Below are 56,848 nucleotides of genomic sequence, written 5' to 3'. Positions count from 1 at the left end.
CCGTCCGCTCCCCCGCTGTCAGGCGGCGTATGTGCAGCATCGCTCCCGCCCCCGGTACCGCGTACGGCGTGGAGTCGGCTATCCCCGGGATGATCTGGTACGACGGCTCCCCGCCCGGCTCCCGTGGGGCCAGCCACATCTGGAGGAAGGTGAGCGGCGACGACCCGTCGTTGCGCTCCACGTGGCGGACGCCCGCCGCGGCGCTGAGGTGCTGGACGTCACCGGCGCGGACCGTCGTCTCGTGGCCGGTGGAGTCGCGGTGGGTCAGTTCGCCCTCGACGACCCAGGTGACGATCTCGGTGTGGCTGTGCGGGTGTTCGCCGAAGCCGGCCCCGGGCGCGAGCCGCTCCTCGTTGCAGGCGATGACCGCGCCGAAGCGGAGGTTGCCGGGGTCGTAGTGGGGGCCGAAGGAGAAGGCGTGCCACGACTCGATCCCGGCCTCCGGCTCGCCCCCTGGGTAGCGCTCGTCCGCGCGCCGTACGTCCATCACGCGCACCACGGTAGACCCCGCCCCAAGGGCTGAGCCCGACCCGGCGGCACGCACCGGCGTCCGGATAAGGCAGTCTTGTCCCGTGCCCGAACCCGAATCCCGCAGCAACGAGCCCCACGCCGGTCACCACGCACTCGACGTCCACCCGCACGCCGCGACCCTCAGGCGGCTGGAGAAGTCCTCCGGGTCTCTCGCCGCGCAGGCCATCGCGCGGATGGACGAGACCCTGCCGTGGTACCGGGCCATGCCCCCGGAGAACCGTTCCTGGATCGGGCTCGTGGCCCAGGCGGGCATCGCGGCCTTCACCGAGTGGTTCCGGCACCCGGACGCACTCCAGGCGATCTCCACGGACGTCTTCGGCACCGCGCCGCGCGAGCTGACCCGGGCCATCACGCTGCGGCAGACCGTGGAGATGGTGCGGACCACCATCGAGGTCATGGAGTCGGCGATCGACGAGGTGGCCGCGCCCGGTGACGAGAGCGTGCTGCGGGAGGCGCTGCTCGTGTACGCCCGGGAGATCGCCTTCGCCACCGCGCAGGTGTACGCGCAGGCCGCCGAGGCACGCGGTGCCTGGGACGCGCGGCTTGAGTCGCTGGTCGTCAACGCCGTGCTGAGCGGGGAGGCGGACGAAGGGGCCGTCAGCCGGGCCGCCGCGCTCGGCTGGAACTCGCCGGAACATGTGTGTGTCGTGCTCGGGACCGCGCCCGACGGGGACAGCGAACTCACCGTCGAGGCCATCCGGCGGGCCGCGCGGCATGCCAAGCTCCAGGTGCTCACCGGGGTGCTCGGGGATCGGCTCGTCGTCATCGCGGGCGGCAGTTCCAATCCGCTCGCCGTCGCCAAGTCGCTGATCGGGCCCTTCGCCGCCGGGCCGGTGGTCGCGGGGCCCGTCGTACCCGATCTGCTGGCCGCCACGCGGTCCGCGCAGGCCGCCGCCGCGGGCCTGAAGGCGTGTTCTGCCTGGCAGGACGCGCCGCGGCCGGTGCTGGCGGACGATCTCCTGCCGGAGCGCGCGATCGCGGGCGATCCGAGCGCCCGCGAGCAGTTGGTGGAGGAGATCTACAGACCTCTCGAAGAGGCCGGCTCGGCACTGCTGGAAACCCTGAGTGTCTATCTGGAGCAGGCGAGCAGTCTGGAAGGCGCGGCCCGGATGCTCTTCGTTCACCCGAACACCGTGCGCTACCGGCTTCGACGTGTGACGGACGTCACCGGTTGGTCGCCATCGGATGTACGATCCGCGTTCACGCTGCGGATCGCGCTCATCCTGGGGCGTCTGGTCGACGGCGAACCCTCGGCATAGGGTTTTGTCGGGGGCCCACAAAAGCCCTTCGTGTTCTTCGTCCCTGTCCTCACGGGCGGCTGTGCCCGTCCCCAAGAGAGAGTGTGAGAGTGCTCGTACTCGTCGCTCCCGGCCAGGGCGCCCAGACGCCCGGCTTCCTGACTCCCTGGCTCGAACTGCCCGGCGCCGCCGACCGTGTCGCCGCCTGGTCGGACGCCATCGGCCTGGACCTGGTCCACTACGGCACCCAGGCCGACGCCGACGCCATCCGTGACACCGCGGTGGCCCAGCCGCTGCTGGTCGCCGCCGGGATCCTGTCCGCCGCGGCACTGGGTACGTTCCCTTTTGCCGCTGACGCGGCGGGCGCCCCGGACGCCGTGGCCGGCCACAGCGTGGGCGAGATCACGGCCGCCGCCTTCGCGGGCATCCTGGACGACACCTCCGCGCTGGGCCTGGTCCGCAAGCGGGGTCTGGCGATGGCCGACGCCGCCGCGGTCACCGAGACCGGCATGTCGGCGCTGCTCGGCGGCGACCCCGAGACCTCCGTGGCGCATCTGGAGAAGCTGGGCCTGACCCCGGCGAACATCAACGGCGCGGGCCAGATCGTCGCCGCGGGCACGCTGGAGCAGCTGGCCGCGCTGGACGAGGACAAGCCCGAGGGCGTCCGCAAGGTCGTCGCGCTGAAGGTCGCCGGCGCCTTCCACACCCACCACATGGCACCCGCCGTCGAGACGCTGGCCAAGGCCGCCGCGGAGCTGAACCCGGCCGACCCCAAGGTCCGTTACGTCTCCAACAAGGACGGCCGGGCCGTCGCCACCGGCGCCGAGGTGCTGGAGCGGCTGGTCGGCCAGGTCGCCAACCCCGTGCGCTGGGACCTGTGCATGGAGACCTTCAAGGAGCTGGGCGTCACCGCGCTCATCGAGGTGTGCCCGGGCGGCACGCTGACCGGCCTGGCCAAGCGGGCGCTGCCCGGCGTCACGACGCTGGCCCTGAAGACCCCCGACGATCTCGACGCGGCCCGCGCGCTCATCATCGAGCACGCCGGCGCCTGAAGGAGCCGTACATGGCGAAGATCAAGCCCAGCAAGGGCGCCCCGTATGCGCGCATCCTCGGTGTCGGCGGCTACCGGCCGACGCGGGTGGTGCCCAACGAGGTGATCCTCGAGAAGATCGACTCCTCCGACGAGTGGATCCGCTCGCGCTCCGGCATCGAGACCCGGCACTGGGCCGGCCCCGAGGAGACCGTGGCCGCGATGGCGATCGAGGCCTCCGGCAAGGCGATCGCGGCCGCCGGCATCGGCGCCGAGCAGATCGGTGCCGTGGTCGTCTCGACGGTCTCGCACTTCAGCCAGACCCCGGCCATCGCCACCGAGATCGCCGACAAGCTGGGCACCGACAAGGCCGCGGCCTTCGACATCTCGGCCGGCTGCGCGGGCTTCGGCTACGGCCTGACCCTCGCCAAGGGCATGGTGGTGGAAGGTTCCGCCGAGTACGTGCTCGTCATCGGTGTGGAGCGGCTCAGCGACCTGACCGACCTGGAGGACCGGGCCACGGCCTTCCTGTTCGGCGACGGCGCCGGCGCGGTCGTCGTCGGCCCCTCGCAGGAGCCGGCGATCGGCCCGACCGTGTGGGGCTCCGAGGGCGACAAGGCCGAGACGATCAAGCAGACCGTCCCCTGGGACCGGTTCCGGATCGGCGATGTCTCCCAGCTGCCGCTCGACAGCGACGGCAACGTCAAGTTCCCCGCCATCACGCAGGAGGGCCAGGCGGTGTTCCGCTGGGCCGTGTTCGAGATGGCGAAGGTCGCCCAGCAGGCGCTGGACGCGGCCGGGATCAGCCCGGAAGAGCTGGACGTCTTCATCCCGCACCAGGCCAACGTGCGGATCATCGACTCGATGGTGAAGACCCTCAAACTGCCGGAGCACGTCACGGTCGCCCGTGACATCCGCACCACCGGCAACACCTCGGCCGCCTCGATTCCGCTCGCGATGGAGCGGCTCCTGGCGACCGGGGAGGCGAAGAGCGGCGACACCGCGCTCGTCATCGGATTCGGGGCGGGTCTCGTCTACGCCGCAACGGTCGTTACCCTCCCCTAGGCACTCCGTGCCGGATCCTGCGATCGGGCACGGCAACAATTGCCACAAACCGTCTGGAACATCGAAGAAGGAGCGCCTGACATGGCCGCCACTCAGGAAGAGATCGTCGCCGGTCTCGCCGAGATCGTGAACGAGATCGCCGGGATCCCCACCGAGGACGTCCAGCTGGACAAGTCCTTCACCGACGACCTGGACGTCGACTCGCTGTCCATGGTCGAGGTCGTCGTCGCCGCCGAGGAGCGCTTCGACGTGAAGATCCCGGACGAGGACGTCAAGAACCTCAAGACCGTCGGCGACGCGACCGACTACATCCTTAAGCACCAGGCCTGAGCCACCCCTTAGGCCCCTGGCTGCAAGGCCCCGCCACCCGGCGGTGGCGCCGTAGAATCCCGCATCCGTTGGAGAAAGAATTCCCGTGAGCCCGACCAATCGCACCGTGGTCGTCACCGGTATCGGCGCAACCACACCGCTGGGTGGCGACGCAGCTTCGTTCTGGGAGGCCCTGGTCGCCGGCAAGTCCGGTGTCAGCCTTCTGGAGCAGGAGTGGGCGGCCGACCTGCCGGTCCGCATCGCAGCGCAGATCGCCGTCGAGCCGGGCGAGATCATCCCCCGGCCCCAGGCCCGCAAGCTGGACCGCTCGGCGCAGTTCGCGCTGATCGCCGCTCAGGAGGCCTGGAAGGACGCCGGCTTCACCGCCAGGGCCGGTGAGGACGCGTCCGTGAACCCCGACCGTCTCGGTGCGGTCATCGCCTCCGGCATCGGCGGCGTGACGACGCTCCTGGACCAGTACGACATCCTCAAGGACAAGGGCGTACGCCGCGTCTCCCCGCACACCGTGCCGATGCTCATGCCCAACTCCCCGGCGGCCAACGTCGGCATCGAGCTGGGTGCCCGCGCCGGTGTGCACACTCCGGTCTCGGCCTGCGCCTCGGGCGCGGAGGCCATCGGGTACGCGATCGAGATGATCCGCACCGGGCGTGCGGACGTGGTCGTGGCCGGTGGTACCGAGGCCGCCATCCACCCGCTGCCGATCGCCGCGTTCGGCAACATGATGGCGATGTCCAAGAACAACGACGACCCGCAGGGCGCCTCCCGTCCCTACGACTCCGGCCGTGACGGCTTCGTGCTCGGTGAGGGCGCCGGTGTGATCGTCCTGGAGTCCGAGGAACACGCCAAGGCCCGCGGCGCCCGGATCTACGTCGAGGCCGTCGGCCAGGGCATCTCCGCCGACAGCCACCACATCACGCAGCCGGAGCCGTCCGGCAACGGGATCGCGCACGCGCTGCAGAACCTGCTCGACAACACGGACCTGAAGCCGGCCGAGATCGTGCACGTGAACGCGCACGCCACGTCGACGCCGCAGGGTGACGTGGCCGAGATCAAGGCGCTGCGCAAGGTGTTCGGCGACGACGTCGACCACATGGCGATCTCCGCGACGAAGTCGATGACCGGTCACCTGCTCGGTGGTGCCGGTGGCATCGAGACCGTGGCGTCGATCCTGGCGCTGGTCAACCGTACGGCTCCGCCGACCATCAACATCGGCGAGCTCGACCCCGAGGTCAACGCGGACGTCGTGCGCGACGAGGCGCGGGTTCTCCCCGAGGGGCGTGTCGCCGTGCTGAACGACTCGTTCGGGTTCGGTGGGCACAACGTGGTCCTGGCGTTCCGGACGATCTGAGAACGTGAGTGAGGGCCCCTGCCGATCGGCAGGGGCCCTTTCTCATGCCCGGACACGGAAGATCCAGGCAGGAAAACTCACACCACCTGGTGCAACCAGCGCACCGGCGCGCCCTCGCCGGCGTACCTGAACGGTTCCAGTTCGTCGTCCCACGGCTTGCCCAGGAGCTTGGCGATCTCTGCTTCCAGGTCGGTCTCGCCGCGCTGGGCGCGGATCAGGGCCGCGCGCAGGCGGTCCTCGGGGATGAGGATGTCGCCGTGGATGCCGGTGACGGCGTGGAAGATGCCGAGGCCGGGGGTGCAGCTGTAGCGCTCGCCCTCGGCGGTCGGGCAGGGTTCGGCGGTGACCTCGAAGCGGAGCAGGTGCCAGCCGCGCAGGGCCGAGGCCAGCTTGGAGGCCGTACCGGCCTCGCCCTGCCAGGAGAACTCCGAGCGCCAGGTGCCGGGGGCCGCGGGCTGCCGGATCCAGTCGAGGTTGACGCGCGTGCCGAGCACCCCGGCGACGGCCCACTCGACGTGCGGGCACAGCGCGCGCGGCGCGGAGTGCACGTACAGAACTCCACGTGTCGTCACCGGAACCTCCGGGCAGAGCGGGACATCTTGCGGACTGGCTGGCGGCAGCGGCACGACGGCCGCGTTGATGGCGAGGCTACCCTGCGGCGGTGCAAGGAGTGTGACGTACCGTCGGTCCCGGCGTCAGGAAACCTCCGTCATTCACCCAGGGGGACGCTTGTACAGGGGTGCTCCGTTCCAGGGTGCCCGGTCGGGAACCCTCGCGCGTTGTTATGGGAGGGAGCACAGACCACGACCCGGAGGCGCCGGGTTCGACGACGAGGGGATCAGCTGGGGATGGGGAAGCCGAGCAGCCGTACGCGTGCCGCTCTCAGCCTCGTGGCGGCCGCGGTGCTGGGCGTCGCCGGGTGCGACACCGGCGCCGGGAGTGCGCCCGCGCCGGAGGGCACCGAGGCGCACGCGGCCAGACCCGCGCCGGTGTGGAACCGCAGCCCCGACTCGATCGCCGCGGTCGGCGACTCCATCACCCGCGGCTTCGACGCGTGCACGGTGCTGTCGGACTGCCCCGAGGTGTCCTGGGCGACCGGCAGCGACGCCGGGGTGGACAGCTTGGCGGTGCGGCTGCTCGGGGTCGCGGGCGCGGCGGAGCGCAGCTGGAACTACGCGGTGACCGGCGCCCGGATGGCGGACCTGCCCGAGCAGATGGCACAGGCGGCGGCGCGCGAGCCGCAGTTGGTGACGGTGATGGTGGGCGCGAACGACGCCTGCCGGTCCTCGGCGCGGGCCATGACCACGGTGGCCGGCTTCCGCGCGGACTTCGAGGAGGCACTGCACACCCTGCGCGCGGCGTCGCCGAGGACACAGGTGTACGTGGCGAGCGTGCCGAACCTGAAGCGGCTGTGGTCCGAAGGGCGGACCAATCCGCTGGGCAAGGAGGTGTGGAAGCTCGGCATCTGCCCGTCGATGCTGTCCGACGCGGACGATCTGACCAGCGCGGCCATGCTGCGCCGGGACCGGGTGCAGCAACGGGTGGTGGAGTACAACGAGGTGCTGAAGGAGGTCTGCGCCAAGGACAGCCGCTGCCGCTTCGACGGCGGCGCGGTCTACGGCAACCGCTTCGGCACCGACCAGCTCAGCCGCTGGGACTGGTTCCACCCCAGCAAGGACGGGCAGGCGCGGCTCGCGGCGATCGCGTATCGGACGATCACCGCGGCCAATCCGGTTGGCTAGGAAACTCGTCGCCTACTGTTTTCCACATGAGCGAACTTTTCGGCACACTTTCCGACGGCACCGAGGTCCACCGCTGGACGCTGGAGCATGCCGGGACACGCGTGGAGGTCCTGACGTACGGCGGGATCGTGCGGTCGGTCCAGGTGCCGGACCGGGAGGGCCGGACCGCGAACGTGGTGCTGGGCTTTTCGGACCTGGACGGCTATCTCACCCACCCGGAGCCGTACCTCGGCGCCCTGATCGGCCGGTACGCCAACCGGATCGCGCACGCCCGCTTCCCGCTGGACGGCGCGGTCTTCGCCCTGGAGCCGAACAACGGCCCGAACTCGCTGCACGGCGGCAGGACCGGCTTCGACAAGCGGGTGTGGGCCGCGGAGCCCGTCGAGCACGGGGTACGGCTGAGCCGGGTGAGCCCGCACGGCGAGGAGGGCTTCCCGGGCCGCCTGGAGGTGTCGGCGACCTACACGCTGGACGCGTCCGGTGGGCTGCGGATCGCCTACGAGGCGGTCACGGACACGCCGACCGTGATCAACCTCACCAACCACGGCTACTTCAACCTGGCCGGAGCGGGCCATGCGGGCGGGCACGAACTGCGCCTCGCCGCCTCCCGTTACACCCCGGTCGACGCGGACCTGATCCCGACGGGCGCCCTGGAGGACGTCACCGGTTCCCGCTTCGACTTCCGCACCTCCCGCAAGGTCGGCTCGGGCTACGACCACAACTTCGTCCTGGACAAGGGCGTGACCGGGGCCCCGGAGGAGGTCGCCGAGCTCCACGACCCGGCCTCCGGCCGCACCCTGACCGTGGCGACGACCGAGCCGGGCCTCCAGCTGTACACCGCCGACCACCTCGGCGAACCGTTCGCCCCGGGCGACGGCATCGCCCTGGAGACCCAGCACTTCCCGGACTCCCCGAACCGCCCGGAGTTTCCGGGCACGGTGCTCAGGCCGGGCGAGGTGTTCCGCTCGGAGACGGTGTACGGGTTCGGGGTCCGCTACTGAGATTCCACGCGTGATGTCGCAGCCAGCGTCTGCTTGAACTGCGACGATCGTCGGCCATGACGCGACATCACGCAAAGATCATCAGTAACAGCAGACGGCCGACGACCCGTCACGCCTCCCCCCGCATCCGCTTGGCCGCCTTGCCCAACAGGGACATCGCGGCTCCGCAGATCAGCAGCGTGCAGCCACCGGCCACCACCGGCCCGATCGAGCCACCCTTGATGCCCTCACCCGTCACCGTCGTGGCCAGCACGAAGATGATCGAGTACAGACTCCGCCCCACCTTCGCCCCGGCCGGAATCACCTGGAGCAGCTGCGGAATGGTCGTCACGGCGGCCACAGCCATCCCGAAAGGCAAGGCCGCGCCGAGCATCAGCGCGCCGAAGCCCAGTGAGTTGCCGTACGCACCCCAGCCCGCGCCCTTGTGGAGCAGGTAGCCGGTCGCGGCGAGGGACAGCAGGACCAGCAGGCCATTGAGATAGGCGGCCTGCGTGGCGGCCTTGCGGGCGCCCGGCAGATGCGCGGCCGGGGAACGCCAGGCGTCCGCCGTGATGAGCCGCAGCTGCCGTTTGAGGGCCTGCATCTGCAGCAGCGAGAAGACACCGAAGGCCAGCAGGGCCAGTCCGGCGAGCGCCGCGACGAATCCGAGGGGCTTCTGGGTGATGCCGTAGTGGACCCCGCCGAAGGTGAGCGGAATGCCGAGCACCATGCCGTAGGCCATGGGCTTGGACTTCGCCTGGATCTTCAGCACCAGATCACGCTGGGCGGGGGTGAGGTTCGGGTCCAGCCGCATCCGGCCCTCGCCGATGTGCTGGGCGGGCGGCTGGGGGGACTGCTGCGGCGGGTACGGCTGCTGGGGCGGGTACGGCTGCTGCGGGTACCCCTGTGGCGGGTACGGCTGCTGCGGATACGGCTGTTGGTACTGCGGCGGCTGCCCGTACGGCCCCGTCGGCTGCTGCTGGCCGTACGGCCCCGGCTGCTGGCCTGGATACACGATGTCTCTCCCCCGTGCCGTGCCCGGTGTCTTCCGGTGTTCGCGGGCCGGGAGTCTGCCATATGGCCCTGCGGCGACGAGCCCCGGTCCGGGTGTCAGGGGCCCGGACCGGGGCTGCCCGTGGGGGACTTGTCCCGGATCAGACGTTAATCGGCGCGGTGAGCCTGCGGTCCACGATCGAGCGTCCGGCGGCGATCTCGTACGAACCCTTCACACACGCCCACGTGTTCGCCGTCTCGTCCCAGATCTCGAAGGCGCGGCGCGGCAGGGCGACGGTCACCTCGACGCTCTCTTCGGGACCGGCCTCGGCGGAGGCGAAGCCGGCGAGGCCGGCGAGCCGGGCGTGCGGGGTCGGGCTCGGCCGGGGAGACGTAGATCTGGCCGACCTCGCGGCCGGGCCGCTCGCCCGTGTTGCGGAGGCGGATGCGCGCGGTGGTGCCGTCGACGTCCAGGGACTCGTAGGTCCAGTCGGTGTAGCCGAGGCCGTATCCGAAGGGGTAGGCCGGGGTGCGGCCGGCCTGCTCCCAGCCGCGGTAGTCGATGAACAGGTCCTCCGTGTACGGCAGTTCACCGTCGGTCGGGACGACCTGGGTGACCGGGGCGTCAGCGAGGGAGCCCCAGGTGGTGGGAAGCTTCCTGCGACTGCTGGGCGAGCCGGTGGACTGAGGGCGCGCTGAACCCCCCGCAAGGGGCGCGGGGAACTGCGCGATCAGCCCCCGCGCACCCGCAGTCGCGTACGGTCAGTCACCCCGAACCGCCGCTACCACCTCCACCTCCACCCGCGCCTCCGGGCGGAACAGCCGTGGCACTTCGAAGGTCATGCTCGTCGGCGGAGTGCCCGTGAGGAACTGCCGTCGCACGGTGCCGTATTCGTCGAGCTTGCTGATGTCGGTCAGGTAGGTACGGATGTTGATGACGTCCGTGAGGCTCGCGCCGTGGGCCTTGAGCAGGGCATCGATCGTCTCGAAGACGCCCCGGGTCTGCTCGGCCAGGGTGGCGCCCGCGGCGATCTGGCCCGAGAGGAACAACAGGGCGCTGCCGTCGGCGTGTTCGACGCGGGCCACCTGGGAGTAGTAGGGGCTGAGGGGCTGCGGTGCGGAGTCGGGGCTGCTCAGGGTGATCTGCACGGGGAGTCCTTCAGACGGTACGGATGAGGTGGTCGGCGGCTCGGGCGATGTCGGCGCGGGCCAGTGCGGGGTCCGCCGCGGCTCGCCTAAACTGCTCCAACACCGCTGTGGCCACGAGGAGTTCGCCGGCACCCGTGGCGATCCTCAGGTCCTTCACGGCGAGGTCGGTCGCGAAGATCGCCCCGTCGGCGAAGGCGCGGTCGACCGCGCCGCCGAGCGGCCCCGCCTTCAGCGCCGCACGGGCGGTGTCGCCGTCCAGGCCCAGCGCGGCGGCGAGCCGCAGCGCCTCGGCGACGAGGCCCACGCCGCCGATCACCGCCATGTTGACGACGAGTTTGAGGGACGCCCCCGAGCCGAGCGGGCCGGTGCGGGTGACCGTGCCGAGGTGCGCGAGGACGTGTTCGACCCCGGCCGTGTCCCCGCCCGCGAGGATGCCGAGCGTGCCCTCGGCGGCCCGGTCCGTGCTGCCCATGACAGGCGCGTCGACGAGGGTGACCCCGTCCCCCAGCCGGCCGGCCAGTTCCCGTACGGCGTCCGGTCCGACGGTGGACATCTCGACCCAGGTCGTACCCGGTCGCAACTCCGGTGCGACGGCGTCGGTCACGGCGGTGAGCGCGTCCGGTCCGGCGAGCATGGTGATCACGACGTCGGCGCCCCGCACCGCCTCCTCCGGTGACCCGGCGCGCCCGGCCCCCTGGGCGACGAGCGTCTCGGCGCGGGCCGGGGTGCGGTTCCAGACACTGAGCGGATGACCGGCCGCGAGCAGTCGGCGGGCCATCGGGGCGCCCATGTGGCCCAGCCCCAGAAAAGCGATCTTCTCCATGCCGTCGACGCTATGACCGGCCATGCAATGCGACAAGCGAATGTCTAGCATCACTGCCATGCCTACTTCGCATGTCGAGCCGGAGCTTCCCGACCTGTCCACCGTCTGGCTGCGGGTGTTCCTGGAGGTCGCCCGGCACGGCTCGTTCACCGTGGCCGCGCGAGCGCTGGGCTGGACCCAGTCCGCGGTGTCCCGGCAGATCTCCTCGCTGGAGTCGGCCCTCGGCGGCGGTCCGCTCTTCGACCGGCTGCCGCGGGGCGTGCGGCTCACCGAGGCCGGCCGGGCCCTGGTGCCGTACGCCGAGGCCGTGTCCGAGTCGCTGAGCGGCGCGGCGCGCGACCTGGCCGAGCTGCGGGCGGCGTCGGGCGGGCGACTGCGGTTCGGCGCGTTCGCCACCGCCGACGCCGCGCTCGTCCCGCACGCACTGGCCGTCTTCCACGCCCGTCACCCCCGCGTCCGCCTCGCGCGCGAGGAGGGCCTCTCCCCCGGCCTGCTGGACCGGTTGAGGGCGGGCCGCCTCGACCTCGCCGTGGTCTCGACGACGGGCCGCGCCCCGCTGGAGGCGTACGAGCTGCACCATCTCCTCGACGAGACCCTGTACGTCGCCGTGCCGGCCGCCCATCCGCTCGCCCGGGCCGACGGGCCGGTACGGCTGGCCCGACTCGCCGACGCCGACTGGATCGCCGGCAGTTCCCGGCCCGAGGGCACCCTCCTCGACGCGGCCGTGCGGCTGGGTTTCCGCCCGCGCGTCGCGCACGTCGTCGCCGAGTGGACCGCCAAGCAGGGGTACGTCGCCGCCGGCCTCGGGGTGACCCTGGTCCCGGCGCTGGCCGCCGCGTCCGTACGGCCGGACGTCGCCCTGCTGCCGGTGCACGCCGAGGACGCCCCGCCGCGCGCGGTGTACGCGGCGACGGTCCGCGGACACTCACTGACGACGGCGGCACGGGCCTTCGTCGCGGCGCTACGGGAGGCGGCGGAGCGGATCCCGGGCTGAGCCGGAGCAGCGGCGGCGTGACAGAGGACGGTATGAGGCTCAGTGCGACGGCGCGAGCGCCAGGCTGACGCCGAGGCCGGCCAGGACCGAGCCGATGACCTTGTTGAGGATCTTCTGGGCGCGCAGCATCAGGGCCCGCATCCTGGCCTGCGAGAAGAACGTGGCGACCACGCCGAACCACAGCAGGTGGGCGAGCGACATGAACAGGCCGTAGCCGACCTGCTGGTACAGCGGGGTGTCAGGGCTGACGACCTGGGCGAAGGTGGAGACGACGAAGAGGGTCGTCTTCGGGTTGAGGACGTTGGTGAGGAAGCCGGTGCGCAGCGCGGCGAACGGGGTCAGCTCGCGGCGGTCCTCCAGGTCGATCTTCAGCTCGCCGCGGGTGCGGTAGGTGCGGATGCCGACGTACACGAGGTAGGCCGCGCCGATCAGCTTGATCACCGTGAACAGGGCGGTGGAGGAGGCGATCAGCAGGCCGACGCCGAGCAGGGTGTAGGTGACGTGCACCAGGACGCCGGCGGCGACGCCCGCGGCGGCGAGCAGCCCCGTGCGGCGGCCGTACAGATAGCTGTTGCGGACGATCATGGCGAAGTCGGCACCGGGGGCGATCACGGCGAGGACCGTGATGACGGCGACGGCGAGTATCTGGGTCACGGGCTGACGTCCTCCGTATCGGGCCGCCCGCCGGCGGCACCGGGGGCGTCGGGAGCATCGGGAGCGGAGTCGCCGGCGGTCTCCTCGCCCAGAAGATCGCGGGCGAGGAGCGTGGCGCCCGCGACCGCGCCCGGCATCAGGAAAACCGCGACGAACGGGACCAGGAAGGCCAGGCCGAGGGGCGTACCGAAGCCCCAGACCAGGGTCTTGCGGGAGCGGAGCAGGGCGAGCCGGGCGCGCAGTTCCACGCCCCGGCGCTGGAGGGCGACGGCGGCGAGTTCCTCGGTGAGGAAGAAACCGGTGACGAAGAAGCCGAGCACGGGGACGGCGGTCTGCCCGACGAACGGCAGGAAGCCGAGGGCGAAGAGCAGTACGCCCCACAGCGCGGCCCGCACCAGGACGCGCAGACTGTCCCGGGCCGAGATCCACAGCTCGCGCCACAGCGGCAGGTCCGACCGCGGGGCGGTGCCGTCGGGCGAGGCTTCGGCGTCGACCTTCTCCGACAGGTTCTCGTAGAAGGGCTGGCCGAGAAGCAGGGTGACGGCCGTGAACGTCAGCACGGCGAGCAGCAGCCCGAGGGCGAAGAGCACGGCCGTCAGGAAGCCCCGGAACAGGCCCTGCCAAGGGCTGGACCAGTGGTCCGCGAACGGTGTCGCCCAGGTCACCGCGTCCTCGCCCCACACCGCGAGCGCGACCAGGGCCGCCGCGTAGAGGACCAGGGTGATCAGCCCGGGCAGCAGCCCGAAGCCGTAACTCCGGCCGTGCCGCGTCATCCAGCGCTGGCCCTTCAGCAGATAACCGAACCCCACCCCAAGATCGCGCATGGCGGAGACTTTACCGACTCTCCCGCGGCCGGCGTGCGCCTTCTCAGGCGTCCAGCATCCGGCGCAGCAGGTCGCGCAGGGAGCGGCGTTCCTCCTCCGACAGGCCGGCGAGGGGTTCGCGGGCGAAGCGGAGGCCCTCGCGCAGGTCCTTGGCCGTACGCACGCCCTCGTCCGTGGCGGCGGCCAGCTTCACGCGCCGGTCGGCGGGGTCCGGGCGACGCTCGACCAGTCCCCGGGACTCCAGGCGGTCCACTATCCCGGTCACGTTGGACGGCTCGCACTTGAGCTTGTGCGCCAGCTTGCGCATGGGCAGCGGCTCCAGCGAGAGCAGGCTGAGCAGCCGGGCCTGCGGTCCGGTCAGCGTGTGCTCGCCCGCCGCCTTCTCGTAGTCCGCGTAGAAGCGGGCGACGACGTCACCGATCAGTTCGACGACCTCCATGGTCAGGGCATCGGGGCGGCGGGGCTTCGATGGGGTGGACATGGTCTCCAGGATACCCGGTTACTTGACATCATGAAATATTCAGGAGCATGGTTGTTTCAGGTTCTGAAGTATTTGAGAAAGGTCCTGTCATGACCAACCGTGAGTGGCACCTGATCAGCCGTCCCGTCGGCTGGCCGAAGCCCGAGGACTTCGCCCTCGTCGAGACCCCCGTCCCGACCCCCGGCGAGGGCCAGGTGCTGGTGCGGAACAAGTACCTCTCCGTGGACCCGTACATGCGCGGCCGGATGAGTGCCGCGAAGTCGTACGCCGCCCCCTACGAGCTGGGCAAGGTCATGCAGGGCGGCGCGGTCGGCGAGGTGATCGCCTCCAACGCCGAGGGCATCGAGACCGGCGACCACGTCCTGCACTTCTTCGGCTGGCGCGAGTACGCGGTCGTGGACGCGAAGAACGCCGTCAAGGTGGGCCCGGCGGTCATCCCGGCCGTCAAGGTCGACGACAAGGCCCACGAGGTGCCGCTGTCGGCCTACCTCGGCGTCCTCGGCATGACCGGCCTCACCGCCTACGCCGGTCTGCTGCGCACCGCCTCCTTCAAGGAGGGCGACATCGTGTTCGTCTCCGGCGCCGCGGGCGCCGTGGGCAGCGAGGTCGGCCAGCTCGCCAAGCTGCTGGGCGCCTCGCGGGTGATCGGCTCGGCCGGCTCCGACGAGAAGGTCAAGCTGCTGGTCGAGGAGTACGGCTTCGACGCCGCGTTCAACTACAAGAACGGCCCCGTGAGCGAGCAGCTGCGCGCGGCCGCGCCGGACGGCATCGACGTCTACTTCGACAACGTCGGCGGCGACCACCTGGAGGCCGCGATCGGCTCGCTCCGCGAGGGCGGCCGGATCGCCGTCTGCGGCATGATCTCGGTCTACAACAACACCGAGCCCGCGCCCGGCCCGCGCAACCTCGCCCGGCTGATCCAGACCCGGGGCCGCATCGAGGGCTTCCTGGTCGGCGACCACTACGACCTGCAGCCGGAGTTCGTCCAGAAGGTCGGGCCATGGGTCGCCTCGGGCGAGCTGAAGTACCGCGAGACGGTCGTCGAGGGCATCGAGGGCACCCTGGAGGCGTTCCTCGGCGTCCTGCGCGGCGACAACATCGGCAAGATGATCGTCAAGCTCTGAGACCAGGCAGACCTTCCCCGTCGTTTCCGACATGCGGTAACTTCTTTCCGAATTCCGCCGTCGATCGTGGGCGCGAGTCGTGGCGGACCGAGGAGGAGGACCACCGCATGCCCATCACACAGTCCGACGTCCTGTACACCGCCGTCGCCACCGCCGAGAACGGGCGGGACGGCCGGGTCGCCACGGACGACGGCCGACTCGACGTCGTCGTCAACCCGCCCAAGGAGATGGGCGGCAGCGGCGCCGGCACGAACCCGGAGCAGCTGTTCGCCGCGGGATACTCCGCTTGCTTCCAGGGCGCGCTGGGGGTCGTGGCCCGGCAGGAGGGTGCCGACGTCTCCGGGTCGACCGTCACCGCGAAGGTCGGTATCGGCAAGAACGAGGACGGGTTCGGGATCATCGTGGAGATCTCGGCGAGCATTCCCCACGTCTCCGCCGAGGTGGCCCGGGAGCTGGTCGAGAAGGCTCACCAGGTGTGCCCGTACTCGAAGGCGACGCGGGGGAACATCAGCGTGACGCTGGTCTGACGCCCGTCGTTGCGCACTGCGGAGACCGCACCCTTGGACGTGGGGTGCGGTCTCCTTTTTGGCCGGGGGCGTCTGCCGGGTGCGGTGCGTTGTCGTGTGCGGGTCCGTCGTGGCTGGTCGCGCCCACGCGGCGGAGCCGCATGTCGACACGGCCCCGCGCCCCTTCAGGGCGCCACCACCACCCGGTGCAGCACGCGCACGAACCCGTCGTTCTCCGGTGCCGCCCCGCCCGGAAACGCCATCCGGCGGCGCGTGTAGCCGTACGCCAGACCACTGCGCGGGTCGGCGAAGGCCTGGGAGCCGCCCGCGCCGCTGTGGCCGAAGGCGCCGGCGCCCAGGACCGGGTACCACAGGTCGGCGGTGGCCTGGAAGCCGAGGCCGTACGCCTTATGGGCGCGGGCCACCAGGTCGTAGCCCACGGAGTGGATCTGGCCCACCTCGGCGACCGTGTCCGGCTTCAGCAGCGGTGGCCGGTCGTCCAGCTCGCTGATCGCCGCCGCGTACATTGTGGCGAGCCCGCGCGCGGAGGCGACGCCGCCCGCCGACGCCGGTCCCCTGGCCCGCACGCGGCGGGAGTTGGCGTAATCGGCCAGGGTGCCCGGTTCCGGGACATGCGTGTTGAAGGCGATCGAGGTCAGGGTGTGCGGACCGGTCGGCTGGGCGTCCAGCAGGGCCTGCTGCTCGGGCGTCGGCAGCATCGGCTGCACCGGGCGGAAGCGGGGCTCCTGAGACTCGGGCAGGCCCAGGAAGAAGTCCGTCCCGTACGGCGCGCGCACCCGCTCCTCGTAGACCTCCTGGAGGGTGCGGCCCGTGGCCCGGCGGACCACCTCTCCGGTGAGCGCGCCGATCACCAGCGCGTGGTAGCCGAACGCCGTCCCCGGACGCCAGAACGGCTTCTGGTCCGCGAGCCGTTCGGCCATCGCCCGGTCGTCGGCCAGTTCCTCGGCGGAGAACCCGGCGTCGATCCCGACCAGGCCCGCCCGGTGCGCCAGCAGATCTCTCAGGGTGACGGAGCCTTTGCCCTCGGCGCCGAACTCGGGCCAGTAGTAGGTCACTTTGCGGTCCAGCTCCAGCGTGCCGTCCTGCACCAGGAGCGCGACCACCAGATGGGCGGCGCCCTTGGTGGACGAGAACACGCCGTACAGCGAGTCCCCCTCCGCGCCCGCCCACAGGTCGACGACCCGCCGCCCGTGCAGATACGCGCACAACTGGCCCTCGTAGTCGGCCCGTTCCCCGGCGACGAACGCGGCGAACTGATCACGCACCGCCTCGAATCCCTCGGCGACCGTGCCCTGGACGGTGATCTGCTGCGTCATCCGCTCTCCTCAACCGAGCCGCTGCTCGCTGCTCCCTCTCAGCACAACGCCCTTTCCCGCTCGGGGCGTTCCCGAGACCGGTACGGCGCGATGTACCTGTTCGACTCAACCGCCGCGAGCGCCCGGGGGTGTGACCACTGCCCCGGATGGCGGATGGCGCGGGGGTGGCGCGGAGTGCGCGGCAGGACTCAGGTGCACCACCACAGGAAACGGGTGCAGGTCTTGGTGGGCGAGGGGGTCGGGGACGGCGCCGACGTCGTCGGGGCGCTGGTGGGGGTGGAGGCGGGCCGGGAGGTGACGGTGGGCGCCGGGGCCTGGGGGGTGGTGCCGGCGCCCGTCGCGGCGGTCTGCGACGCCTTGCCGGTGTCCTTGGCGTCGGGCGACTTGGAGTCCTTGCCCTTCGGGGACTTGGAGGCGGACGCGGAGGCGTCCGGGGAGGCGGAGCCGGCCGTACCGGGGGCCGCGCCGGAGGTGTCGGAAGCCGGGTCGGCCGTGGCGCCGGGGGACGCGGAGGACGTACCGCCGTCGGCCGCGGCGTCCCGGGCGGTGTCCGGCTGTCCGCTGGAGAAGGGCGAGAAGGGCGCGTCCGTGCCGAGTTCGGCGAGGCCGAGGCTGCCCGCGGCCAGCACGAACCCCGCGGTGATCAGGACGGTACGGCGGCGCCGGCGCCGGTGCGCGGCGGCCTTGCGGTCGCGGCGGCTGGCGTCGGCCTCGGCGGGACCGACCGTGGTGCCGCGCGCCCGGCGCCGGGCGGCCCGGCCACCGGGCTCTGAGTCGGGGTCGGCGGAGGAATCGGGCTCGGGGTCACTGTCGGCTCCGGCCTCGGTGTCGGACTCGGCCTCGGGATCCCAGTCCTCGCTCGGCTCCCGCTGCTGCGTCCACGGCACCTGTTCCGGACCGGCCGGCTCGTACTGCTGGGGGATGCGGTACTCCGGGGCCCCGTACTGCTGGGACCCGTACTGCTGAGATCCGTACTCCTGAGACCCGTGCTGCTGGGGGGCGCCGTACCCCGGTGTCCCACCCGTGCCCGCGCGCGCGTACGCGGCCGGCGCCTCCGCGGCGGCGGCGCGTGCCGGAGTTCCGCACCCGGGGCAGGCCAGGGCGCCATTGAGGTGCCGTTGGCACGGGTGGCAGTAGTCCATGACGCCGGAAGACTAGATTCCCCGTCGGTCACGTTCCTAGGCACCCTTGTGAAGGTTTCGTAGAACACCGAAAGAATTCTCGAAAGGCTTGTCGAAACCGTTACCCGTTCGACCCATTGACACCCCCACCGCCCCGTCCTTACTGTCGCGCCAGCATTTCGAACGTGTGACGAAATCTCGAACAGCTGAGGGGCAACTGCCGTGCGCATCACCGGAATCAGCACGCACGTGGTCGGCACGCCGTGGCGCAACCTGACCTACGTCCAGGTGCACACCGACGAGGGGATCACGGGAGTCGGCGAGACCCGGATGCTCGGTCACACCGACGCGCTGATCGGCTATCTGCGGGAGGCCCAGGCCAATCACATTCTCGGCTCGGATCCGTTCGCGGTCGAGGACCTCGTCCGCCGGATGAAGTACGGCGACTACGGCCGTGCGGGTGAGATCGTCATGTCCGGCATCGCGGTCGTCGAGATGGCCTGCTGGGACATCAAGGGCAAGGCGCTGGGCGTGCCGGTGTGGCAGCTGCTCGGCGGCAAGGTGACGGACAGGGTCAAGGCGTACGCCAACGGGTGGTACACGACCGAGCGAACGCCCGAGGCCTACCACAAGGCCGCCCAGGGGGTGATGGAGCGCGGCTACAAGGCGCTGAAGATCGACCCGTTCGGCACCGGGCACTTCGAGCTGGACCACCAGGAGACCCTGTACGCCGTCTCCCTCATCGAGGCCGTGCGGGACGCGATCGGCCAGGAGGCCGAGCTGATGCTGGAGATGCACGGCCGCTTCTCCCCCGCCACCGCCGTCCGGCTGGCCAGGGAGATGGCGCCCTTCAAGCCGGCCTGGCTGGAGGAGCCGGTCCCGCCGGAGAACCTGAAGGCGCTGGAGAAGGTCGCGGCCAAGGTGGACATCCCGGTCGCCACCGGTGAGCGCGTCCATGACCGGATCGAGTTCCGCGAGCTGTTCGACAGCCAGGCCGTGGACATCATCCAGCCTGACGTCGGCCACGTCGGCGGCATCTGGGAGACCCGCAAGCTCGCCGCCACCGCCGAGACGCACTACATGCTGGTCGCCCCGCACAACGTGGGCGGGTCCGTGCTCACCGCCGCCTCCCTCCAGGTCGGCTTCACCTCGCCGAACTTCAAGATCCTCGAGCACTTCAACGACTTCGCGGACGCGGAGATCAAGAAGGTGGTCAAGGGAGCCCCGCAGGTCGTGGACGGGTACTTCCACCTGTCCGACGCACCCGGTCTGGGCGTGGAGCTGGACGTCGATGCCGCCGCCGAATTCCCGCAGCAGCAGGCCCGGTTCGACCTGTGGGCCGAGGGCTGGGAGCAGCGCAAGCCGAAGGGGACGAAGTGAGCTCGCAGGTCGTCGTCGAGGCACCGGGCACGCACCGGGTCGAGGAGCACACACCCCGCGAGCCCGGTCCCGGCGAGGCGCTGGTGGCCGTGCACGCGGTCGGCATCTGCGGCAGCGACCGCGAGGTGTACCAGGGCAACCGGCCCGAGGGATATGTCCGTTACCCACTCACCCCCGGGCACGAGTGGTCGGGGACGGTTGCCGAAGTGGGTGCCGGGGTGCCGGCGGGACTCGTCGGGCGCAAGGTCGTCGGCGAGGGCTTCCGCAACTGCCAGGTCTGCGACCGCTGCCACGCCGGCGAGACCACCCTGTGCACCCACGGCTACGAGGAGACCGGGTTCACCCAGCCGGGCGCCATGGCCGGCACGCTGACCCTCCCGGCCCGGCTGCTGCACGTCCTGCCGGACGACGCCGACCTCACCGCCGCCGCCCTGCTGGAGCCGGCCGCCTGCATCGCGGCCGCCGCGATCAAGGGGAACGCGCTGCCGGGCGAGCGGGTCGCGGTGGTCGGCACGGGCACGCTCGGGATGTTCGCCGTGCAGTTCCTGAAAGCGGTATCGCCGGCGGAGCTGCTCGTCGTGGGGACCAGGAAGGACCGGGAGGCGCTGTCGCGGCAGTTCGGCGCGACCGATTTCCGGCTGAAGGACCGGGAGCTCCCGGCCGGCTTCGACGTGGTGATCGAGACCGCCGGGTCCGCCTCGGCCGCGCGCACCGCCGCCTCGCTGCTCCGGCGCGGCGGACGGCTGGTCCTGACCGGGATCCCGGCGCCGGGCGCGGACGGGCTCGACCCGACCGATCTCGTCGTACGGCAACTGGAGGTGCACACCGTCTTCGGGGCGCCGCCGGACGCCTGGGCGCACACCGTGCGGGTGTTCGGCGCCGGGCTGCTCGACCCGCTGCCGCTGGTCACGCACGAGCTGCCGCTGACCGAGTTCGCCCAGGCCATCGAGCTGGTGGGGGCCGGCGATCCAAAGGTGGGCAAGGTGCTGCTCCGCCCCTGATGACGTACGCCGGTCAGGACGTGCCCTGACGGCGCCCTGACCGGCGTACCACCACGGCCGTTTTTTCGCAGCGCCACCCAGGCCGTGTTCCGCTCCGAGCCGCGAACCTCGTCCGAAATACCGAACACGAAGGACAGCTTGTGACGACCGACGCTTCCGCCGCGGCGGCCCGCCGACCCGGTGAGCAGGCACTCACCGCCCTCGGCCTGGGCGCGCCCGCCCTCGACCCCGCCGACGCCTCCGCGCACAGCTTCCCCGACGGCGGCCGCTGGCGCACCGAGATCCCCTCGTGCGAGGGTCCCGAAGCGCTGGCGGTCGTCCTGAAGGAGTCCTCGCGCCTCGACGTGCCGATCCACCGGATCAGCCAGGGCAGCGGCGTGTGGATGCTCACCGACGCCGAGATCACCGAGATGGTCGAGGCCACCGCCGAACGGGACATCGAACTCTGCCTGTTCACCGGCCCGCGCGGCACCTGGGACATCGGTGGCTCGGTGCGCTCCGACTCACGGGGGGCCGGACTGCGCGCACGCGGCCACGACGCCGTCGCCGGCTGCGTCGAGGACGCCGTACGGGCCACCGAGCTCGGCGTCAAGTGCCTGCTGGTCGCCGACGAGGGCGTGCTGTGGACCCTGCACCGGGCGCGGGAGAACGGCATCATCCCGGCCGACACCACGCTGAAGGTCTCCGCGCTCATCGGCCCCGTCAACCCGGCCTCGTACGCCGTCTTCGAGCGGCTCGGCGCCGACTCCGTCAACGTGCCCAGCGATCTGACGCTGGACCACCTCACCGAGATCCGCCGGGTCTCCGCCGCCCCGATGGACATGTACATCGAGGCCCCCGACGACCTGGGCGGCTATGTGCGGATGTACGAGGTCGCCGAGCTGATCCGGCGCGGCGCCCCGCTCTATCTGAAGTTCGGTCTGTCCAAGGCGCCCGGCATCTACCCGTGGGGCACCCACCTCCGGGACGTGACCCTGGACACCGCCCGGGAGCGGGTGCGGCGCGGCCGGCTCGCCCTGGACCTGCTCGCCCGGCACGGCGCGGACGGCGACATGGCGCCGCTCGGCTCGCGGCTGCCCGGACCGCTCCACCGCTTCCCCAGCAACGCGTGACCCCACTCAACGACGAAACGAACAAGGACGGATCACCATGCGCAACCGCAGAGCCGCACTCACCGCCATAGCCGGAGCCGCCTCGCTCGCCCTGGCCCTGACCGCCTGCGGGCAGAGCGGCTCGGGTGGCAGCAAGGAGAAGACGAGCGACGTCAAGGGCGCCACCATCGGCATCGCCATGCCCACCAAGTCCTCCGAGCGCTGGATCGCCGACGGCAACAACGTCGTCAAGAACCTCCAGGCCAAGGGCTACAAGACCAAGCTGGTCTACGGCGAGGACGACCCCGACACCCAGGTCTCACAGATCGAGAACCTCATCACGCAGGGCGTGAAAGGCCTGATCATCGCGGCGATCGACAACAAGTCGCTGAACAACGTGCTCCAGGAGGCCAAGGACGCGAACATCCCGGTCATCGCCTACGACCGGCTGATCCTCGGCACGCCGAACGTCGACTACTACGCCTCCTTCGACAACGAGAAGGTCGGCGTCCTGCAGGGCACCTACATCGTGCACAAGCTCGGCCTGGACAGCGGAAAGAAGGGCCCGTTCAACATCGAGCTGTTCGCGGGCTCCAACGACGACAACAACACCAAGTACTTCTTCGGCGGCGCGATGAAGGTGCTGCAGCCGTACATCGACAAGAAGCAACTGGTGGTCAAGTCCGGCCAGACCGCGCTCAACAAGGTAACCACCCTGCGCTGGGACGGCACCACCGCGCAGAAGCGCATGGAGGACATCCTCACCTCCGCCTACAAGAGCGGCCGGGTCGACGCGGTGCTCTCGCCGTACGACGGCATCTCCATCGGCATCCTGTCCGCGCTGAAGTCCGACGGCTACGGCTCGGGCAGCAACCCGCTGCCGGTGATCACCGGCCAGGACGCCGAGCTGGCCTCGGTGAAGTCGATCATCGCCGGTCAGCAGACACAGACCGTCTACAAGGACACCCGGCAGCTCGCCAAGGTCGCCTCCACCATGGTCGACGACGCCCTGAAGGGCAAGAAGCCGCAGGTCAACGACACCAAGACGTACAACAACGGCAGCAAGGTCGTCCCGGCCTACCTGCTGCAGCCGGTCAGTGTCGACAAGAGCAACTACCAGCAGGTCCTGGTCGACGGCGGCTACTACACCGAGTCCGAGCTGAAGTAACCCGCCCCGATTCCCTCCTGATTCCTACGGATTGGAAGGCACGACCATGGCGGGACCCGTCCTGGAAATGCGCTCGATCGTCAAGACCTTTCCCGGTGTCAAGGCGCTGTCGGACGTCACCCTGACCGTCCGGCAGGGCGAGGTCCACGCCATCTGCGGGGAGAACGGCGCCGGAAAGTCCACCCTGATGAAGGTGCTCTCCGGCGTCCATCCCCACGGCAGTTACGAGGGGGACATCCTCTTCGAGGGAGAGCTCTGCCGGTTCCGCGACATCCGGGCGAGCGAGCACCGCGGCATCGTCATCATCCACCAGGAACTGGCCCTGGTGCCGCACCTGTCCATCGCGGAGAACCTCTTCCTCGGCAACGAGCACGCCACGCGCGGGCTCATCAACTGGCGCGAGACCCTGCGCCACGCCACCGAGTTGCTGCGCCGGGTGGGACTGCACGAGCACCCGGAGACCCGCGTCGCCGACATCGGCGTGGGCAAGCAGCAGCTCGTGGAGATCGCCAAGGCGCTCTCCAAGCAGGTGAAACTGCTCATCCTGGACGAGCCGACGGCAGCCCTGAACGACGAGGACAGCGGCAAACTCCTCGATCTCATCCTGGAGTTGAAGAACCAGGGCATCACCTCGATCATCATCTCCCACAAGCTCAACGAGATCCGCAAGGTCGCCGACTCGGTGACGATCATCCGGGACGGCCGGTCCATCGAGACCCTCGATGTGAAGGCGCCGGAGACCACCGAGGAGCGGATCATCGCGGGCATGGTCGGCCGCGACCTCGACCACCGCTTCCCCGAGCGCACCCCGCACCGGCCGGAGGAGGGCGCGGCACCCGCGCTGGAGATCCGCAACTGGACCGTGCACCACCCCATCGACCAGCAGCGCAAGGTGGTCGACGACGTGTCGATCGAGGTGCGCCGCGGGGAGATCGTTGGCATCGCGGGCCTGATGGGCGCCGGCCGCACCGAACTCGCGATGAGCGTCTTCGGCCGGACGTACGGCCGGTACGCGGGCGGCACGGTCCTCAAGGACGGCCGGGAGATCCGTACGAAGACCGTCGCCGAGGCGGTCCGGCACGGCATCGCGTACGTCACCGAGGACCGCAAGCACTACGGCCTGAACCTCATCGACACCGTCAACCGCAACATCTCGCTGACCGCGCTCGACAAGGTGACCAGGCGGGGCGTGGTGGACGAGCACGAGGAGCGGCAGGTCGCCGAGGGCTTCCGGAAGTCCATGAACATCAAGGCGCCGACGGTCTTCGAGCCGGTCGGCAAGCTGTCCGGCGGCAACCAGCAGAAGGTCGTCCTCAGCAAGTGGATCTTCGCCGGGCCCGACGTGCTGATCCTGGACGAGCCGACCCGCGGCATCGACGTGGGCGCCAAGTACGAGATCTACACGGTCATCGACCAGCTCGCCGCCCAGGGCAAGGCGGTGGTCTTCATCTCCTCCGAGCTGCCCGAACTGCTCGGCATGTGCGACCGCATCTACACGATGGCCGCGGGACGGCTGACCGGTGAGGTGCCGCGGGCCGAGGCCACGCAGGAAGTGCTGATGCGCCATATGACAAAGGACAAAGAGGTAACGCGATGAGCACGGACGTCACCGACAAGAGCCCGGCCGCGGCACCACCGGGCAAGGGCGGATCGACCGCCGGCGAGGGTCTGCTGCAACTGGTGCTCGGCGGCCTGCGCCGCAACATGCGGCAGTACGGCATGCTGATCGCGCTCGGCCTGATCATCGTCCTCTTCCAGATCTGGACCGGCGGCGACCTGCTGCTGCCGCGCAACGTCTCCAACCTGGTGCTGCAAAACAGCTACATCCTGATCCTCGCGATCGGCATGATGCTGGTGATCATCGCCGGGCACATCGATCTGTCGGTCGGGTCACTGACCGCCTTCGTCGGCGCCTTCGCGGCCGTACTGACCGTCCAGCACGGCGTTTCCTGGCCGATCGCGCTGGTGCTGTGCCTGCTGGTGGGCGCGGCGGCCGGCTCGATCCAGGGCTTCCTGATCGCCTATCTCGGCATACCGTCCTTCATCGTCACCCTCGCCGGGATGCTCCTCTTCCGCGGCCTGACGGAGATCCTCCTCAAGGGCCAGACCCTCGGCCCCTTCCCCAACGGCCTGCAGAAGATCGGCAACGGCTTCCTGCCCGAGGTCGGCCCGGACACCAACTACCACAACCTCACCCTGCTGCTCGGCCTGGTGCTGATCGCGGCCGTGGTCGGGCAGGAGTTCCGCGACCGCCGCCGCCAGCAGGAGTTCTCCCTGGACGTCGTGCCGACCCGGCTGTTCCTGCTCAAGCTGACGGCCCTGGTCGCGGCGATCCTCGTCCTCACCCTGCTGCTCGCCAGCTACAAGGGCGCCCCGATCGTGCTGATCATCCTGGGCGTGCTGGTGGTCGGGTACGGCTACGTCATGCGCAACGCGGTCTTCGGCCGCCACATCTACGCCATCGGCGGCAACCTGCCGGCGGCCAAGCTGTCCGGCGTGAAGGACAAGAAGGTCACCTTCTACGTCTTCCTGAACATGGGCGTGCTCGCGGCCCTGGCCGGTCTGGTGGTCGCCGCCCGGTTGAACGCGGCCTCGCCGAAGGCGGGCGTCAACTTCGAACTCGAGGCCATCGCCTCGTCGTTCATCGGCGGCGCCTCCATGAGCGGCGGTGTCGGCACCGTCCTCGGCGCCATCATCGGCGGTCTCGTCCTCGGCGTGCTGAACAACGGCATGAACCTCCTCAGCGTCGGCACCGACTGGCAGCAGGTCATCAAGGGCCTCGCCCTGCTGGTGGCGGTCGGGTTCGACGTGTGGAACAAGCGCAAGTCCGGTTCGTAAGTCAGATCGGGCCCCGCCGCTCGCGGCGGGGCCCCTCCTCTTTCGGGAGCCGCATCCATGGAACTGAACAGACGCACGGTCATCGCGGGAGCAGCCGCGGCGGGCATCGCCGCCACCACCCTCGGCTCGGGCAGCGCCCAGGCCGCGTCCGCTTCGTCAGGGGGTCGCAAACCGGTGAAGGAACTGTTCGGCACGCTCGCCGACGGCACGAAGATCTACCGCTGGTCGCTGGAGAACGGCGGCACGCGGCTGAAGGTCCTGAACTACGGCGGCATCGTCCAGACCCTTCAGGTCCCCGACCGCCGCGGCCACTACGCCAACATCGTGGCGGGCTTCGACAACATCGCCGACTACGTCGCCGAGAGCCCGTACTTCGGGGCCCTGATCGGGCGGTACGGCAACCGCATCGGCAAGGGCCGGTTCACCCTGGACGGCAAGAGCTACCAGCTCTCCGTCAACGACGGCGTCAACAGCCTGCACGGCGGCAAGCAGGGATTCGACAAGCACGTGTGGAACGTCGAGCCGTTCGCCGCGGGCTCCGAGGTCGGCCTCCACCTGCACTACACCAGCGTCGACGGCGAGATGGGCTACCCGGGCACGCTCCAGGCGAAGGTGACGTACACCCTCACCCCGCACGGTGAGTGGCGCATCGACTACGAGGCCACCACGGACAAGGCGACCATCGTCAACCTCACCAGCCACGTCTACTGGAACCTGGCCGGCGAGGGCAGCGGCACGATCGAGGACCACGAGCTCCAGATCGCCGCCTCCCGCTACACCCCCACCGACTCGGGCCTGATCCCGACCGGCGAGCTGGCGAAGGTCGCGGGCACCCCGTTCGACTTCCGCCGGGCCAAGCCGATCGGCCGGGACATCCGCGCCGGCCACGTCCAGCAGGTGCAGGCCAAGGGCTACGACCACAACTGGGCCCTGGACAAGGGCATCACGGCGCGCCCGGAACATGTGGTGACCCTGCGCGATCCGCGCTCCGGCCGCACCCTGAAGATCGCCACCGACCAGCCCGGCCTGCAGTTCTACTCCGGCAACTTCCTCGACGGCACCCTCACCGGCACCGGCGGCCACACCTACCGCCAGGGCGACGCCCTGTGCCTGGAGACCCAGCACTTCCCGGACTCGCCGAACCACGCGGACTTCCCGTCGACCGTGCTGCGGCCCGGGCAGACGTACCGGTCGACGACGATCCACGAGTTCAGCGCCTGACACGGCCCTCAGGGCGTGAACCGCCTCACACCGCAGGTGAGTTGAACGCCACTGCCGTCACCTCCGTATCCAAGGGTGGCCCGTGCTCCCCCGCACGGGCCACCCAGAAACGGAGGTCCCTTTGGCCGGCAACGTCACCTCGTTGTTCCGCGGCACCGCCGCGCACAGCCCCTCCATGGCGGCGCTGACGCGGGAGGGCGGCGACGGAACCGGCCCGGTGGACTTCTGCATCCCCTGCAACCCGTACTTCCCCACCCAGGCCATGTACGACGAGCTGGCGATCCGGCTGCGCGAGATCATCACGTACTACCCGAGCAGCGCCGACACCATCACCGCCGAGCTGTGCGGCCTCCTGCAGCTGCCGCCGCAGTGCGTGGCGATGGGCAACGGCTCCACGGAGCTGATCACCTGGATCGACCACCTCCTGGTCCGCGAGTCCCTCGCGATCCCCGTCCCCACCTTCGGCCGCTGGACCGACCAGCCGATGGAGACCGGCAAGCGGGTCGACATGTTCCCGCTCCAGGAGGCGAGCGGCTTCGCGCTGGACCTGTCCCAGTACGCGGACTTCATCCGCACCCGGGGCACGCGGGTGGCGGTGATCTGCAACCCCAACAACCCCGACGGCGGCTATCTGCGCAAGCAGCAGGTGGTGCAGTTCATGGACGCGATGGCCGACCTGGACCTGGTGATCGTCGACGAGTCCTTCCTGGAGTTCGCCGACGCGGAGGCCGAGCCGAGCGTCGTGCAGGAGGCCATGCTCCGCCCCAACGTCATCGTGCTGCGCAGCCTCGGAAAGAACTTCGGCCTGCACGGCATCCGCTTCGGCTACCTGGTCGCCAACCCGGCGCTCGCGGGGAAGGTGCGCGGGATGCTCCCGAAGTGGAACCTCAACTCCTTCGCCGAGCATGTGGTGTTCATGCTGAAGGAACACGGCCCCGAGTACGCCCAGAGCCTGCAGCAGGTCCGCCGCGACCGCCTGGAGATGGCCAGCCACCTGTCGGCGCTCCCCGGCCTGACGGTCTACCCCTCCCAGGGGAACTTCCTCTTCGTCCGCCTTCCCGTCGGCGCCGAGGGCACGGTGGTCCGGGACCGGATGCTCACCGAGCACCGGATCCTGGTCCGCGAGTGCGGCAACAAGATCGGCTCCTCCAGCCGCTTCCTGAGACTCGTGGTGCGCCCCCAGGTCGACGTGCGTCGCCTGGTGTCCGGCCTGGAGCAGGTGCTCTACGGGTCCAGGAGGGGAGCCGCCGTACCCGAGCTGGGCACCGGGACCAGCTACAGCTCGGGTACGGCGGCGGTGGACCGACTGGTCAGCGAGACCAACGGGAGCGGTATGCGGGTGCCGGCGGCGCCTCAGCCGACGCCCACTCCGATGCCGACGGCACCTCAGCCGGCAGCTGCGGCTGCCCAGCCGTTGCCTGCGGCGCCTCAGCCGATGCCCACGCCACTGCCCGCGGCATCGCAGCCCTTGCCTGCGGTGGCTCAGCCGATGCCGGCTCCGGTCCGGCAACCGATGGTGCCGGTACCGCAGCCGGTGCCGGTGCCGTCGCCGGTACCGGCACCCGTGCCGGTACCGGCGCCCGCTGCCGCTGTCGCGCCTCCTGCGGCTGTCGCGCCTACTCCGCCCGGTGTCCCGGCTCGTGGCGGGCTCACTGCGGCCCAGGTGCGGGGCATGACGGCGCCGGCGACCGACCTGACCCCGGCCCCGGCCACGGGGTGGCCCAATGCGCAGAGCTGGCCGAATGCCGCGGGGGCCTGAGCGAGGGGTGGCTGCGGACCCGTCGTGGCTCAGTGGGCGACTGGCCAGCCGGTGCTCCAGCTCAGCAAGTTGATGCCCAGCTTGGGTGTGCCGTTGTCGTTGCCGTCGTAGCGCGCCGGGGTGTCCGCACAACCCGTCGGCGGGTGAGCCGTCGCCGCATACGCGCGGCGCCCCCGTAGGAGAGAGGTCGGACCCGCGGGCCCCGTCCACTGGCCGCAGACCGCTAAGCCCGCCGCCCCGCAAAACCGATCCGACCGCGCCCCACCGACCGGCGATCGTCACTGAACCCACCGGCGTCCACCACCAGGCATGCGCGCCCCGCCAAACCCACCCGGCGTGCGGGCGAGGCGCGACCGCGCCCTCCGCGGTGCAGGATGCGAACGCGGCCGACCCAAGGGAACAGCGGGCCTGAGCCGGCCACCTTCCCCGGGCCGCCCGCTCGCGGGCCCTCGGCGCAGCCGACGCGTAGCGCCCTTGACGCACCTCGCGGGGTACGACACCGGCCGAAGAAGCGGGCGGCCCCACGGCAACTGAACAGCCCCGGTCGCCGCCCGTTCCCTCCTGGGTCTACCTGTTCGGGCACTCCTTCCATGCCAGGTGGTACACCGTGCTGATGTCCCCGTCCGTGGAGTCCATGGTCATGAAGCTGACCTTGTCCGGGGACTGGGTCCCGGCGTTCACCCGTAGTTCGGTGTTGATGTTGAAGTTGCGCAGTACCCCGCAGGGCGCCCAGACCAGTTGGGCCCAGTCGGTGCTGTCGGTGGCCTGCCAGTCGTCGTTGTAGGAGCCGTTGAAGGGGTGGGTCTTGGGTACGGTCTGCGAGGAGCCCTGGAAGTAGTACGAGGCCTTCTGCGTGGCGCTCGCGCCGGGCTGGAGCGAGAGGAAGCCGCGGTAGTCGGCGCTGGCTATCGCGTAGGTGAAGCCCTGGGGGACGTGAACCACCAGGTTGAGCTGGCAGTTCTTGCGGAAGGCCGTGGGGTCGGAGGTGCCGCCGGCCTGGGCCAGGTAGTCGCTGTAGGTCACCGTGAACGCGGTGTTGTCCGGCGAGACGGCCACCGCGGCCGTACCCGCGGGACAGCCGGAGCCGTTCACCGTCGCCACATCGATGACGATCTTGTCCGGGGGCGGGTTGTCGAACACCGGCGACGAGGACTGAGCGGGTAGCGCGGTGGTGAGGAGGGCGGCTACGGCGCCGCCGAGGAGGAGTCCACCAGCCATCGTTTCTCCTGGGGTCAGGTGTGGGGGGTCTGTGTGGAACCTGTGAAGCGTTCCGCATCGTAGGAAGCCCCCGTCACTCCCGGGAGGGTCAACTCCGGCCATTCACAACCGGCCGTTCACACCTGATCCTTACGGGTTCTCCCAGGCCGCCGGTTCCGCCGCCAGCGCCCGGACGGGCTCCGGCAGCGCGTCCGCCGCGAGGTCGGCGACGGTGACGCCCTCCAGGATCCGGCGGACGTTCGCGCGCAGCGCGATCCACAGCGGAAGAAGGGGCTGTGCGGTGCCGGTGTAGGCGAGGCCCGTCGGGCGTTCGCCGCGGACCGAGACGATCGGGCCGTCCACCGCGCGGATCACGTCGGCGACCGTGACCTCGGCCGCGTCCCGCGCCAGCCGGTAGCCGCCGCCTCCGCCCCGCCTGCTGTCGACGATCCCGCCCCGCCTCAGGTCGCCCAGGATCCCTTCCAGGAACTTGTGCGGGATGCCCTGGGCAGCGGCGATTTCCTCCGCCTTCACCGGGCCGTTACCCTGCCGTACGGCCAGTTCCAGTACCGCCCGTACCGCGTAATCCGCCCGCGCCGAGATCCTCATGGGTCCATTGTGGGGCGTCGCCGCATGGAGAATGGCCTGCACCCGCGCCCCGTAAGATCGCCCGGGAGGATCCACCTTGGCGCTCAGCAGACGTACTTTCAGTGCCCTTGCCGGCTCGACCGCGCTCGGGCTCGCCCTGGGCGGCAGCGGCGGGCCCGGGGCGCCCTCGGCGTACGCGGCGCGCAGTGTGCCGACCGGCCCGGCGCCCGCCCCGCCGAGCGCCGACGGCCGCCGGCACACCATCGGCTACGACCGCTACTCGCTGCTCGTGGACGGCAGGCGGCTGGTGGTGTGGTCCGGCGAGATGCACCCCTTCCGGCTGCCCAGTCCCTCCCTGTGGCGGGACGTGCTGCAGAAGATGCGGGCCCACGGGTACAACGCCGTGAGCATCTACGTGGCCTGGAACTACCACTCCCCCGCACCCGGCCACTACGACTTCACCGGCGTCCGGGACCTGGACCTGTTCCTGCGCACGGCCGCCGAGACGGGCCTGTACGTCATCCTGCGGCCGGGACCGTACATCAACGCCGAGGTGGACGGCGGCGGCTTCCCCGGCTGGCTGACGGCGACGAGGGGGACGGCCCGGACCGACGACCCGACCTATCTGTCGTACGTCGACGAGTGGCTGACCCAGGTGAACCGGATCGCCCGCAGGCATCTGTTCACCCAGGGCACCGGCACGATCCTGCTGTACCAGATCGAGAACGAGTACGACGCTCACGCCGGCGACGCCACCGGCCGGGCCTATATGTCCCATCTGTACAAGAAGGTGCGGGCGGACGGCATCGACGTCCCGCTGTTCCACAACGACAAGGGCAGGAACGGGTACTGGGTGCCCGGCTCGTTCGGCACCGGCGGCGAGAAGGGCGGCTGGCTGTACGGCTTCGACGGCTATCCGTCGCCGTCGCAGACCCCGCCGGACTGGGGGACGTTCGGGCCCGGCGGGGCGAAGGGCGGGGCCAGCGCGTCGCCGTCCACGCCCGGGTTCGTGCCCGAGTTCGGCGGCGGCTGGTTCGACCCGTGGGGCGGGGCCTGGTTCGGCGGCAAGGGGTACGCCGAGTCCCGGCGCACCCGGGATGCCGCGTACGAGCGCCGGTTCTATCTGACCAACCTCGCCAACGGCCTCACCCTGCACAACGTCTACATGACCTTCGGCGGGACCTCCTGGGGCTGGCTGCCCGCGCCGGTCGTCTACACGTCCTACGACTACGGCGCCGCCATCGACGAGGGGCGGAACGTCACCGACAAGATCGCGCCGATGCACCAGCTCGGGCATCTGCTCCAGCGCGTGCCCGACTTCGCCAAGCTGGACCGGGCCGCGGACGTGAAGGCCGCGGGGCTGAAGGTCTACCACCTGACCAACCCCGACACCGGCGCCCACGTCTATGTCGCCCGCAACGACGGCACGGACGCGGTCACCACCGATCTGCCGACCGACGCGGGACGGGTGCACATCACCGTGCCCGGCAAGGACGCCAAGCTGCTCACCACCGGGTTGAAGCTGGGCAAGCGCACGCTGAAGTACTCCACCGCCGAGCCCGTGCTGTGCCTGACGGCCGGCCGGCAGGACGTCGCGCTGTTCTCGGGGCGCCGCGACGAGATGGCCGAACTGGTGCTGAACTGCCCGGCCGAACCGAACGTCATGCGGCTCGACCCGGAGGCCGCCTGGGTCCTCGACGAGGACGAACTGCGGGTGAACGTGCCGCTCGGCGAGGGCGGGCTGACCCGGGTGCTGGTGCAGAAGGGCGAGAGCGAGACCCCGCTGCTGCTGCTCTTCGCCGACGACGCCACCGCCGTACGCCTGTTCCCGTACGACACCCCGTCCGGGACCCTGCTGGTGTACGGCCCGGAGCTGCTGCGCCACGCCGAACTGCGCGGATCCGAGGTCCATCTGACCGGCGACGTCACCGAGATGACCACCGTCGAGGTGTGGGGACCGCGCGGGATCGACACCCTGGTGTGGAACGGCCGCACCCTGCCCACCCGGGTCACCCTCTCCGGCAGCCTGATGACCACCGGCCTGCTGCCCGCCGTCCCCGAGGTGGGGCTGCCCGAGCTGGGCGGCTGGCGGACGCGCACGGAGAACCCGGAGGCCGGACCCGGCTTCGACGACTCGGACTGGAAGATCGCGGACAAGAAGTCGTCGTTCAGCACCACGCCGGTACCCGACGGTCAGCCGGTACTCTTCGCCGACGACTACGGTTTCCACTACGGGGATGTCTGGTACCGCGGCTCCTTCACCGACGCCACCGGCCTGGAGGAGGTCTCGCTCGCCTACAGCACCGGCACGCAGGGCCTGTTGATGGCCTGGCTGGACGGCGAGCCGCTGGGTACCCACCGGATGCCGGTGCCGGACAAGAACACGACCGTACGGAAGGGCAGTTGGACCGACACGGCGGTCTTCCCGGTCCGCGAGCGGTTGCGCTCTCCCGGCCGGCATGTGCTGTCGGTCCTCGTGCGGCCCATGCAGCACGACCAGGACGGCAAGGGGCTCGACACCCACAAGGTGGCGCGCGGACTGACGGCGGCGACCTTCAAGGGCGCCTCGCCCAGGGTGGCCTGGCGGATCCAGGGCGCGGCGGCCCCCGACCCCGTGCGCGGCCCGATGAACAACGGCGGCCTGTACGGCGAGCGGGAGGGCTGGCACCTGCCCGGCTTCCGGGACCACGACTGGGAGAGGGCGACTTTCCCGCGCGCCGCCCGGTACCAGGGCGTGACCTGGTACCGGACGACCTTCCACCTGTCGGTGCCGGCCGACATCGACGCCTCGATCGGCCTGACACTGGAGGACGACCCGTACCGCGCCTACCGGGCCCAGATCTTCCTCAACGGGTGGAACATGGGCCAGTACATCAACAACGTGGGTCCGCAGCACACCTTCGTCCTGCCGAACGGCGTCCTGCGCACCCGTGGCACCAACACCCTCGCGCTGGCGGTTCTTTCGGAGTTCACCACGCTGTCGGGGCCGGGCCGGGTGAGCCTGACGCTGCTCGGCAGGACGAGCGGCGGACTGCCGGTCACGCCGGTCTGATCACGCCAGCCCGATCACGTTCCAGGACAGCGGTTCCAGTACGGCGGTGAGGGTGCCGTCCGCCAGGGCGGTGCCCTCGACCGGGTGCGGGACGACCCGCTCGGGCTCGTCGAGGGTGTTGCGGGCGTCGGGGTCGGCGTCCGCGAGCGCGCTGTGCTCGGTGACGCTCGTCAACTCCAGCCCGTTGAGGGCGACTTCGAGCGGCAGGGCGTCCGTACGGCTGCGGTTGACAGCGAACACCGTGACCGTGCCGTCGGCCGCGCGGACGGCCGTGGCGTGCAGCAGGTCCGTCTCGCCGTACTTCCTCGTCTCGTACGTCGGCGAGTCCACCCGCACGTCGAGGACCTCGCCCCGGCCGTACTTCGACGCCTGGGCGAACGGGAAGAACGTCGTCTGCCGCCAGGCCGGGCCGCCCGGCTCGGTCATGATCGGGGCGATCACGTTGACCAGCTGGGCGAGGCAGGCGACGGTGACGCGGTCGGCGTGCCGGAGCAGGGCGATGAGGAGCGAGCCGAAGACGACGGCGTCCGTGACGCTGTAGTTGTCCTCCAGCAGCCGCGGCGCCTCGGGCCAGTCCGACTGGTCGAAGGTCTTCGCGTGCTCCTCCCAGCGGGAGAGGTACCAGACGTTCCACTCGTCGAAGGAGAGGTTGATCTTCTTCTTGGACTTGAGCTTCGCGCCGATGTGGTCGGCGGTGGCGACCACGTTCTCGATGAAGGACTCCATATCGACGGCCGAGGCGAGGAAGGAGTCCACGTCCCCGTCGGTGGGCTCGTAGTAGGCGTGTAGGGAGATGTGATCGACCAGGTCGTACGCCTCCTGCAGGACGGTCGCCTCCCACTCGGCGAAGGTGGGCATGGCCTGGCTGGAGGAACCGCAGGCGACGAGTTCGACGCCCGGGTCGGCCTGGCGCATGGCCCGAGCGGTCTCGGCGGCGAGCCGGCCGTACTCCTGTGCCGTCTTGTGGCCGGTCTGCCAGGGGCCGTCCATCTCATTGCCGAGGCACCACAGCCTGATCCCGAAGGGCTCCTTGTCGCCGTGGGCCGCGCGGAGGTCGGAGAGGGCGGTGCCGAAGGGGTGGTTGGCGTACTCCTGGAGTTCGAGGGCCTCGGCTACGCCGCGGGTGCCGAGGTTGACGGCCATCATGGGTTCGGCCTGGGGACCGAGCTTCTTCAGGAACGCGATGTACTCGGACAGTCCGAAACGGTTGGTCTCGGTGGAGTGCCAGGCGAGGTCGAGTCGGCGGGGGCGGTCTTCGACGGGGCCGACCGAATCCTCCCACTTGTAGCCGGAGACGAAGTTGCCGCCGGGGTAGCGGATGGCGGTGACGCCGAGTTCGCGGACCAACTCCAGAACGTCGGTTCGCAGTCCGGCCTCATCCGCCGAGGGGTGGTCGGGTTCGTGGATACCGGTGTAGACGCAACGGCCCAGGTGTTCCACGAAGGACCCGAAGATCCGGGCGTTGACCTGGCCGACGGTGAAGGCGGGATCGAGGGTGAAGCGGGCGGTGCTCTTGCTCATGGGGTCCTCTCGAGTCACTTCAGAACAGGCCAGTCGTAACGCCAACCCAGTTGGTTCAGGCCGAGCTTCGGGGTGCCGTTGTCCGTCGCGTCGTAGTAGTGGTAAGCCAGCCACGTCTTGCCGTGCGTGCGGAACGTCGACTCGCCGCCGGGGCCCATGTAGCGGCCGTGGGAGGACAGGAACAGGTCGCCGCCGCCCTCCAGCATCGGCTTGCCCGTGCTGTCGGTGTACGGGCCCGTCACCGACGTCGACCGGCCCACGCGGATCTTGTACGTCGAGTTCACGCCGGCGCAGCAGGCGTCGTACGAGGCGAAGAGGTAGTAGTAGCGGCCGTGGTGGACGATGGACGCGCCCTCGACCGCGTACGGGGCGTCGGGGCGGGTCGCCAGGTGGTGCACCTCGGCTCCGGGGATCGCCTTACCGGTCCCGGGGTCGAGTTCGACCATGCGGATGCCGGTCCAGTAGGAGCCGAACGCCATCCACAGCCTGCCGTCGGACCGGATGACCGCCGGGTCGATGGCGTTCCAGCTGTCGGTCTTCTCGGAGCCGAAGGCCTTGCCGTGGTCGGTCCAGGTGCCGGGGAGCCCGGTGGGGGACGTGGCCACGCCGATCGCCGAGTGGTTGGTGCCCCAGGAGGAGACCGCGTAGTAGAGCCAGTACCGGCCGTCGCGGTAACTGAGGTCGGGGGCCCAGGGGTCGGCGGCGGAGTTGTAGTCGTACCACCAGCTCGGTGGGGTGGTGAAGGCGTTGCCCGCGTCGGTCCAGTCGTGGAGGTTGGTGGAGAGGCGGGCGCCGAGGATGCCGCCGGTGGAGTAGGCGACGTACTGGCCGTTCTTCAGCTGGTGGACGGTGGGGTCGTGGATGATCTGCTGCCCGGTGAGGGGGAGCGGGTCGGGGTAGGTGACGTCCGCCGATGCCGTCGTCGGGAGCAGGGCGATCGTCGCGGCCGCCAGCAGCGCGGCGAGTCCGGTGAAGCGCTTCAACGGGCTCACTCTCCTGGTCACTGGCCGGCCAGGCCCGTGTGGGCGACACCGGCCACGATCTGGCGCTGGAAGAAGACGAAGACGACGATCAGCGGCAGGCCCGCCATGAGGCCGCCGGCCATGAGCTGGGCCCACTGGATGCCATAGGAGTTCATGACGGTCGCGATGCCGTTCGGCATGGTCATCAGGTCGGGGTTGTTGGTCACCATGTACGGCCACAGGAAGTTGTTCCACGAGGCGATGAAGGTGAAGATGCCGACCGCGGCGAGGGAGGGGCGGGAGAGCGGCAGGACGATGGTGAAGAAGACCCGCCAGCGGTCCGCGCCGTCGATGAAGGCCGCCTCCTCCAGTTCGCGCGGGATGCCCTGGAAGAACTTGTAGAGGATGTAGACCATCGCGGCGGGCGCGCACTGCGGAAGGATCATGCCCCAGTAGGTGTCGACCATGCCCATCTGCTGGACCGTGGTGAACAGCGGCACGCCGAGGACCGCCGGGGAGACCATCAGGCCCGCCATGACGACGCCCATCAGGACGCTCTTGCCGCGGAACTCGGTGCGGGCGAAGCCGTACCCGGCGAGCGCGCTCACCAGCAGGACGATGAACGTCACGCAGACCGAGACGACCAGGGAGTTCACGAACCAGTCGGTGATGTTGCCGGTGTCGAAGAGGGCCTTCCACGCCTGGCCCGTCCAGTGCTTCGGCAGCCAGTGCGGCGGCACCTCGACGGCCTCGGTCTCCGACTTCAGGGAGGTGAACAGGCCCCAGGCGAACGGGGCGAGGAGGACGACGGAGACGGCCGCGCCGAGGAGGGTGAGGATGATCTGGCTGGGGGTCCAGGACGACCTGCGGGACCGTACGGCCGTACTGCTCATCGGGCGGTCTCCTCACGGTTGCGCAGCAGCCACATCCTGGCGAGGGCGACGGCCGCGATGATCACGAAGAAGATGATGGAGATCGCGGAGGCGTAGCCCACGCGGTAACTGGTGAAGCCCTCTTCGAGGGTGTACTGGACGAAGGTGCGGGTCGAGTTCTCCGGTCCGGGGCCGAAGTCCATCATCACCACCGCCTGGTCGAAGACCTGGAGGGAGGCGAGGATCTGCAGGGCGATGACCAGGCCGGTGATGTTGCGCAGCATCGGCAGGGTGATGTGGACCATGCGGTGCCAGGCGTTCGCGCCGTCCAGCTTGGCGGCCTCGTAGAGGTGGCCGGGGATGGACTGGAGCGCGGCGAGGTACAGCAGGAAGCTGAAGCCGACCGTCCACCACAGGGTCTCGATGACGATGGCGAGCATCGCGTACGACTTGTCGGTCAACCAGGGTGCGTCGATGCCGAAGACGTAGTTGATCAGCCCTGTGCCGGGGTTGAACAGCCACTGCCACAGGTTGCCCGCGACGGTGGAGGGGAGGAGGAAGGGCGCGAAGAAGCACAGGCGCCACAGCCACTTTCCGCGCTCGATGTGGTGGGCGAGCATCGCGAGGAGGAAGGCGAGGACCGTGATGCACGGTACGACCAGGAGCGTGAAGTACGCGCTGTGGCCGAGGGCGTCCCACATCAGGGGGTCCTTGAGGGCCTCGCGGTAGTTGTCGAGGCCGATGAAGCTCTCGCCCCGGCCGGAGATGTTGGCGTCCGTGAAACTGAGGTAGATGCCGCGCAGCAGCGGCCAGATCACGAAGAGCGTGAACAGGAGCAGGAACGGGGCGACGAACCAGGCGCCGTGCTGGAAGCCCTGCCTGCGGCGGACGGTGGCGACGGCGGTGGCGGTCTTGGCCCGGGCCGGCGTGAGAACGGTCTCGGCGGTCGTCATGCGGCCGTACCTCCCTGCGCGGCGGTCTTGCCGTCCATGGGGTTCTTCATCGCGAGCAGCGTGCTGAGTTCGCTCTTCATCCGGCGGGCCGCCGCGTCGGGCCCCGCGGAGCCCATGGTCGAGGAGACGACGATCGGGCCGACCCGCTGGGCGAGGATGCCGGTGGAACCGGCGAACCACACCTTCGGCTCGGTGGCCTGGTGGTTCATCGCCGACACGTACTCGTTCTGGGGGTAGAGCTTTTTGTACGCGGGCGTGGACAGGGTGGGCGTGTAGGCGGGGATGTGGCCGCCGGCCGCCCACTGCCGGGCGTGCGTGACGACGTAGGCGGCGAGTTGATGGGCCGCCTCGTTGGTGGCGCCGCCGCGGTCGGACTGGTGCGGCAGGACGAAGGTGTGCGACTCGGCGTGGGTGGCCTGCCTGCCGAGGACGGGCGGCAACGGGATCGCGCCGTAGTCGAGCTTCGCCCCGGAGAAGACCGGCACCGACCAGTTGCCCTCCCAGGTGAAGGGCGCGCCGTTGATGAACTGTTCGGCGTCGGCGGCGCCGGCGATGCTGTACCCGTCGGTGACGTGCTTGCGCAGGAACTCCAGGACCTGGGTGGCCTTGCCGGTGTCGAAGGTGACCTCGGTCCTGGCGTCGTCGAACCAGGTGCCGCCGAGCTGGGTGTAGAACGCGACGAAGAACCACCACATGAAATTCTGGTCGCCTGCGTGGATGCCGAGGGTCTGCAGGCCCTTCTTGGTGGCCTTCTTCGCCTCCTTCAGCACGCCGAACCAGTCGTCGGTGGAGGTGACCGGGACGATCCGGTCGTCGCCGCCGAGCAGGCCCGCCTTCTTCAGCACGTCCTTGCGGTAGAAGCAGAGCTGGACGTGGATGTCGAGCGGGAGGGCGTAGAGCTTGCCGTCGATGACGCCGCGCTTCCACAGCGCGGGGTTGTAGTCCTGTTCCCGCACGCCGTACTTGGCGAGCAGGCCGACGTCCCAGGCGTCCAGGAGGCGGCCCGGCGAGAAGCCGGTGACCCGGCCCATGTGCATGACGCCGAGGTCCGGGGCGCGGTTGCCGGCGGCGGCCATGGCGAGCTTGGTGTAGAAGGGGTTGCCCCACTGGAGGGTGGAGTCCTTCACGTCGATGTCCGGGTGCGCCTTACGGAAGGCGTCCAGCATCGCGATCATGTTGTAGCCGTCGCCGCCGCTGAAGAGGTTCCAGTAGCGCACGCGAGTGCGCGCGGTGGAGGCGAGCGCGTCGGCTCCGGTGCCGAGTGCGGCGAAGCCGAAGCTCGCGGCCACCGCCAATCCCCCGGCTGCTCCCAGTAGTTGCCTGCGATTCAGGCCAGGTTGTCCCATACCTTGCCCCACCGTCCCCGATTGTTCGGCATCGTTCGACATTTCGAATGTCGCTCGTAACTTCGAACGGGACCGTAGATTCGAAGCGCTTCCGCGTCAATGGGTGGAGCACAAGCTCATAGGTGGTTTTCTCTTGGACCACGGTCATCGCATCCCATGACGGGGACACGCCCAGCCGCGTAGGCTCTGCCCAGCGGAAGGGGGAGGCGATGGGCATCGCGGGCGCTCGTGAGCAGGCGACCCGCCTGGCCGCCCGGCTGCGGCGGGGCCGCCCGGGCTCGGCGATGCGCGCGCTGGCCGGCGACCTCGCCGCCGCCGTCCACGCCCGGCCCAAAGCACCCAACAACGTGCGGGAGTTGTGCCGGGCGCTGTGCGAGGAGATGAGCGGACTGCGCGGTGGACGGCCGGTCGAGGTGCGCTTCGAGCGCTTCCCGGACGAGATCGAGGTCACCGGGCTGTGGCTGGAGTTCGCCGACTTCGACCTGGTGATCGTGGAGGAGCGGGCCGAGGCCGTGCAGCAACTGGTGATCCTGGGCCATGAGTTGTGGCATCTGCACACCGGACACCGGCACCCCCGGCTGGCCGGCGACGCGGCGGCACGGGCCCTCGCCGACGCACCCGGCTGGCGGGGCATGCCCCTCACGGTGGCCGCCCGCAACGGCTCCCGGGCGGCCGACGAGGCCGAGGCGGACGACTTCGGGCACCGCCTGGCCGCCCAGTTCCGGCCCCACCTCACCGGCTCCGGCTCCGGCTCCGGCTCCGGCTCCGGCACGCCCCTCGGCCCGGTGCAACGGTCCCTCAGCCCCGTACAGCGGACCCTCGGCTATCGCGGACGCGACCAAGCGAGTGAGCCGAAGGGGCGCGCCGGTGTCTCGGCACCGGCATCCAGCGCCCCGGAGGCTGACCGAGCGTCGAAAAAGGGAGGAGCCACGCGGTGACCATGGCGCTCGGTCTCTCCGGACTCCTCGACGAGGTCTCCATCTCCTTCTGGATCCCCACGGCCGTCCTGACCGCCGCGCTGGTGATCAAGCTGCCCGGCATCATCAGGATGTGGCGGGACCCGATGCTGCGGGCCGTCGGCGGTCTGCTGCTGTTCGCCTGCGCGGTGTTCGTCTTCGCGGCCCCGCGGACCATCGCCTGGACCAACCGGGTCGCCGGGGTGCCGAACATCTCCGCGCCCTGGGTGTACTCCCTGCTCACCGCGCTCTGCGCGTCCTGGCTGCTGCTGATCATCGCCTGGCGCAACGGCCGCTCGGACTCGGCCCAGACCCGCCGGGTGACCCGCTGGGTCGTGGCCGTCTACGCGGGCGTGGTCGTCGCCCTGTGGGTGCTCTTCGCCCTCGCGGACGTGCCCGTGGAGCGGCTGCGGGACCTGGACACGTACTACGCCAACACCCCCTTCATGCGCGAGGAGATCCTGCTCTACCTCGTCGCGCACACCGTGGCCTGTTCGATCACGGCCCGGCTGATCTGGAACTGGATCCGCACCGACGGCCTCGACGCCTGGCTCCGCTGGGGGCTCAGGCTGCTGGGCGTCGGCTATGCCACGAACCTGTTCTTCGACGCGGCCAAGCTCACCGCCGTCGTTGCCCGGTGGACCGGCCACGACCTGGACTGGCTGAGCACCAATGTGGCACCGGCGGGCGCGTGCGTCTCCGCCACCCTGGTCGCGGTGGGCTTCATCGTCCCGCACGTCGGCCAGTATCTGCACGAGCGCTGGCACGTCCGGTTGCGCCACCGCGCTCTTCGCCCCCTCTACCAGCTGACGCGGACCGTCACGGGCGAGCGCGAGCCCTTCGCCCCGCACGCCCCCGCCGAACTGCGCCTGATCCGCCGCGAGACCTTCATCCGCGACGCCCTGCTGCAACTCTCCCGGCACCTGGACGAGGACCTGCGCGGGCGGTCGTACCGGGCCGCCCTCGCCCACGGCTTCGAGCCCGGCAGGGCCAGGGCCCTCGCCGCCGCCGTGGCGCTGCTGGACGCGGCCGGCGGCGAGCGGCCGCCGCGAGCCGACGGCACCGGCTCCCCGTCCGGCCCCGACACGGCGTATCTGCTCCAGGAGATCCAGGCCGTGTCGCAGGCCCTCCGCCACCCCGACGAGATCACGGCGGTGCGCGCCCGCGCGGCCGCCCCGGCAGAGAGCGTGCCCGCGCATGAGTGAACCCTCCTCCCCCGCCAGAACAGCCGTCGTGCTGGGGGGATCCCACACCGGCATGCTCGCGGCGCGGGCGCTCGCCGAGTCCGCCGACCGGGTCGTCGTCGTCGAGCGCGACACCCTGCCCGAGGGTCCCGAACCCCGCAAGGGGCTGCCGCAGGCCCGGCACGCCCACATGCTGTGGTCGGGCGGGGTGCGGGCCGTGGAGGAGCTGCTGCCGGGGATCACCGACACGCTGAAGTCCGCCGGGGGCCGCCGGCATCCGTTCACGACCGGTGTGGTGGCCCTCTCCGCGCAGGGCTGGTTCCGGCGCTGGCCCGAGTCCCACCATGTGATCCTGGCCGGCCGGGACCTGCTGGACGCGACGATCCGCGCCCAGGTCCTCGCCGACGAGCGGATCGAACTCGCCGACGGCACCGAGGCGCTCGGCCTCGCCGGCACCGGCGCCGCGGTCACCGGCGTACGGATCCGGACCCGGGACGGCGCCGAACGCACCCTCCCGGCCGACCTCGTGGTCGACGCCACCGGGCGCGGCTCCCGGGCCCCGCGCTGGCTGGCGGACCTGGGGCTGCCCGCGCCGCAGGTCCGTGAGATCGACCCGGGCCTGGTCTATGCGAGCCGGCTCTTCCTCGCCCCCGAAGCGGCGAGGGAGGGCTTCCCGGTGGTCAACGTGCAACTCGATCCGCGGGGCGAGGGTCCCGGCCGCTCGGGCTTCCTGCTCCCCATCGAGAACGGCCGCTGGATCGTCACCCTCGCCGGCACCCGGGGCGGCGAACCCACCGCCGCCAACGAGGACTTCATCCCCTTCGCCCGGGAGAAGCTGCGGCATCCGCTGCTGGGCGAGCTGCTGGAGCGCGCCGAGCCGCTGTCCGACGTGTCCCTCACCCGCTCCACGGCCAACCGCCGGCACTTCTACGAGCGCATGCCGGCCTGGCCCGAGAACTTCACCGTCCTCGGCGACGCGCTCGCCGTGTTCAATCCGGTCTACGGCCATGGGCTGTCCGCCGCCGCGCAGAGCGCGGTGCTGCTCCGCGAGGTGATACGGCGGCACGGCTGGGGCACGCCGGGGCTGGCGCGCCGTGTGCAGCGGGCGGTGGCTCGTCCGGTGCGTGCGGCCTGGGACCTGGCCCTCGGCCAGGACGTGTTCTACCCCGGCGCGACGGAAGCCGGCCCCACCGTGCGGGACCGGCTCCTGTCCGCCTACGTCGGCCGGCTGATGTACACCGCGACGGGGAACGGCCGTATCGCGCGCCGGGTGACGGATGTGACGTCCCTGGAGCGCGGGGCGCAGGTGCTGCTGACCCCGAGCGTGCTGCTCGCTGCGGCGGTGGGGCCGCTGCAGCCCCCGTTGACGGGACCACCGTTGACCGCGGAGGAGCGGAAGGCGGCGGGGGTGGTGTAGGCCGGATGCCGAGCGAGCCCCGGACGGGGTGGTCCGGGGCTCGTCGTATCGGATGCCGGTAGTGCGCGAGGCCTCACATCCCGGGCTCGCCCGTGGGGTCAAAGGCGTAGGTGACTCTTTCTCCGACCCGCACCGCAGCCTCGATCATTCGCCGGCGCTCGTCCCCCGAGTAGAGGTCGGCGCAAGCGCAAATCGCCGGGTACAGCTCCGAGAGGAGGAGAGCAACCGATTTCGGGATGACCTCGGATGTCCGCCACTGCTGCCCGAGCCGGTCGATCTGCCGGCACAGCTCGTCCAGCGCGAGCTGATCGAAGCCGTCGTTCAGGCGCAGGGGACCGATGAACGCCTCGGCCGCGTCGTCCAGTTGCGACACGAGTTCCTCATCCACTGGATCAGCCCCGGAACGCAGGTTGGGGCAGCCCCTTGCCCGCCCCCGGGACCACCAGCACCGAGCCCGACAGCGGATGCGGGGCCGTCAAGCCGACGCGGGCTGTCGTGATGTACAGGTCGGTCAGGTCGGCGCCGCCGAACGCGCAGGCCGTCGTACGCGGAGCCGGCAGCGGGATCACCCGGTTTAGTTGGCCGCCCGGCGTATAACGGCGCACCGCGCCCCCGTCCCACAGCGCCACCCACACACAGCCCTCCGCGTCGACCGTCAGGCCGTCCGGGAAGCCCGCGCCCTCCTCGATCTCCACGAACGGGCGACGGCCGTGGACGCGCTCGCCGTCGTGGTCGAAGACGTCGATCCGGCCGGTGGGAGTGTCGACGTAGTACATGAGGCGCCCGTCCGGGCTCCAGCCCGTGCCGTTGCTGACCGTGGCGTCGGACAGGACCGTCTGAGCCGTGCCGTCGCCGGTCAGCCGGGTCAGCGTGCCGCCGCCCGGCGCCTCGTCGTACCGCATGGTGCCCGCCCACAACGAGCCGTCGGGCGCCACCGCGGCGTCGTTCGCGCGACGGCCCGCGACCGGCTCGTGGTGCAGCCAGCGGAACGTGTCGTCGGGATCCAGCAGGCCCACGCCGTCCCGGAGGCTGAGGACGAGGCCGCCGCCCGCGCGGGGCTTGACCGCGCCCACGTGCTGCTCGGTCGTGCGCACCGTGCGACGGCCCGTGGCCGGGTCGTAGGTGTTGATGCGCATGCCGAGGATGTCGAGCCATATCAGCCGGCCCGTCGCCGGGTCCCAGGTCGGGCCCTCGCCCAGCACCGCCTCCGCCCGTACGGCGACCTCGTAGCCGCCGCTCACGCCGCGCTCCGGTGGCCCAGTCGCTCCGACAGCTCCGCCGCGCCCTTCGCCGCCAGCTGCTCCAGCTCGGCCCGGCGCTCGTCGCTCCAGCGGATCATGGGGACCGAGATGGACAGGGCCGCGACCACCTGGCCCGTGCGGTCGCGCACGGGAGCCGCCACACAGCTCACGTCCGGGTTGGACTCGCGGCTCTCCACCGCGATGCCCCGCTGCCGGATCTCCGCCAGGGCCTCGCGCAGCGCGGCGGGGTCGGTGATGCTGTTCGGGGTCATCGCGGTCAGCTCGGCGTCGTCCGGGATCCGTGCCGTGAGCTCCTGCTCCGGCAGCGAGGCCAGCAGCATCTTGCCGACCGAGGTGCAGTGGGCGGGGAGCCGGCGGCCGGCGGCCGAGACCATGCGGACGGCGTGCGTGGAGTCGACCTTGGCGATGTAGATGACGTCGGTGCCTTCGAGGATCGCCACGTGCACCGTCTCGTCGCAGGTCTCGGCGACCGAGCGGGCCACCTGCTGGCCCTCGGCGGCGAGATCGAGCTGCTCGGCGTAGCGGCTGCCGAGCTGGTACGGACGCACGCCGAGCCGGTAGCGTCCTGGCTGTCCCGGCACTTGCACGATGTACGACCGTGCGGCGAGCGTGGTGACCAGCTCGTGCACGGTGGTGCGCGGCAGCTGGAGCTTGCGCACGATGTCGGGGGCGGAGAGCGTCCCGTCCCCGTCGAGGAACAGCTCAAGAATGTCGAGAGCCCGGGTCACGGCAGGCACGAGGCGTCCCACGTCCGGCCCCCTCCCTTGGGTCTAAGCGCCCGTTCGACATCTCGGCACCGGGATGTTCGAGATATCAACAGGCGATCGGCATGACGAACACAGGCTAGTCATGCGGGGTTGTGCGGGCAATGGGTCGGGGAGGACACCCGGGTGCGCCGGGCACCATGGGTGCCATGGATCTCGACTTCCAGCTGGTGCTGCTGCGCCGCATGGCCGACCACAACCCGGACCTGGTCGAGGATGCCCGGCACCGGCTCGGGGTGTCCATCGCCGAGATGCGGGAGACCAACAAGCGCTGGCAGGCGATGGTCCGCTCGCCGAGGGCCCGGTCCGCCGCCGCCCGCTACCGCTCGGTCCTGGGCGAGCCGGAATCCGTCCTCCCCCGCCGGCTCGGGGACGTCGACTGCGAGGCCCGGCGCTGGGCCCTGCCGCTCTGGCCCGACCTGCGCTTCGAGGTGCTGGTCGGGCCGGGCGGGGCGGTGTGGAACGAGTGGCTGGTCCGGGCGCCGGGTGCCCCGGCACCCAGGCTGGAGACCCTGGAGGACCTTCTCCCCTGGTCCTGCACGGTGGACGAGGCCGCCCGCGCCTTCGCCCCGGCCCGCCCCCTGGAGGGCACCGCGCCCACCCGGTGGGGCCTCGCCTTCACCGCGCCCGGCCCGGACGGCGTACGGCACGAGGTGGTCGCCGAGTTCACCTGGGGGCTGCTCCAGCGGGCGGCCGTCCTCACCTAGCTCTGTCGTCACCTGGGGCAGTCGTCGAAGGCCGTCGCCCGGGTGCGCTTCTCCCAGGCGGGGGCGGCGTCACCACCCGCCCGGTCCGGGGCATCGGCCCGAGCCACTACGTGCTGGCGTGGCGGAGGGAGGACGGGGGCCGGCCGCTGGTACAGGCGTATGCGGAGGCCTGTCGAGAGACGGTGCGCTGAGCGCCCCGGAAGGGGCGCGGGGAACTGCGCGACCAACCACAACGGCGCCGCAGCCGCAGAACGACAGGTGGCGGCACCCCGGTGGGCGCTAGTCCGCAGCCGCCAGAATCGCCTCGGTGACCCGCTCCTGTGACCCAGGATGCAGCCACAGAAACAGATTCGGCTCCACCAGTTCCAGCTCCATCAGCCGGGGTTCCCCATCCTCCCCGTCCACAAGATCCACACGCGCATACAGCAACTCAGAACCACCGGGCACCGACCCCAACGCCTTCTCGGCGACCGCCACTTCCGCATCCGTCGGCCGCCACCGCTCCAGGCCCGGGTGAGCCACCTTCTCCGCGTCGTACGGCGTACCGGGCGCGAGGACCGCGCCCTTGCGGCTGGCGTGCAGCGGCCGGCCGCCGAAGAACTGCAGCGCCCGTTCCCCGCTGACGTCGATGCCGCGCACGTACGGCTGGACCATCGCGGTGAAGCCCTCGGCGTGCATCCGGGCGAGCTGTCGTACCGCCGTCTCGTGCTGGTCGGGCGTGTAGCGGGCGGCGAACCGGGCGCCGGCGCCCGAGGTCGGCTTGATCACGTACTCGTGGTCGTCGGGCAGGTCGGCCGGCTCGCCCGGTGCGAGGTAGCGCGTGGGGACGGTGGGCACACCGGCCGCCGCCAGCTCGCCGAGGTAGCGCTTGTCGGTGTTCCAGCGCACCACGGGCGCCGGATTGGCGAGCCGGGTCAGCGCGCCGACCCGGTCCACCCAGGCCCCGAACTCCGCGGCCCGCCCGCTGTAGTCCCAGGTGGACCGGATGACGACGAGGTCGTAGCCGCCCCAGTCGGCGTCCGGGTCGTCCCAGTACCGGGCCTCCGCCTCGGCCCCCGCGCCCGTGAGCGCCCGCACCAGCTCCGGCAGGTCGGTGTCCTTGCCGGGCTCGGCGCCGGGGTCGTAGGTGGCGAGGGCGATGCGGGGCACGGCGGACTCCCTGTCGTACGACGGTTCGGTCAGCAGCGAGGCTAACAACCGCCGGGGAACCGGAAGACGGCGGTTGACCTTCACCTTTGGTGAAGCCCCAGCATCGGTGGCGGACGACGAGGAGCGCGAGGTGCTCATGGAGCTGCTGACGATCGGCGCCTTCGCGAAGGCGAGCCGGCTCTCGCCGAAGGCGTTGCGGCTGTACGACGAGCTGGAGTTGCTGCGGCCCGCCCGGGTCGACCCGGACACCGGCTACCGGTACTACGCCGTCGAGCAGCTCCGGCAGGCCCGGCTCGTGGCCTGGCTACGGCGGCTGGGCATGCCGCTGGCCGAGATCCGCGCGGTGTGCGCCGTGGCCCCGGCGGACGCCGCGCGGGCGATCCGGGCGTACTGGGCGCGGGTCGAGACGGAGACGGCCGTGCGGCGGGACCTCGCCGCGTTCCTCGTGGACCAGCTGACCGACGAGTCGAGAAGGGACCACACCACCATGCTGGAACTTCGCTATTCCACCCACTCCGACCGGGGGCTCGTCCGCCCCGCCAACCAGGACAGCGTGTACGCGGGCCGCAGGCTGCTCGTCGTGGCCGACGGTTTCGGCCCGGCGGGGGCGCCCGCGAGCAGTGCCGCGGTGGAGGCTCTGCGGTTCCTGGACGAGGCCGAGGAGCTGCCCGCGGACGGTGTGCTGAGCGTGCTGGAGGACGCGGTGCGCTCCGCGGGTGAGGCCGTGTGCGACGTGGCCGAGGGAACCCAGGAGGTCGGCACCACGCTGACGGCACTGCTGTGGACGGGGGCGCGGCTCGCGCTGGCCCACATCGGGGACTCACGGGCGTATCTGCTGCGGGAGGGGGAGTTGATCCGGATGACCCGGGATCACCGGGTGGAGGCGCAGTCGTTGCTCCTGCTCAAGGCGCTGGCCGGCGGGATGGATCCGGTGCCGGACGTGCGGTTGCAGGAGGTCCGGGAGGGGGACCGGTATCTGCTGTGCTCCGACGGGCTCACCGAGGTGGTGCCGGATGCCCGGATACGGGAGGCGCTGCGCGCGTCCGCCGTACCGGGCGAGGCCGTGGAAGCGCTCATCACGGCGGCAAACGAGGCGGGTGGCCCCGACAACGTCAGTTGCGTCGTGGCCGACATCGTGGAGGCGGACGCCTGAGAAGGGCAGGATGCGGTTCCATGGCACTGACCGGTACCGCCGCGTACACCGGTGTCGACGGGCTCCCGGCCCTCGTCTCGGACGCTCTCGCCGCCGCCCGCGCCCACCGATTCCCCCACTCCTGCCGCCCCGAACAGGGCCGCCTGCTGCAGGCGCTGGCGGGCGGGGCCCGGGCCCGGATCGGGGAGACCGGGACCGGGCTCGGAGTGGGGCTGGCCTGGCTGGCCTCGGGCGCGGCGCCGGGGGTGCGGCTGTACAGCGTGGAGCGGGATCCGGAGCGGGCGCGGGCCGCCGCGCAGGTGTTCGCGGGGCGGGCCGAGGTCACCGTGCTCGACGGCGACTGGCGGCGGATCGAGGAGTACGGGCCCTTCGACCTGCTCGTCCTCGACGGGGGCGGGCAGGGCAAGGCACCCGGGGACGAGCCCGCGGACGTCGAGCGGCTGCTCGTACCCGGCGGGACGGTCGTCGTGGACGACTTCACCCCGGCGACCGGCCGTGCGCCGCTGCACGACGGCGAGGTGGACCGGGCCCGGCTGCACTGGCTGGAGCATCCCGCGCTGCGTGCGACCGAGCTGCGGCTCGCGGCTGATCTGAGCGCGGTCGTCGGGAGCAGACTCCTGGTGTAGGAAGGGTGGCGACGGTCGACCGACAGTTAGGAGTGCGCCGCGTGTCCTCCCTCTTCCCCGCTCTGGCGGACGGTCCGGGCGAGCGGATCGCCCTGCGGTTCGGCGAACGGTCGTTGACGTACGGCGAGCTGGCCGGGGCCGCCGGTGCGCTCGCCGCCCGGCTGCGCGGTGCCGGCCGGGTGGCCGTGTGGGCCACGCCGGAGCTGGAGACCGCCGTCGCCGTGACGGGCGCGCTGCTCGCCGGTGCGGCCGCGGTGCCGCTGAACCCGAAGTCGGGCGAGAAGGAACTCGCGCACATCCTCTCCGACAGCGCGCCGAAGCTGGTGCTGGCCACATCGGGCGACCAACTCCCGGAGATCCTGGGCGGGTTGGACCGGATCGATGTCCACGCGTCCGCCGGTCCCGGTGCCGTACCGCAGGAGACGGCCACCGACGAGGACCCGGCGCTGATCGTCTACACCTCGGGCACCACCGGCCCGCCCAAGGGTGCCGTCCTGCCCCGCCGGGCCCTCGCGACCACCCTGGACGCGCTCGCCGACGCCTGGCAGTGGACGGCGGACGATGTGCTGGTGCAGGGGCTGCCGCTGTTCCATGTGCACGGGCTCGTACTGGGCATCCTCGGTCCGCTGCGCCGCGGCGGCAGTGTCCGGCACCTGGGGCGGTTCTCCACCGAGGGCGTCGCGCGGGAGCTGAACGCCGGCGCGACCATGCTGTTCGGGGTGCCGACGATGTACCACCGCATCGCCGAAGCCCTGCCCGAGGACCCCGAACTGGCCAAGGCGCTCACCCGGGCCCGGCTGCTGGTCTCCGGCTCGGCCGCGCTGCCCGTGCACGACCACGAGCGGATCGCGGCGGCGACCGGGCGGCGGGTGATCGAGCGGTACGGCATGACGGAGACGCTGATGCTGTGCTCGTCCCGGTGGACACCCCCGGACCCCCAGCCCAGCGCGCGGGCCGACGGCGAGCCGCGCGCTGGCACCGTGGGCGTGCCGCTGCCCGGTGTCGAGCTGCGGCTCGTGGAGGAGGACGGGACGCCGATCACTGCGTACGACGGGGAGAGTGTCGGCGAGATCCAGGTGCGCGGGCCGAACCTGTTCACCGAGTATCTGAACCGGCCCGACGCCACGGCCGCCGCGTTCACCGCCGACGGGTTCTTCCGCACCGGTGACATGGCCGTGCGCGAGCCCGACGGCTATGTGCGGATCGTCGGGCGCAAGGCGACGGATCTGATCAAGAGCGGCGGGTACAAGATCGGGGCCGGCGAGATCGAGAACGCGCTGTTGGAGCACCCGGGGGTGCGGGAGGCGGCCGTCACCGGGGAGCCGGACGCGGACCTGGGTGAGCGGATCGTCGCCTGGATCGTCCCGGCCGACCCGCGGACGCCGCCCGCCGCCGACGAGTTGGCGGACCACGTGGCCCGTCGCCTCGCCCCGCACAAGCGGCCCCGCGTCGTCCGCTACCTGGACGCGCTTCCCCGCAACGACATGGGGAAGATCATGAAGCGGGCGCTGGCCGATGTCTGAGCGCCACTCGGCCCGGGAGATCCTGACCCTGGTCGCGGACCCGGGAAGCTTCGGCGAACTGCCCCGTCCCACGGGGCGGTTGAAGCCGGACGGCCCCCTCGGCTGGCACGGATACGACGCCTCGCGCGCCCGTGCCGCAGAACGCACCGGCGAGGAGGAGTCGGTCGTCTGCGGCACCGCGCGCGTCGCGGGCACCCCGGCCGTGCTGATCGCCTTCGAGTTCGGCTTCCTGGGCGGCTCGCTCGGCGAGCGCACCGGAGACCGGCTGGAGGCGGCGTACACCCACGCCCGCGCACACCGGTTGCCGGTCGTGCCGTTGATCGCGACCGGGGGCAGCCGGATGCAGGAGGGCATGCTCGCGCTGAGCCAACTCCAGCGGGTGGTCCGGCAGTCGGCGCTCACCCGGGAGGCCGGCCTGCCGCAGATCGCGGTGCTGCGGGACCCGACGACCGGCGGCGGCTGGGCCACGCTCGGCGCCGGGGCGGACGTCATCCTGGCCCTGCCGGGCGCCCAGGTGGGCTTCGCGGGTTCCCGGGTCCGGCCCGCGGACGCCGACCCGGCGGCCTACACCGCCGAGGGGCAGGTGGCAGTGGGCTCGGCGGACGCGGTGGTACGGCCCGAGGAGCTGCGGGAGGCCCTCGGACAGTGGCTGCGGCTGCTCACCACCCCCGCTCAGGAAGCCCCCGCGCCACCGGCCCTCGGCACCCCCGACCTGCCCGCCACCGGCGGGGAAGCCGTCCGCCGGGCACGCTCCCCCGAACGCCCACGCGCACGGGCCTACCTGGACGCCTACTTCACCCGCCGCCGCGGAATAAGCGGCGACCGGTGCGGCGGTACGGACTCCGACGGCATGCTGTGCGGGTTCGGTGAGCGGAACGGCCGTACCGTCGCGTTCGCCGCGCAGACCGGAAGCGCGACGCGGCCCGCCGGGTACCGCACCGCCGCCCGGCTGATCCGGCTCGCGGACCGGCTCGACATCCCGGTGCTGACGCTGGTGGACACTCCGGGCGCGGCCAATGACGCCGCGGCGGAGCGGCAGGGCGCCGGCGCGGCGATCGCGGAGGTCTTCGGCGCGGTGGCCTCCGCCCGGGTCCCGATCACCACCCTCGTCATCGGCGAGGGCGGCTCCGGCGGGGCCCTGGCGTTGTCCGCACCAGGCAACACCTGGGCCACGCCGGACAGTTACTTCTCGGTGATCGCCCCGGAGCTCGCGGCCGCCATACTCAAACGGCGGGAGGAGGACGTGGAGGCGACCGCCGAGCAGCTACGGATCCGGCCGCAGGATCTGGTGGAGCTGGGGGTGATCAGAGGGATCGCGCACCACCCCCAGCCGTAGGTCACTTCACCCCCACCGCCCGAATGATCTCCTGCGTCACGGACCCGCCCTTGTCGTCGTGGGCCGAGGCCCGCAGCGAAACGGAGCCCGCACCGCGCGGCACGGTCAGTGTGCCGTGCCAGGAGGCGGCACCCGCACCCGTGAGCGGAACGGTCCGCCACGTACTGCCGTCGTCGTACGACACCTCCAGCCTGCCACCGGTCAGGGCCCCCGTACCGGCGGCCTGCGCCACGTACTCCGCGCTGAGCCCGACCGGAATCCGCTGTCCACCCCGCACGGTCCCGGCGAGGTCGGTCTCGATGTCGTACGCGAGGTTGATCAGCGGCAGACAGGTCCAGTGGCCCTCCGGAGTGGCGGCCGAGCGGAACGTCCACGCGGAGTGCCCCCGCGAGCCCAGCGGCCAGCGCCCCGCGTCGAGCGTGGTGTCGGTGACGACCTTGTACGTGTGCTCGTCGGCGGGCGCGTCCCAGACGTACGCGGCGGAGCTCTTGCGCTGGTCGACGAGCGTGCCGTCGAGGTACACGGCGGTGGTCTGGCTCATGCCGCTGTCCGCGCTCCACACGTCGCCGAACCCGGTGTGATCGGGCCCGGAGTCGCCCCAGCCGGGGGTGTTCAACTGGATCTCGTTCCCGGCGCGTTGCTGCCCCCAGCCGAGCCCGGTGCCGAGCCACGGGTGCCACACCGGCCGGAACCAGTTCAGCACCGGATGCGAACCACTCTCGTACCGCACCAGTCCGCTGCGCTCCTCCAGCGTGCCGTCGCCGATCGCCACGGACTCGTGCCACAGCTGGCCGGGGCCGGTGGAGACGTAGTCCGTGCGCTCGGCGGGCAGGTGGATCCGCTCCTGGAAGCCCAGGCCGATCGGGAAGGCGTCGGTGAGGGAGTAGCGGAACTCGCCCCCGCTCACCGGCTGCGCCGAGTGGAACTTGACGTGGATGGCGGACAGTTGGCGGCCCGTCGGCCGATAGGTGAGGTCGCGGTCGGGGATCGCGCCCCGGTGCCCCTCGGACAGGTCGTACACGTACGGCGAGTCGGCCGTGCCGGTCATGTCGACCGAGCGCATCGCACGCAGCCGCGCCGCGTCCGCCGTGTTCACCGTGGCGATCTGCAGCGGCCGGTCGGCGTTGTCGTCGGTGCCCCACCAGGCCATCAGCCGGCCGGGGGCGTCGTCCGTCACGAACAGCGCCCTGGCGCCGGCGTCCTGTGCGGCCTGGGCGAGCGCGGCGGGGTCGGCGTCGTCGGCGAGGTGTGCGAGGACCGCCTTGCCGAAGACGCCGGTGAGGGGTCCGTCGCCGACGTCCACCAGTGGCAGCCTGGTCCGGCCCTCGGTCAGCGTGCCGCCGGCCTGGACGGTCGCCTCGCCGACGCCCTTGACCGCCAGCTGCGGCTTGGCCAGCCGCCACACGGTGCGGTACTCGAAGCCGCCCTGGGTGACCTTGGCCGTGGGTGCGGCGAAGACGCTGTCGTAGGTGAGGGGCACCTGGACGGCGCCGAAGAGGTCGGCGCCGTTCGCCTGCCGGTCGTACTCCATGAGGAGCTGGTGGGTCTCGGTGCGCCGGTCCACCTGGGCCTTGAGCTCGCGCAACGTCCGGCCGTCGAGGGTGATGTCCTGGTCGTGGTCGAGGGTGATCTCGGGTGCCGCGAGGAAGCCGAGGCCGAGGGAGTCGGCGCCGTGGCTGCCGTGCACGTCGACGAAGGTGGCGAGGGAGTAGGTGCCGGGCGTCAGGCGCAGCCGGAGCGTGCCGGAGTCGCCGACGTGGGCGGGCTGGGCGTCCTCGCCCGCCGCGAGCCGCTGCACGGTGAGGTCGGCGGCGGTGGGCGCGCCGGAACGGTCCTCGACATGGACGGTGAGCGTGTACCGCTCCTCCTCCTTGACCAGCCCGAGCACGGTGTGCGCGACGACATCGCCGGAGGGGCTCGTGGCCACGATCTGCCCGCTGGTCTCGCCGACCGGCGCCTTGGAGCCGTCGCCGGTGACCGTGGTGGAGGCGGTGCCGTGGGCCGGGACGGTGAGGGAGGTGTCGGCGAGGGTGGCGACTCCGCCCGGGGCGCCGGTCACCGAGAGCTTCAACTCGGTCGCGTTGTCGGAGGAGTTGGTGTAGGTGACAGCGCGGGTGACCGGCTTGTTCTGGTCGTACGGCCAGCTGTAGAAGCCGAGGTCCGCGCTGCCGGTGGCAACGACCCGGGCCTTGACGGCGTCCGGCACGCTCACCCGGCCCGCGCCCAACAGGTAGGGGGAGGCGTCCAGTTGCTTCGAGCTGGACATCAGCGCGTCCTTCAGCTGCGTACCGGTCCAGTCGGGATGCTCCTGGGCGAGCAGGGCGGCCACCCCGGCGACGTGCGGGGTCGCCATGGACGTACCGCTCAGGGAGGTGTAGTACCCGCTGCCGTCGACGAGTTGGGAGCGGGCGGCGAGGATGTCGACGCCGGGCGCCGATATGTCGGGCTTGAGGGCGTTGTCGTCGTAGCGGGGTCCGGCGCTGGTGAAGTAGGCCGCCTGGTCGGCGGAGTCGACCGCGCCGACGGTGAGGGCGGCGTCGGCGGCACCGGGCGAGCCGATGGAGGACGGGGCGCCGGTGTTGCCCGCGGCGACGACGAAGAGGGCGCCGGTCTCCTTGGAGAGGGTGTTCACCGCCTGGGCCATGGGGTCGGTGCCGTCGCTGGCCTCCGTCGATCCCAGGCTCATGGAGACGATCCGGGCGTGCACGTCCCGTGCCGCCCACTCCATCCCGGCGATGATCTGCGACTCGCTGCCCGAGCCCTCGTCGCTGAGCACCTTGCCGACGGCGAGGGTGGCGTCGGGCGCGACCCCCTTCTCCGTGCCGTCGGAGGCGGCACCGCTGCCACCGACCGTGGAGGTGACATGCGTGCCGTGCCCGTTGCGGTCGGCGACCTCCTGGCCGTCGACGAAGCTCTTGGTGGTGCTGACCCGGTCCTTGAGGTCCGGGTGGGTGAGGTCGACCCCGGTGTCGAGGACCGCTACCGTGACGCCCTTGCCGGTGAGCCCCGCGTCCCAGGCCGCCCCGGTGCCGATCTGGGCGTTGCTCTCGGCCATGCCGGCCTTCACCCTGCCGTCCAGCCACACCTTGTCGACGCCGTCCCGGCGGGTGAACGTCCGCCAGAATGCGCGCCCCTTGCCGGCCTTCACCGCGGCCCCGCGCAGACTCGGCAGGCTCCGGGTCCTCTCGGCCCCGGCCGGGGTCGCGGCCCGCGCGCCCTTGCGGTAGGTCACGATCAGCGGCGTCGCTGCGGCCTTGGCGTCGGTCAGCCCCTGCCGGATCAGCCCGCTCACGTCGAACAGCCGCCGGTCCAGCGTCCCGGCCCGCAGATACGGCAGCGCCTCGTCCGGTACGACGCTGATCTCGCCGTCGCTCTGCCGCGTCCGCACGGCTCCGGTGGCCCCGTTGGGCCGCTGCACGGTGACCGCCCTCTTCCCGTGCCCGAGGTCGGTGACGGTCACCTTGTCGCCGGTGACGAGAGTGACGGTGGCGGGAGCCGCGGAGCGGGGAACGGGGGTCCCCGGGGCGGCCGCGGCGAGGGGCGTCCCCGGGGCGGCGGCGGCCGGGCCGTTCGGCAGCAGGGCGCCGAGCAGCCCCACCGCCAGCAGGGCCGCCGAGCGTCTGACTGGTCCTGTGGTCATCCACGCCTCTTCTCGTGCGGTTCGAGCGGGTCGCGTGCTGGGACGAGTGTCATGTGCCCTGTGGTGCATAGGTGTTGACCGGTGCTGGCGGGAAGGTGCCGTGACGGCTTCCCGCCAACGCCGCCGCCCGGCCCGGCCGGAGGAGCGGACGGGCTCAGTCTCCTTCCGTACCAGAGGAGTTGGCCGATGGCGGAGGGCAGGAGGCCTCGCCATGAGCAGGCCGGTGGAGTTCACCGCGGAGGACGGTGCCGTGGTCGTGGTGGAGCCGCGGACCCGGCGGGCGGCACCCGCCTCGTCGCCCGCAGTGACGGACCGGCCGCCCGGGCCACGCGCACCTTCGTGGGCGCCCTGGACAGCGTGCGCTCGGCGGCCCACTCCGCCCGGAGGGGTAGCTGGGGTGGTCGGCGGAGCGTACGCCGATGGAGCAGCCAGTGACCTCGGTCGCGTCCGATGTGCCGGACACCTCGGCGAGCGGCGCGGACCGTCAGGGTCGTGAGAGGTGCTTCCTGGCACGGACGCTGACGGTGCCGTTCCCGCAGCGCGCCGACCTCGGCGGGCTGCCCGCGACGGTGGCCGCGCACGGTGGCCGCGCACAGCGGCTGACGGGGCGGCGCCACCCACCCGGCCGCGGCACCTGCCGAGCACCTGCCCGGACGCCACGGCGGGGTCTCGCATATCACTCGCACCCGCCCGGCCCGACGACGTGCCCGGTTGCACGATCAGCTGCGAACCGCGCATCACGCGGCCCCCCGCCCGACCAGGCGACACACCGGGCTACCGCCGGAAACCCCCCGTTCGGCCGCACCCCGCCCGGCCCCCTCCAGAAGGCGTACGCCACCGGCCCGCGCGCAGGATGCAGGGAGAGGAAGACACCCGCCGACCGGGCGGGCGCCCAAGCCCGTGCACTCGGGAGGATCCGCCGTGACCGTCAGTCTGGAGCAGTTGCGCCGCTGCCACTTCGCCGTCGACCTGGGTGCCGCCCGCACCCGCGTGTATGTGAAGGGCGCCGGACTCGTCGTCGACCAGCCCTCGGTCGCCGCCGTGAACACCCGTACCGGGGCGCTCATAGCGGTGGGCGAGTTCGCGGAGAAGATGACGGGACGGACGCCGGGGTACATCCGGGTCGTCCGGCCCATCTCCGGTGGCACGGTGGTCGACATCGAGATGGCCCAGCGCATGCTGCGGCAGCTGCTCGGCGACAAGACGCGCCGTCACCTGCGCCGTAATCTCCGGCTGCGCGCGGCGGCCTGCACCCCGCACGACGCCGATCCGCTGGCCCAGCGGGCGACCATCGAGACGCTGGTCGGGCTGGGCGCCAGAAGGGTCGAGCTGGTGGACACGCTGATCGCCGCCGCGGTGGGGTGCGGGCTGCCGGTGGAGCGCCCCGAGGCCACGATGATCATGGTGTGCGGGGCCGCCGCCACCCAGGTGGCCGTCCTCTCGCTCGGTTCCATCGTCACGGCCGAGCGGATCCCGGTGGGCGGTGAGGCCGTGGACCACGCCATCGTGCAGCTCCTGCGGCACGAGCACGAGCTGATGCTGCCCAGCCAGTCGGTACGGCCGCTGCAACTGGCCCTGTCCGGCAACGGTCTGACCGCGCAGGGCCCGGAGACCACGGAGATCCACGGCCGGGACGTGGCCACCGGGCTCGCCCGCAGCGTGCACGTCGACACCGCCGCCGTGCGGGACGCGATCCAGACCCCGCTGACCGCCGTCCTCGACGGCATCGGCAAGGTGCTGCGCGAGTGCCCGCCCGACCTGGTCGCCGACCTCGCCGACAGCGGGATCACGATGGTCGGCGGCTCGGCACTGCTGCCCGGCTTCGACCAGATGCTGCGGCAGGCCACCGGGATGCCGGTGCACATCGCCGACCGGCCCGACATCTGCGCGGCCCAGGGCCTCGGCGCGATGC

General features: G+C 71.3%; 49 protein-coding genes and 2 pseudogenes (2 of these 51 only partly in view). 28 read left to right on the top strand and 23 right to left on the bottom strand.

The genetic code is table 11. From position 1 onward, the window contains the following. Positions 1-487, bottom strand: partial view of a pirin family protein gene (locus AB0M27_RS13995; protein WP_365721515.1) — the 5' portion only. The gene continues 167 nt to the left of window position 1, outside the view; the window shows 487 of its 654 coding nt (coding positions 1-487); the start codon lies at positions 485-487; its stop codon lies off the left edge, out of view. A gap of 85 nt (positions 488-572) precedes the next feature. Here AB0M27_RS13995 and AB0M27_RS13990 point away from each other — a divergent pair, with 85 nt between their 5' ends. The 5 genes from AB0M27_RS13990 to fabF all read left to right on the top strand — a co-directional run bounded on the left by AB0M27_RS13990 (position 573) and on the right by fabF (position 5,542). After that, positions 573-1,790: a helix-turn-helix domain-containing protein gene (locus AB0M27_RS13990; RefSeq protein WP_365721277.1), complete on the top strand. Its 1,218-nt coding sequence runs from the start codon at positions 573-575 to the stop codon at positions 1,788-1,790. Positions 1,791-1,879: 89 nt separating this feature from the next. After that, positions 1,880-2,821, top strand: coding sequence for an ACP S-malonyltransferase (locus AB0M27_RS13985; RefSeq protein ID WP_365721275.1), 942 nt, complete (start codon positions 1,880-1,882; stop codon positions 2,819-2,821). 11 nt (positions 2,822-2,832) lie between these two features. Next, entirely contained in the window at positions 2,833-3,864 is a 1,032-nt protein-coding gene (locus tag AB0M27_RS13980; protein WP_365721273.1) for a ketoacyl-ACP synthase III, read from the top strand. Between the two features lie 81 nt (positions 3,865-3,945). Continuing rightward, a complete protein-coding gene (locus AB0M27_RS13975) occupies positions 3,946-4,194 on the top strand; it encodes an acyl carrier protein (protein WP_018545314.1) in 249 nt (82 codons plus the stop codon). An 85-nt stretch (positions 4,195-4,279) separates the two neighbouring features. Then, positions 4,280-5,542 (top strand): beta-ketoacyl-ACP synthase II, encoded by a 1,263-nt coding sequence (fabF, locus tag AB0M27_RS13970; RefSeq protein WP_365721271.1) that lies wholly within the window; start codon positions 4,280-4,282, stop codon positions 5,540-5,542. Between the two features lie 77 nt (positions 5,543-5,619). Here the strand turns inward: fabF and AB0M27_RS13965 are convergent, their stop codons facing one another. Further along, positions 5,620-6,114, bottom strand: coding sequence for a DUF3145 domain-containing protein (locus AB0M27_RS13965; RefSeq protein WP_365721269.1), 495 nt, complete (start codon positions 6,112-6,114; stop codon positions 5,620-5,622). A 276-nt stretch (positions 6,115-6,390) separates the two neighbouring features. Between AB0M27_RS13965 and AB0M27_RS13960 the strand changes: the two genes are divergently transcribed. Beyond that, the gene (locus tag AB0M27_RS13960; RefSeq protein WP_365721267.1) at positions 6,391-7,284 is read left to right on the top strand and encodes an SGNH/GDSL hydrolase family protein; all 894 of its coding nucleotides are present in this window, start codon (positions 6,391-6,393) and stop codon (positions 7,282-7,284) included. A gap of 26 nt (positions 7,285-7,310) precedes the next feature. Continuing rightward, on the top strand, positions 7,311-8,285 hold the full coding sequence (locus tag AB0M27_RS13955) for an aldose epimerase family protein (RefSeq protein ID WP_365721265.1): 975 nt from the start codon (positions 7,311-7,313) through the stop codon (positions 8,283-8,285). 109 nt (positions 8,286-8,394) lie between these two features. Here the strand turns inward: AB0M27_RS13955 and AB0M27_RS13950 are convergent, their stop codons facing one another. The 4 genes and pseudogenes from AB0M27_RS13950 to AB0M27_RS13935 form a co-directional block, all read right to left on the bottom strand. Continuing rightward, positions 8,395-9,279: a hypothetical protein gene (locus AB0M27_RS13950; protein WP_365721263.1), complete on the bottom strand. Its 885-nt coding sequence runs from the start codon at positions 9,277-9,279 to the stop codon at positions 8,395-8,397. Positions 9,280-9,418: 139 nt separating this feature from the next. Further along, positions 9,419-9,914: pseudogene (locus tag AB0M27_RS13945) on the bottom strand (fibronectin type III-like domain-contianing protein); the annotation flags it as partial. 105 nt (positions 9,915-10,019) lie between these two features. After that, the gene (locus AB0M27_RS13940; protein ID WP_365721261.1) at positions 10,020-10,406 is read right to left on the bottom strand and encodes a RidA family protein; all 387 of its coding nucleotides are present in this window, start codon (positions 10,404-10,406) and stop codon (positions 10,020-10,022) included. 10 nt (positions 10,407-10,416) lie between these two features. Continuing rightward, entirely contained in the window at positions 10,417-11,229 is an 813-nt protein-coding gene (locus tag AB0M27_RS13935) for an NAD(P)-dependent oxidoreductase (RefSeq protein WP_365721259.1), read from the bottom strand. Positions 11,230-11,287: 58 nt separating this feature from the next. Between AB0M27_RS13935 and AB0M27_RS13930 the strand changes: the two genes are divergently transcribed. Beyond that, on the top strand, positions 11,288-12,223 hold the full coding sequence (locus AB0M27_RS13930; protein WP_365721257.1) for a LysR family transcriptional regulator: 936 nt from the start codon (positions 11,288-11,290) through the stop codon (positions 12,221-12,223). A gap of 39 nt (positions 12,224-12,262) precedes the next feature. On the opposite strand, the gene AB0M27_RS13925 is transcribed toward AB0M27_RS13930, so the two are convergent. Genes AB0M27_RS13925 through AB0M27_RS13915 form a run of 3 tightly spaced genes read right to left on the bottom strand, consistent with a single transcriptional unit; the run spans position 12,263 to position 14,182 of the window. Next, positions 12,263-12,877, bottom strand: coding sequence for a LysE family transporter (locus AB0M27_RS13925; RefSeq protein WP_365721255.1), 615 nt, complete (start codon positions 12,875-12,877; stop codon positions 12,263-12,265). After that, positions 12,874-13,701 (bottom strand): EI24 domain-containing protein, encoded by an 828-nt coding sequence (locus AB0M27_RS13920; RefSeq protein ID WP_365721253.1) that lies wholly within the window; start codon positions 13,699-13,701, stop codon positions 12,874-12,876. The genes AB0M27_RS13925 and AB0M27_RS13920 overlap by 4 nt, the downstream gene beginning before the upstream one ends. Positions 13,702-13,744: 43 nt before the next feature. Next, positions 13,745-14,182 (bottom strand): MarR family transcriptional regulator, encoded by a 438-nt coding sequence (locus AB0M27_RS13915; protein ID WP_365721251.1) that lies wholly within the window; start codon positions 14,180-14,182, stop codon positions 13,745-13,747. 89 nt (positions 14,183-14,271) lie between these two features. Between AB0M27_RS13915 and AB0M27_RS13910 the strand changes: the two genes are divergently transcribed. Both AB0M27_RS13910 and AB0M27_RS13905 read left to right on the top strand, forming a co-directional pair. Next, positions 14,272-15,306, top strand: a complete 1,035-nt coding sequence (locus tag AB0M27_RS13910; RefSeq protein WP_365721249.1) for an NADP-dependent oxidoreductase — start codon at positions 14,272-14,274, stop codon at positions 15,304-15,306. Positions 15,307-15,413: 107 nt separating this feature from the next. Beyond that, positions 15,414-15,833, top strand: a complete 420-nt coding sequence (locus AB0M27_RS13905; RefSeq protein ID WP_365721247.1) for an organic hydroperoxide resistance protein — start codon at positions 15,414-15,416, stop codon at positions 15,831-15,833. Between the two features lie 164 nt (positions 15,834-15,997). Here AB0M27_RS13905 and AB0M27_RS13900 read toward each other — a convergent pair whose 3' ends face one another. Continuing rightward, positions 15,998-17,149, bottom strand: a complete 1,152-nt coding sequence (locus AB0M27_RS13900) for a serine hydrolase domain-containing protein (protein WP_365721245.1) — start codon at positions 17,147-17,149, stop codon at positions 15,998-16,000. Between the two features lie 188 nt (positions 17,150-17,337). Then, positions 17,338-18,291, bottom strand: coding sequence for a hypothetical protein (locus AB0M27_RS13895; protein ID WP_365721243.1), 954 nt, complete (start codon positions 18,289-18,291; stop codon positions 17,338-17,340). A 201-nt stretch (positions 18,292-18,492) separates the two neighbouring features. On the opposite strand from AB0M27_RS13895, the gene AB0M27_RS13890 reads away from it, so the two are divergent. From AB0M27_RS13890 to AB0M27_RS13855, 8 genes are all read left to right on the top strand, one after another. Next, the gene (locus AB0M27_RS13890; protein WP_365721241.1) at positions 18,493-19,650 is read left to right on the top strand and encodes a mandelate racemase/muconate lactonizing enzyme family protein; all 1,158 of its coding nucleotides are present in this window, start codon (positions 18,493-18,495) and stop codon (positions 19,648-19,650) included. Then, positions 19,647-20,651: an alcohol dehydrogenase catalytic domain-containing protein gene (locus AB0M27_RS13885; protein WP_365721239.1), complete on the top strand. Its 1,005-nt coding sequence runs from the start codon at positions 19,647-19,649 to the stop codon at positions 20,649-20,651. Before AB0M27_RS13890 ends, AB0M27_RS13885 begins: the two co-directional genes overlap by 4 nt. Before the next feature lie 140 nt (positions 20,652-20,791). Continuing rightward, a complete protein-coding gene (locus tag AB0M27_RS13880) occupies positions 20,792-21,763 on the top strand; it encodes a hypothetical protein (protein WP_365721237.1) in 972 nt (323 codons plus the stop codon). Between the two features lie 37 nt (positions 21,764-21,800). Further along, a complete protein-coding gene (gene chvE, locus AB0M27_RS13875; protein ID WP_365721235.1) occupies positions 21,801-22,910 on the top strand; it encodes a multiple monosaccharide ABC transporter substrate-binding protein in 1,110 nt (369 codons plus the stop codon). 46 nt (positions 22,911-22,956) lie between these two features. Further along, positions 22,957-24,507, top strand: coding sequence for a multiple monosaccharide ABC transporter ATP-binding protein (gene mmsA / locus AB0M27_RS13870; RefSeq protein WP_365721233.1), 1,551 nt, complete (start codon positions 22,957-22,959; stop codon positions 24,505-24,507). After that, a complete protein-coding gene (gene mmsB, locus AB0M27_RS13865) occupies positions 24,504-25,748 on the top strand; it encodes a multiple monosaccharide ABC transporter permease (RefSeq protein ID WP_365721231.1) in 1,245 nt (414 codons plus the stop codon). Before mmsA ends, mmsB begins: the two co-directional genes overlap by 4 nt. A gap of 57 nt (positions 25,749-25,805) precedes the next feature. Next, positions 25,806-26,969: an aldose epimerase family protein gene (locus AB0M27_RS13860; RefSeq protein WP_365721229.1), complete on the top strand. Its 1,164-nt coding sequence runs from the start codon at positions 25,806-25,808 to the stop codon at positions 26,967-26,969. Between the two features lie 121 nt (positions 26,970-27,090). Continuing rightward, positions 27,091-28,728 (top strand): histidinol-phosphate transaminase, encoded by a 1,638-nt coding sequence (locus tag AB0M27_RS13855; RefSeq protein ID WP_365721227.1) that lies wholly within the window; start codon positions 27,091-27,093, stop codon positions 28,726-28,728. Between the two features lie 567 nt (positions 28,729-29,295). On the opposite strand, the gene AB0M27_RS13850 is transcribed toward AB0M27_RS13855, so the two are convergent. Beyond that, positions 29,296-29,946: a DUF4360 domain-containing protein gene (locus AB0M27_RS13850; RefSeq protein ID WP_365721225.1), complete on the bottom strand. Its 651-nt coding sequence runs from the start codon at positions 29,944-29,946 to the stop codon at positions 29,296-29,298. Positions 29,947-30,075: 129 nt separating this feature from the next. Next, positions 30,076-30,534, bottom strand: coding sequence for an Rrf2 family transcriptional regulator (locus AB0M27_RS13845; RefSeq protein WP_365721223.1), 459 nt, complete (start codon positions 30,532-30,534; stop codon positions 30,076-30,078). A gap of 76 nt (positions 30,535-30,610) precedes the next feature. Here AB0M27_RS13845 and AB0M27_RS13840 point away from each other — a divergent pair, with 76 nt between their 5' ends. Next, positions 30,611-33,565 carry a beta-galactosidase gene (locus tag AB0M27_RS13840; RefSeq protein ID WP_365721221.1) on the top strand — a complete coding sequence of 985 codons (2,955 nt, stop codon included), beginning with the start codon at positions 30,611-30,613 and terminating at the stop codon, positions 33,563-33,565. Here AB0M27_RS13840 and AB0M27_RS13835 read toward each other — a convergent pair whose 3' ends face one another. From AB0M27_RS13835 to AB0M27_RS13815, 5 genes are read right to left on the bottom strand one after another with little or no spacing between them, the layout of a single operon-like run. Continuing rightward, positions 33,566-35,086 (bottom strand): alpha-N-arabinofuranosidase, encoded by a 1,521-nt coding sequence (locus AB0M27_RS13835; RefSeq protein ID WP_365721219.1) that lies wholly within the window; start codon positions 35,084-35,086, stop codon positions 33,566-33,568. It lies immediately after the preceding gene. Between the two features lie 14 nt (positions 35,087-35,100). Beyond that, positions 35,101-36,069, bottom strand: a complete 969-nt coding sequence (locus tag AB0M27_RS13830; RefSeq protein WP_365721217.1) for an arabinan endo-1,5-alpha-L-arabinosidase — start codon at positions 36,067-36,069, stop codon at positions 35,101-35,103. 17 nt (positions 36,070-36,086) lie between these two features. Next, positions 36,087-36,941 carry a carbohydrate ABC transporter permease gene (locus AB0M27_RS13825; RefSeq protein ID WP_365721215.1) on the bottom strand — a complete coding sequence of 285 codons (855 nt, stop codon included), beginning with the start codon at positions 36,939-36,941 and terminating at the stop codon, positions 36,087-36,089. Next, entirely contained in the window at positions 36,938-37,873 is a 936-nt protein-coding gene (locus AB0M27_RS13820; protein ID WP_365721213.1) for a sugar ABC transporter permease, read from the bottom strand. The genes AB0M27_RS13825 and AB0M27_RS13820 overlap by 4 nt, the downstream gene beginning before the upstream one ends. Then, on the bottom strand, positions 37,870-39,219 hold the full coding sequence (locus AB0M27_RS13815; RefSeq protein WP_365721211.1) for an extracellular solute-binding protein: 1,350 nt from the start codon (positions 39,217-39,219) through the stop codon (positions 37,870-37,872). The genes AB0M27_RS13820 and AB0M27_RS13815 overlap by 4 nt, the downstream gene beginning before the upstream one ends. 209 nt (positions 39,220-39,428) lie before the next feature. Here AB0M27_RS13815 and AB0M27_RS13810 point away from each other — a divergent pair. From AB0M27_RS13810 to AB0M27_RS13800, 3 genes and pseudogenes are all read left to right on the top strand, one after another. After that, positions 39,429-39,974, top strand: a pseudogene (locus AB0M27_RS13810) (toxin-antitoxin system, toxin component family protein); the annotation flags it as partial. Between the two features lie 185 nt (positions 39,975-40,159). Further along, a complete protein-coding gene (locus AB0M27_RS13805) occupies positions 40,160-41,380 on the top strand; it encodes an MAB_1171c family putative transporter (protein ID WP_365721513.1) in 1,221 nt (406 codons plus the stop codon). Further along, positions 41,373-42,776 (top strand): FAD-dependent oxidoreductase, encoded by a 1,404-nt coding sequence (locus AB0M27_RS13800; RefSeq protein ID WP_365721209.1) that lies wholly within the window; start codon positions 41,373-41,375, stop codon positions 42,774-42,776. The genes AB0M27_RS13805 and AB0M27_RS13800 overlap by 8 nt, the downstream gene beginning before the upstream one ends. Positions 42,777-42,849: 73 nt before the next feature. Here AB0M27_RS13800 and AB0M27_RS13795 read toward each other — a convergent pair whose 3' ends face one another. The 3 genes from AB0M27_RS13795 to AB0M27_RS13785 are packed head-to-tail and all read right to left on the bottom strand — an operon-like array spanning position 42,850 to position 44,787. Continuing rightward, a complete protein-coding gene (locus AB0M27_RS13795) occupies positions 42,850-43,149 on the bottom strand; it encodes a hypothetical protein (protein ID WP_365721207.1) in 300 nt (99 codons plus the stop codon). 19 nt (positions 43,150-43,168) lie between these two features. Next, entirely contained in the window at positions 43,169-44,017 is an 849-nt protein-coding gene (locus AB0M27_RS13790; protein ID WP_365721205.1) for an SMP-30/gluconolactonase/LRE family protein, read from the bottom strand. Further along, the gene (locus AB0M27_RS13785) at positions 44,014-44,787 is read right to left on the bottom strand and encodes an IclR family transcriptional regulator (protein ID WP_365721203.1); all 774 of its coding nucleotides are present in this window, start codon (positions 44,785-44,787) and stop codon (positions 44,014-44,016) included. The genes AB0M27_RS13790 and AB0M27_RS13785 overlap by 4 nt, the downstream gene beginning before the upstream one ends. Before the next feature lie 164 nt (positions 44,788-44,951). Between AB0M27_RS13785 and AB0M27_RS13780 the strand changes: the two genes are divergently transcribed. Beyond that, entirely contained in the window at positions 44,952-45,509 is a 558-nt protein-coding gene (locus tag AB0M27_RS13780; RefSeq protein WP_365721201.1) for a hypothetical protein, read from the top strand. A gap of 279 nt (positions 45,510-45,788) precedes the next feature. Here AB0M27_RS13780 and AB0M27_RS13775 read toward each other — a convergent pair whose 3' ends face one another. Then, positions 45,789-46,658, bottom strand: coding sequence for a hypothetical protein (locus AB0M27_RS13775; RefSeq protein ID WP_365721199.1), 870 nt, complete (start codon positions 46,656-46,658; stop codon positions 45,789-45,791). A 136-nt stretch (positions 46,659-46,794) separates the two neighbouring features. Here AB0M27_RS13775 and AB0M27_RS13770 point away from each other — a divergent pair, with 136 nt between their 5' ends. From AB0M27_RS13770 to AB0M27_RS13755, 4 genes are read left to right on the top strand one after another with little or no spacing between them, the layout of a single operon-like run. Next, on the top strand, positions 46,795-47,811 hold the full coding sequence (locus AB0M27_RS13770) for a MerR family transcriptional regulator (RefSeq protein WP_365721511.1): 1,017 nt from the start codon (positions 46,795-46,797) through the stop codon (positions 47,809-47,811). A 20-nt stretch (positions 47,812-47,831) separates the two neighbouring features. Continuing rightward, a complete protein-coding gene (locus AB0M27_RS13765; RefSeq protein ID WP_365721197.1) occupies positions 47,832-48,437 on the top strand; it encodes a class I SAM-dependent methyltransferase in 606 nt (201 codons plus the stop codon). Positions 48,438-48,478: 41 nt separating this feature from the next. Continuing rightward, positions 48,479-49,960 carry an acyl-CoA synthetase gene (locus AB0M27_RS13760; RefSeq protein WP_365721195.1) on the top strand — a complete coding sequence of 494 codons (1,482 nt, stop codon included), beginning with the start codon at positions 48,479-48,481 and terminating at the stop codon, positions 49,958-49,960. Then, positions 49,953-51,296 carry a carboxyl transferase domain-containing protein gene (locus tag AB0M27_RS13755; RefSeq protein WP_365721193.1) on the top strand — a complete coding sequence of 448 codons (1,344 nt, stop codon included), beginning with the start codon at positions 49,953-49,955 and terminating at the stop codon, positions 51,294-51,296. Before AB0M27_RS13760 ends, AB0M27_RS13755 begins: the two co-directional genes overlap by 8 nt. 1 nt (position 51,297) lies before the next feature. On the opposite strand, the gene AB0M27_RS13750 is transcribed toward AB0M27_RS13755, so the two are convergent. Then, positions 51,298-54,936, bottom strand: a complete 3,639-nt coding sequence (locus AB0M27_RS13750) for a S8 family serine peptidase (protein WP_365721191.1) — start codon at positions 54,934-54,936, stop codon at positions 51,298-51,300. Positions 54,937-55,857: 921 nt separating this feature from the next. On the opposite strand from AB0M27_RS13750, the gene AB0M27_RS13745 reads away from it, so the two are divergent. Continuing rightward, positions 55,858-56,848, top strand: partial view of a rod shape-determining protein gene (locus AB0M27_RS13745; RefSeq protein WP_365721189.1) — the 5' portion only. It continues 47 nt past the right edge of the window; the window shows 991 of its 1,038 coding nt (coding positions 1-991); its start codon is at positions 55,858-55,860; the stop codon falls past the right edge of the window.

The organism is Streptomyces sp. NPDC052107, from assembly GCF_040680215.1.
Lineage (GTDB): Bacteria > Actinomycetota > Actinomycetes > Streptomycetales > Streptomycetaceae > Streptomyces.
The sequence above is the reverse complement of the archived record's forward strand: the minus strand, read 5'-3'. Positions and strand labels throughout refer to the sequence as shown.

What these genes read in the sequence shown, in the direction of transcription:
- AB0M27_RS13920 (WP_365721253.1), bottom strand. Translation starts at nt 13,701, where the DNA reads ATGCGCGATCTTGGGGTGGGGTTCGGTTATCTGCTGAAGGGCCAGCGC.
- AB0M27_RS13780 (WP_365721201.1), top strand. Translation starts at nt 44,952, where the DNA reads ATGGATCTCGACTTCCAGCTGGTGCTGCTGCGCCGCATGGCCGACCAC.
- AB0M27_RS13930 (WP_365721257.1), top strand. Translation starts at nt 11,288, where the DNA reads ATGCCTACTTCGCATGTCGAGCCGGAGCTTCCCGACCTGTCCACCGTC.
- AB0M27_RS13955 (WP_365721265.1), top strand. Translation starts at nt 7,311, where the DNA reads ATGAGCGAACTTTTCGGCACACTTTCCGACGGCACCGAGGTCCACCGC.
- AB0M27_RS13895 (WP_365721243.1), bottom strand. Translation starts at nt 18,291, where the DNA reads ATGGACTACTGCCACCCGTGCCAACGGCACCTCAATGGCGCCCTGGCC.
- AB0M27_RS13825 (WP_365721215.1), bottom strand. Translation starts at nt 36,941, where the DNA reads ATGAGCAGTACGGCCGTACGGTCCCGCAGGTCGTCCTGGACCCCCAGC.
- AB0M27_RS13765 (WP_365721197.1), top strand. Translation starts at nt 47,832, where the DNA reads ATGGCACTGACCGGTACCGCCGCGTACACCGGTGTCGACGGGCTCCCG.
- AB0M27_RS13935 (WP_365721259.1), bottom strand. Translation starts at nt 11,229, where the DNA reads ATGGAGAAGATCGCTTTTCTGGGGCTGGGCCACATGGGCGCCCCGATG.
- AB0M27_RS13750 (WP_365721191.1), bottom strand. Translation starts at nt 54,936, where the DNA reads ATGACCACAGGACCAGTCAGACGCTCGGCGGCCCTGCTGGCGGTGGGG.
- mmsA (WP_365721233.1), top strand. Translation starts at nt 22,957, where the DNA reads ATGGCGGGACCCGTCCTGGAAATGCGCTCGATCGTCAAGACCTTTCCC.
- AB0M27_RS13755 (WP_365721193.1), top strand. Translation starts at nt 49,953, where the DNA reads ATGTCTGAGCGCCACTCGGCCCGGGAGATCCTGACCCTGGTCGCGGAC.
- AB0M27_RS13900 (WP_365721245.1), bottom strand. Translation starts at nt 17,149, where the DNA reads ATGACGCAGCAGATCACCGTCCAGGGCACGGTCGCCGAGGGATTCGAG.
- AB0M27_RS13850 (WP_365721225.1), bottom strand. Translation starts at nt 29,946, where the DNA reads ATGGCTGGTGGACTCCTCCTCGGCGGCGCCGTAGCCGCCCTCCTCACC.
- AB0M27_RS13980 (WP_365721273.1), top strand. Translation starts at nt 2,833, where the DNA reads ATGGCGAAGATCAAGCCCAGCAAGGGCGCCCCGTATGCGCGCATCCTC.
- AB0M27_RS13815 (WP_365721211.1), bottom strand. Translation starts at nt 39,219, where the DNA reads ATGGGACAACCTGGCCTGAATCGCAGGCAACTACTGGGAGCAGCCGGG.
- AB0M27_RS13905 (WP_365721247.1), top strand. Translation starts at nt 15,414, where the DNA reads ATGCCCATCACACAGTCCGACGTCCTGTACACCGCCGTCGCCACCGCC.
- AB0M27_RS13915 (WP_365721251.1), bottom strand. Translation starts at nt 14,182, where the DNA reads ATGTCCACCCCATCGAAGCCCCGCCGCCCCGATGCCCTGACCATGGAG.
- AB0M27_RS13975 (WP_018545314.1), top strand. Translation starts at nt 3,946, where the DNA reads ATGGCCGCCACTCAGGAAGAGATCGTCGCCGGTCTCGCCGAGATCGTG.
- chvE (WP_365721235.1), top strand. Translation starts at nt 21,801, where the DNA reads ATGCGCAACCGCAGAGCCGCACTCACCGCCATAGCCGGAGCCGCCTCG.
- AB0M27_RS13835 (WP_365721219.1), bottom strand. Translation starts at nt 35,086, where the DNA reads ATGAGCAAGAGCACCGCCCGCTTCACCCTCGATCCCGCCTTCACCGTC.
- AB0M27_RS13860 (WP_365721229.1), top strand. Translation starts at nt 25,806, where the DNA reads ATGGAACTGAACAGACGCACGGTCATCGCGGGAGCAGCCGCGGCGGGC.
- AB0M27_RS13770 (WP_365721511.1), top strand. Translation starts at nt 46,795, where the DNA reads ATGGAGCTGCTGACGATCGGCGCCTTCGCGAAGGCGAGCCGGCTCTCG.
- AB0M27_RS13800 (WP_365721209.1), top strand. Translation starts at nt 41,373, where the DNA reads ATGAGTGAACCCTCCTCCCCCGCCAGAACAGCCGTCGTGCTGGGGGGA.
- AB0M27_RS13910 (WP_365721249.1), top strand. Translation starts at nt 14,272, where the DNA reads ATGACCAACCGTGAGTGGCACCTGATCAGCCGTCCCGTCGGCTGGCCG.
- AB0M27_RS13820 (WP_365721213.1), bottom strand. Translation starts at nt 37,873, where the DNA reads ATGACGACCGCCGAGACCGTTCTCACGCCGGCCCGGGCCAAGACCGCC.
- AB0M27_RS13845 (WP_365721223.1), bottom strand. Translation starts at nt 30,534, where the DNA reads ATGAGGATCTCGGCGCGGGCGGATTACGCGGTACGGGCGGTACTGGAA.
- AB0M27_RS13805 (WP_365721513.1), top strand. Translation starts at nt 40,160, where the DNA reads ATGGCGCTCGGTCTCTCCGGACTCCTCGACGAGGTCTCCATCTCCTTC.
- mmsB (WP_365721231.1), top strand. Translation starts at nt 24,504, where the DNA reads ATGAGCACGGACGTCACCGACAAGAGCCCGGCCGCGGCACCACCGGGC.
- AB0M27_RS13960 (WP_365721267.1), top strand. Translation starts at nt 6,391, where the DNA reads ATGGGGAAGCCGAGCAGCCGTACGCGTGCCGCTCTCAGCCTCGTGGCG.